This window comes from Tardiphaga robiniae (assembly GCF_013359755.1).
Lineage (GTDB): Bacteria > Pseudomonadota > Alphaproteobacteria > Rhizobiales > Xanthobacteraceae > Tardiphaga > Tardiphaga robiniae.
Window position 1 is genome coordinate 226,561 of record NZ_JABMCJ010000076.1, and the last position, 44,233, is coordinate 270,793.

The 44,233-nt window shown below is 62.8% G+C and carries 37 protein-coding genes and 2 riboswitches (1 of these 39 cut by a window edge); of the genes, 18 read left to right on the forward strand and 19 right to left on the reverse strand.

The window, feature by feature from the left end:
- The 4 genes in view from HP556_RS08525 to HP556_RS08540 are tightly spaced (at most 40 nt apart) and all read left to right on the forward strand, a layout consistent with a single transcriptional unit that may run on beyond the window.
- Window positions 1–379: the final stretch of an ABC transporter ATP-binding protein gene (locus tag HP556_RS08525; protein ID WP_175366614.1), read on the forward strand. Its footprint begins 1,190 nt before the window's first position; only the last 379 of its 1,569 coding nucleotides appear in the window; its start codon lies beyond the left edge, outside the window; the stop codon is at window positions 377–379.
- Window positions 363–1,454, forward strand: a complete 1,092-nt coding sequence (locus tag HP556_RS08530; protein ID WP_175366615.1) for an ABC transporter permease — start codon at window positions 363–365, stop codon at window positions 1,452–1,454. Before HP556_RS08525 ends, HP556_RS08530 begins: the two co-directional genes overlap by 17 nt.
- The gene (locus HP556_RS08535; protein WP_175366616.1) at window positions 1,441–2,358 is read left to right on the forward strand and encodes an ABC transporter permease; all 918 of its coding nucleotides are present in this window, start codon (window positions 1,441–1,443) and stop codon (window positions 2,356–2,358) included. The genes HP556_RS08530 and HP556_RS08535 overlap by 14 nt, the downstream gene beginning before the upstream one ends.
- 40 nt (window positions 2,359–2,398) lie before the next feature.
- Window positions 2,399–3,478, forward strand: a complete 1,080-nt coding sequence (locus HP556_RS08540) for a BMP family ABC transporter substrate-binding protein (protein WP_089265262.1) — start codon at window positions 2,399–2,401, stop codon at window positions 3,476–3,478.
- 82 nt (window positions 3,479–3,560) lie between these two features.
- On the opposite strand, the gene HP556_RS08545 is transcribed toward HP556_RS08540, so the two are convergent.
- Window positions 3,561–5,876: a tetratricopeptide repeat protein gene (locus tag HP556_RS08545; RefSeq protein ID WP_175366617.1), complete on the reverse strand. Its 2,316-nt coding sequence runs from the start codon at window positions 5,874–5,876 to the stop codon at window positions 3,561–3,563.
- A gap of 114 nt (window positions 5,877–5,990) precedes the next feature.
- The gene (locus HP556_RS08550; RefSeq protein WP_175366618.1) at window positions 5,991–7,340 is read right to left on the reverse strand and encodes an 8-oxoguanine deaminase; all 1,350 of its coding nucleotides are present in this window, start codon (window positions 7,338–7,340) and stop codon (window positions 5,991–5,993) included.
- A 157-nt stretch (window positions 7,341–7,497) separates the two neighbouring features.
- On the opposite strand from HP556_RS08550, the gene HP556_RS08555 reads away from it, so the two are divergent.
- Complete coding sequence (locus tag HP556_RS08555) at window positions 7,498–8,319, forward strand: FAD binding domain-containing protein (protein WP_175366621.1); 822 nt, start codon at window positions 7,498–7,500, stop codon at window positions 8,317–8,319.
- Window positions 8,316–10,925 (forward strand): molybdopterin-dependent oxidoreductase, encoded by a 2,610-nt coding sequence (locus HP556_RS08560; RefSeq protein ID WP_175366622.1) that lies wholly within the window; start codon window positions 8,316–8,318, stop codon window positions 10,923–10,925. The genes HP556_RS08555 and HP556_RS08560 overlap by 4 nt, the downstream gene beginning before the upstream one ends.
- A gap of 283 nt (window positions 10,926–11,208) precedes the next feature.
- Here the strand turns inward: HP556_RS08560 and pucL are convergent, their stop codons facing one another.
- Window positions 11,209–12,048, reverse strand: a complete 840-nt coding sequence (gene pucL / locus HP556_RS08565; protein ID WP_175366623.1) for a factor-independent urate hydroxylase — start codon at window positions 12,046–12,048, stop codon at window positions 11,209–11,211.
- A 200-nt stretch (window positions 12,049–12,248) separates the two neighbouring features.
- Here pucL and HP556_RS08570 point away from each other — a divergent pair, with 200 nt between their 5' ends.
- Window positions 12,249–13,643, forward strand: a complete 1,395-nt coding sequence (locus tag HP556_RS08570; RefSeq protein ID WP_175366624.1) for a nucleobase:cation symporter-2 family protein — start codon at window positions 12,249–12,251, stop codon at window positions 13,641–13,643.
- A gap of 179 nt (window positions 13,644–13,822) precedes the next feature.
- Here HP556_RS08570 and HP556_RS08575 read toward each other — a convergent pair whose 3' ends face one another.
- The 6 genes from HP556_RS08575 to HP556_RS08600 all read right to left on the reverse strand — a co-directional run bounded on the left by HP556_RS08575 (window position 13,823) and on the right by HP556_RS08600 (window position 18,603).
- Window positions 13,823–14,596 (reverse strand): substrate-binding domain-containing protein, encoded by a 774-nt coding sequence (locus HP556_RS08575; RefSeq protein WP_175366625.1) that lies wholly within the window; start codon window positions 14,594–14,596, stop codon window positions 13,823–13,825.
- Between the two features lie 185 nt (window positions 14,597–14,781).
- Window positions 14,782–15,669, reverse strand: coding sequence for a 2-oxo-4-hydroxy-4-carboxy-5-ureidoimidazoline decarboxylase (uraD, locus tag HP556_RS08580; protein ID WP_175366626.1), 888 nt, complete (start codon window positions 15,667–15,669; stop codon window positions 14,782–14,784).
- 24 nt (window positions 15,670–15,693) lie between these two features.
- The gene (gene puuE, locus HP556_RS08585; RefSeq protein ID WP_175366627.1) at window positions 15,694–16,629 is read right to left on the reverse strand and encodes an allantoinase PuuE; all 936 of its coding nucleotides are present in this window, start codon (window positions 16,627–16,629) and stop codon (window positions 15,694–15,696) included.
- Window positions 16,629–17,042 (reverse strand): DUF3830 family protein, encoded by a 414-nt coding sequence (locus tag HP556_RS08590; protein ID WP_068735441.1) that lies wholly within the window; start codon window positions 17,040–17,042, stop codon window positions 16,629–16,631. The genes puuE and HP556_RS08590 overlap by 1 nt, the downstream gene beginning before the upstream one ends.
- Window positions 17,043–17,970: 928 nt before the next feature.
- Window positions 17,971–18,225, reverse strand: coding sequence for a hypothetical protein (locus HP556_RS08595; protein ID WP_210269121.1), 255 nt, complete (start codon window positions 18,223–18,225; stop codon window positions 17,971–17,973).
- 135 nt (window positions 18,226–18,360) lie between these two features.
- Window positions 18,361–18,603 carry a hypothetical protein gene (locus HP556_RS08600; protein ID WP_068734329.1) on the reverse strand — a complete coding sequence of 81 codons (243 nt, stop codon included), beginning with the start codon at window positions 18,601–18,603 and terminating at the stop codon, window positions 18,361–18,363.
- A gap of 137 nt (window positions 18,604–18,740) precedes the next feature.
- Here HP556_RS08600 and HP556_RS08605 point away from each other — a divergent pair, with 137 nt between their 5' ends.
- From HP556_RS08605 to HP556_RS08625, 5 genes are all read left to right on the forward strand, one after another.
- The gene (locus tag HP556_RS08605; protein ID WP_175366629.1) at window positions 18,741–20,036 is read left to right on the forward strand and encodes an O-acetylhomoserine aminocarboxypropyltransferase; all 1,296 of its coding nucleotides are present in this window, start codon (window positions 18,741–18,743) and stop codon (window positions 20,034–20,036) included.
- Window positions 20,037–20,039: 3 nt separating this feature from the next.
- On the forward strand, window positions 20,040–20,828 hold the full coding sequence (locus HP556_RS08610) for an alpha/beta fold hydrolase (protein WP_175366630.1): 789 nt from the start codon (window positions 20,040–20,042) through the stop codon (window positions 20,826–20,828).
- Between the two features lie 46 nt (window positions 20,829–20,874).
- Window positions 20,875–21,078: riboswitch (cobalamin riboswitch) on the forward strand.
- Between the two features lie 32 nt (window positions 21,079–21,110).
- Complete coding sequence (locus HP556_RS08615; RefSeq protein WP_175366631.1) at window positions 21,111–23,087, forward strand: TonB-dependent receptor plug domain-containing protein; 1,977 nt, start codon at window positions 21,111–21,113, stop codon at window positions 23,085–23,087.
- Complete coding sequence (locus HP556_RS08620; RefSeq protein ID WP_175366632.1) at window positions 23,081–24,106, forward strand: FecCD family ABC transporter permease; 1,026 nt, start codon at window positions 23,081–23,083, stop codon at window positions 24,104–24,106. The genes HP556_RS08615 and HP556_RS08620 overlap by 7 nt, the downstream gene beginning before the upstream one ends.
- Window positions 24,103–24,885 (forward strand): ABC transporter ATP-binding protein, encoded by a 783-nt coding sequence (locus HP556_RS08625; protein WP_175366633.1) that lies wholly within the window; start codon window positions 24,103–24,105, stop codon window positions 24,883–24,885. The genes HP556_RS08620 and HP556_RS08625 overlap by 4 nt, the downstream gene beginning before the upstream one ends.
- 12 nt (window positions 24,886–24,897) lie before the next feature.
- Here the strand turns inward: HP556_RS08625 and cobD are convergent, their stop codons facing one another.
- Window positions 24,898–25,884: a threonine-phosphate decarboxylase CobD gene (gene cobD / locus HP556_RS08630; RefSeq protein ID WP_175366634.1), complete on the reverse strand. Its 987-nt coding sequence runs from the start codon at window positions 25,882–25,884 to the stop codon at window positions 24,898–24,900.
- A gap of 9 nt (window positions 25,885–25,893) precedes the next feature.
- Here cobD and HP556_RS08635 point away from each other — a divergent pair, with 9 nt between their 5' ends.
- Window positions 25,894–26,757 carry an ABC transporter substrate-binding protein gene (locus HP556_RS08635; protein ID WP_175366635.1) on the forward strand — a complete coding sequence of 288 codons (864 nt, stop codon included), beginning with the start codon at window positions 25,894–25,896 and terminating at the stop codon, window positions 26,755–26,757.
- Window positions 26,757–27,725, forward strand: a complete 969-nt coding sequence (cbiB, locus tag HP556_RS08640; protein WP_175366636.1) for an adenosylcobinamide-phosphate synthase CbiB — start codon at window positions 26,757–26,759, stop codon at window positions 27,723–27,725. Before HP556_RS08635 ends, cbiB begins: the two co-directional genes overlap by 1 nt.
- Here cbiB and HP556_RS08645 read toward each other — a convergent pair.
- The 6 genes from HP556_RS08645 to HP556_RS08670 are packed head-to-tail and all read right to left on the reverse strand — an operon-like array spanning window position 27,698 to window position 35,536.
- A complete protein-coding gene (locus tag HP556_RS08645) occupies window positions 27,698–29,185 on the reverse strand; it encodes a cobyric acid synthase (RefSeq protein ID WP_175366637.1) in 1,488 nt (495 codons plus the stop codon). The two genes, cbiB and HP556_RS08645, sit on opposite strands and share 28 nt — an antisense overlap.
- A complete protein-coding gene (gene cobO / locus HP556_RS08650) occupies window positions 29,185–29,811 on the reverse strand; it encodes a cob(I)yrinic acid a,c-diamide adenosyltransferase (RefSeq protein ID WP_175366638.1) in 627 nt (208 codons plus the stop codon). Before cobO ends, HP556_RS08645 begins: the two co-directional genes overlap by 1 nt.
- Window positions 29,808–33,530, reverse strand: coding sequence for a cobaltochelatase subunit CobN (gene cobN / locus HP556_RS08655; protein ID WP_175366639.1), 3,723 nt, complete (start codon window positions 33,528–33,530; stop codon window positions 29,808–29,810). The genes cobO and cobN overlap by 4 nt, the downstream gene beginning before the upstream one ends.
- Before the next feature lie 15 nt (window positions 33,531–33,545).
- The gene (gene cobW / locus HP556_RS08660; RefSeq protein WP_175366640.1) at window positions 33,546–34,559 is read right to left on the reverse strand and encodes a cobalamin biosynthesis protein CobW; all 1,014 of its coding nucleotides are present in this window, start codon (window positions 34,557–34,559) and stop codon (window positions 33,546–33,548) included.
- Window positions 34,560–35,090: a bifunctional adenosylcobinamide kinase/adenosylcobinamide-phosphate guanylyltransferase gene (gene cobU / locus HP556_RS08665; protein ID WP_089265283.1), complete on the reverse strand. Its 531-nt coding sequence runs from the start codon at window positions 35,088–35,090 to the stop codon at window positions 34,560–34,562. It lies immediately after the preceding gene.
- Window positions 35,087–35,536: a DUF1636 family protein gene (locus HP556_RS08670; RefSeq protein WP_089265284.1), complete on the reverse strand. Its 450-nt coding sequence runs from the start codon at window positions 35,534–35,536 to the stop codon at window positions 35,087–35,089. Before HP556_RS08670 ends, cobU begins: the two co-directional genes overlap by 4 nt.
- A 109-nt stretch (window positions 35,537–35,645) precedes the next feature.
- Window positions 35,646–35,836: riboswitch (cobalamin riboswitch) on the reverse strand.
- Between the two features lie 98 nt (window positions 35,837–35,934).
- Here HP556_RS08670 and cobT point away from each other — a divergent pair.
- Both cobT and cobS read left to right on the forward strand, forming a co-directional pair.
- On the forward strand, window positions 35,935–36,990 hold the full coding sequence (gene cobT, locus HP556_RS08675; protein WP_175366641.1) for a nicotinate-nucleotide--dimethylbenzimidazole phosphoribosyltransferase: 1,056 nt from the start codon (window positions 35,935–35,937) through the stop codon (window positions 36,988–36,990).
- On the forward strand, window positions 36,991–37,755 hold the full coding sequence (cobS, locus tag HP556_RS08680; protein WP_175366642.1) for an adenosylcobinamide-GDP ribazoletransferase: 765 nt from the start codon (window positions 36,991–36,993) through the stop codon (window positions 37,753–37,755).
- On the opposite strand, the gene HP556_RS08685 is transcribed toward cobS, so the two are convergent.
- Window positions 37,748–38,260, reverse strand: a complete 513-nt coding sequence (locus tag HP556_RS08685; protein ID WP_175366643.1) for a tyrosine phosphatase family protein — start codon at window positions 38,258–38,260, stop codon at window positions 37,748–37,750. The two genes, cobS and HP556_RS08685, sit on opposite strands and share 8 nt — an antisense overlap.
- Before the next feature lie 270 nt (window positions 38,261–38,530).
- On the opposite strand from HP556_RS08685, the gene HP556_RS08690 reads away from it, so the two are divergent.
- The gene (locus HP556_RS08690; protein WP_175366644.1) at window positions 38,531–40,519 is read left to right on the forward strand and encodes a putative bifunctional diguanylate cyclase/phosphodiesterase; all 1,989 of its coding nucleotides are present in this window, start codon (window positions 38,531–38,533) and stop codon (window positions 40,517–40,519) included.
- On the opposite strand, the gene HP556_RS08695 is transcribed toward HP556_RS08690, so the two are convergent.
- Window positions 40,516–41,787, reverse strand: coding sequence for a Zn-dependent hydrolase (locus tag HP556_RS08695; RefSeq protein WP_244628600.1), 1,272 nt, complete (start codon window positions 41,785–41,787; stop codon window positions 40,516–40,518). The two genes, HP556_RS08690 and HP556_RS08695, sit on opposite strands and share 4 nt — an antisense overlap.
- Window positions 41,788–41,902: 115 nt before the next feature.
- Here HP556_RS08695 and HP556_RS08700 point away from each other — a divergent pair, with 115 nt between their 5' ends.
- Window positions 41,903–42,646 (forward strand): SDR family oxidoreductase, encoded by a 744-nt coding sequence (locus HP556_RS08700; RefSeq protein WP_420878658.1) that lies wholly within the window; start codon window positions 41,903–41,905, stop codon window positions 42,644–42,646.
- A 46-nt stretch (window positions 42,647–42,692) separates the two neighbouring features.
- Here HP556_RS08700 and HP556_RS08705 read toward each other — a convergent pair whose 3' ends face one another.
- Complete coding sequence (locus HP556_RS08705; RefSeq protein WP_175366646.1) at window positions 42,693–43,766, reverse strand: NAD(P)-dependent alcohol dehydrogenase; 1,074 nt, start codon at window positions 43,764–43,766, stop codon at window positions 42,693–42,695.
- Window positions 43,767–44,233 lie beyond the last annotated feature (467 nt).

Below are 44,233 nucleotides of genomic sequence, written 5' to 3' on the forward strand. Positions count from 1 at the left end.
CGACGTGCGCAAGGCCAAGCGCGATCCGGAAGCCGCCAGCCTTTCCGGCGGCAACCTGCAGAAATTCATCGTCGGCCGCGAGATTTTGCGTAATCCCATCGTGCTCGTGGTCAGCCAGCCGACATGGGGCGTCGATGCCGGCGCCGCCGCCGTCATCCGTCAGGCGCTGCTCGATCTTGCCGCTGCGGGCGCGGCCATCCTTGTCACCAGCCAGGACCTTGACGAACTCGCTGATATCGCCGACCGCATCGCTGTGATGTTCCACGGTCACCTGTCCGAGCCGTTAATGACGGCGGATGCCGACAGGGAAACGCTGGGCCTGTTGATGGGCGGCAGCGCACTCACGCCAAAGGACGTGCCCGATGCAGTTGGTGCTTGAGAAGCGCGCGGAGCGATCGACCATCATCGCGCTGGTATCGCCTGTTATCGCCATCGGGCTGACCATCGTGACCATGAGCATCCTGTTCATGATCATCGGCAAGAATCCGATCGCGGCGCTCAACGTCTATTTCATCACGCCGCTGACCGACGCCTATTCGCTGCAGGAGCTTGCGGTGAAGGCGGCGCCGCTGGTGATGATCGCCATTGGCCTGTCGCTTTGTTACCTCGCCAATGTCTGGAATATCGGCGCGGAGGGACAGTTCCTCGTCGGTGCCGTGGCGGGCAGTTGGCTTGCGGTGAAGACCAACGGCACCGATGCCGGCGTCTGGGTCTTGCCGGCGATGCTGCTGCTCGGTGCCATCGCGGGCGCGCTCTATGCGTTGATCCCGGCCCTCTGCAAGGTGCGCTTCGGCGCCAGCGAAATTCTGGTCAGCCTGATGCTGGTCTATGTGGCCGACCTGCTGCTCGATTATCTCGTCCGCGGCCCGTGGCGCGATCCCAAAGGGTTCAACTTCCCGACCACGGCCGAATTCGATCCGGTCGCCACCGTGCCTCTGCTGTTCGAGGGTGGGCGGCTGCATCTCGGCGCGGTCATCGCGCTGGTGATCGTTGTTGCCGCTGCTGTCCTGCTCGGCCGCACCATCAAGGGTTTTGAAATTCGCGTGGTTGGCGCGGCGCCGCGGGCGGCGCGCTTCGGCGGCTTCTCCTCCAACCAGCTGGTGCTGCTGACTTTCGCGATATCCGGCGCGCTGGCCGGCCTCGCGGGGATCATCGAGGTTGCCGGCCCCGTCGGCCATCTGCAGCCCGGCATCTCGCCCGGCTATGGCTTCACCGCGATCATCGTTGCATTTCTCGGACGGCTCAACCCGGTTGGAATACTAATTGCAGGGCTTTTCCTGGCGCTGACATTTATCGGCGGGGAGCAAGCGCAGATCGCCATGAAGATCCCACTCGATATCACCAAGGTGTTTCAGGGTATCCTGCTGTTCTATGTGCTCGCCTGCGACAGCCTGATCCTGTACCGGATCAAGCTCATCATGCCGCAGCGGAAGGTCGCCGATGGAGCTGCTTGAAGCCATCATCCTTGCCGTACTCGCGGCGTCGACACCGCTGCTGCTCGCCGCCTCCGGCGAGCTGCTGGTGGAGCGCGCCGGCGTGCTCAATCTCGGCGTCGAAGGCATGATGATCGTCGGCGCAGCCTGCGGCTTTGCTGGCGCCTGGGCCACCGGCTCGACATTCATCGGCGCGCTGTGCGGAATTCTCGCGGGCGTCGCGCTCTCATTGGTATTTGCACTGATGACGCTCGGCCTCGCGGTCAATCAGGTCGCCACGGGTCTCGCGCTCACAATCCTGGGCATCGGCGTCTCCGGCCTGATCGGCGCCGGCTTCGTCGGTGAGCGTATCGCCACCGCGCCGCGGCTGTACATTCCCGGCCTGACCACGCTCCCCTTCGTCGGCAAGATCCTGTTCGGCGAAGATGCCTTCGTCTATGTCTCGCTCGCGCTGATCATCGGAATGTCCTGGTTCCTCTATCGCACCCGGGCGGGGCTGGTCCTCCGCGCCATCGGCGACAATCATGTCTCCGCCCATGCGCTCGGTTATCCCGTGCTGAAGATCCGCATGTTCGCCGTGATGTTCGGCGGCGGCTGCGCGGGTCTGGCCGGCGCCTATCTGCCGCTGGCCTATACGCCGTTCTTCGTCCCCGGCATGACCGCCGGCCGCGGCTGGATCGCGCTGGCGCTGGTGGTATTCGCCTCATGGCTGCCGGGGCGCCTCGTGATTGGCGCCTATCTGTTCGGCGCGGTCTCGATCTTGCAACTGCATGCGCAGGGCTGGGGCGTCGGCGTGCCCTCGCAACTGATGTCCGCACTGCCCTATCTCGCAACCGTCGTCGTGCTGGTGTTGATCTCGCGCACCCGCAGCGGCGGCTCCACGGCGCCGGCAGCATTGGGCACGGTATTCGTGCCCGACCGCTAAAGACATTCTCGCAAGACTATCTCGCAAACAGGAGACACGTATGAACAGGAAAGCACTTGCAGCCGCCGCCCTACTGCTGGCCACCGGCCTCGGATTGGGTGCAGCCGTCGCCGCCGACAAGCTGAAAGTTGGCTTTGTCTATATCGGCCCGGTCGGCGATTTCGGCTGGACCTATCAGCACGAAGTCGGCCGCCAGATGATCGTCAAGGAATTTGGCGACAAGATCGAGACCACCTATCTCGAAAACGTCAGCGAAGGCCCGGACTCCGAGCGCTCCATCGAACAGCTCGCGCGGGCCGGCAATCAGCTCATCTTCACCACGTCGTTCGGCTATATGGATCCGACGCTGAAAGTCGCCAAGCGCAATCCCAAGGTGATGTTCGAACACGCCACCGGCTTCAAGCGCGACAAGAACATGTCGAGCTATTCCGGCCGCTTCTTCGAAGGCCGCTACATCCAGGGCCTGATCGCCGCCAAGATGTCGAAGAAGGGCGTGCTGGGCTATATCGGCTCGTTCCCGATCCCGGAAGTGATCTCCGGCATCAATGCCACCATGCTGGCTGCGCAGAAGATCAATCCGGACATCAAGATCAAGATCATCTGGGTCAACACCTGGTTCGATCCCGGCAAGGAAGCCGATGCCGCCAAGGCGCTGCTCGATCAGGGCGCCGACGTGATCATGCAGCACACGGATTCGCCGGCCGCGATGCAGGTCGCCTCCGAGCGCGGCGCGCTCGCCTTCGGCCAAGACTCCGACATGATCAAGTTCGGTCCGAAGACGCAGCTTACCGCGGTCACCAACAACTGGGGCCCGTATTACGTCGAGCGCGTCAAGGCGGCACTCGACGGCACCTGGAAGTCGGAAGACACCTGGGCCGGCCTGAAAGAGAAGATGGTCGTGATGGCGCCCTATACCAACATGCCGGATGACGTGAAGAAGATGGCGATGGACACCGAAGCCGCCATCATCGCCGGCACGCTGAAGCCGTTCAAATGCCCGATCTTGGGACAGGACGGCAAGGAAGTGGAATGCAAGGGCGGCGACGCCCTCGATCCCGGCCAGGTGCTCGGGATGAACTTCTATGTGAAGGGGATCGACGACAAGATTCCGGGGAAGTAACCGGCGCCGGCCCCTCGCGAGATATCCGGACGACAGCGTCCGGATATCTCGTTGATGACCGTCGGAGATTCGCTCCGACGCATCACATCTTCTGAACCCAGAACTGATACATCGAAATGAACGTATAGGGGTTCTCGGTTTCGAACACATGCCACGACCCAAGATCGGTCATGGCAATGTCTGCAGGAAATCGCTGACGATATTTTCGCTTCGTCGCGACGTCGACATCGAAGCCGAGAAACCGCAGATCGTTATCCTTCAGGAACCGCTCGATCTGCGGCAGCGTCATGCGATGTTCCTGCCCGTGAAACAGCAGGTCGCGGCAGTCGCTCAGGCTGAAGAAATCCGATGTCAATGTCACGTTCTTGAGCGGCATGCCGTCCTCGCAGGCGAGCAATTCCTGCCGGCAGAGACGAATGTCCGCGGGTACGGGCCGATAGCCACGCTCCGCGATGAATGCGCGCGCGGCGACGATGTCCCGTCTGGCGATCTCGCTATAGAGCGCGATCTGCATCACGCCATCGGGCTTCAACAGCGACACCAATATGCGCCATGCAGCGAATGGATCGGCGAGATGGTGCAGCACACCGCTCGATTCGATCATCTCGAACGTGTGGCCGATCGACGACAACTTCATAATGTCGGCATGGGCATGGCGCAGATTGCGGATGCCGAGCGCGCGCGTCTGCCGCCGCGCATAACTCAGCGATTTCAAACTGAGATCGATGGCGAGGACCTGCGCGTCACGGAATCTCTGTGCCGCGTGGATAGCCGAGCGGCCCGTGCCGCAACCAGCCACCAGGATGTTGACCGATCCCTCCTTGCCACCGGGTATGAAGGACGAGTCAGGAAATTGTTCGGAGAGAAACGCATCGAGCGTCGTTGATGGACCAATCGGCTCCGCAGCGAGCCACTGCGGATAGGGATGCTCCTCATAGTGGCTGCGGACCTGCAACGACACGTCGTCATCGACCGGCGTCAAGGCCGGCATGAGGGAGCTGAGCCGCCGTTCCTCTTGCCAGGCGCGGATCTGCTGATCCAGCACGGCGCCGACGCTATCCGGCCAACGGCGATCGAGAAGACGCTCCGGATTGGCGAGAGCATGGAGCGGCATATAGCTGGCAATCGCCAGGAGCGACAAAGCTGACACGGACGCTCCCGACGCTAGTCTGGCAGCAACGTCGCTCCGCAACGACTCGACGTGCTCTGCCTCGATTGCGGATAGCGCAAAGACATAGCTGTTGATGAAGCACTGCCGTGCAACGGCAGAGAACAGCGTCAGCACGGGTGCTGGCACCGCGGCGCCGGATAGGCCTTGCGCAGTGCTCAGAAGAACGAAGCGAAGCTCGGTCGCGAATTTTTCCAGCAACGGGTTCGACACGGGTGTCGCCTGCAGCACGGCACGCAGCAGTGAATCCCCGGCAAACGCTGCTATTCCCGACGAAGCCAGTATCGCCTCTGCCGGCTGCGACCGAAAATCCGGATCGGCAAGCCGCGCCATGCCCGATCTCAATGCATCACTGAGCACGAGAAAGGTCGCACAGGCAGGCGCAAGGGTGGACGGCCTCACCCACGCCTCGGAGATCGCACGCTCCAGGATCGATCTGATATCGCCGGCATCGGGCCGAAGCAGCGGCGACTGCAGGCAAGCAGCCACAGTTGCTTTCGTCTCAAACGTCTCCTGTACGGCCAGTGCCCGGCACGACAGCCGCAGCGCCTGTGCGATATCCCCGTTCTGCAACAACAGCCTTGCCAGGGCGCACAAGGCCTCCGGCCAGTCCGGCTTCAGCGCCAGCGCATGACGATAAGCCTCCTCGGCGTCCCGTTCACGCGCCAGTTCGATGAACGCCCATCCACGACCAAGCCATGCTTCGGCAAGACGCGAATTGATTGCGAGTGCCTGATCGTAAGTCGCGCACGCATCACCGTATTGTCGGAGCCCGAGCAAGGCACTTGCCTTGTTGACGATGACCTCCGCATAGTTCGGACGCAGTGCGATGGCCCTGTCGAAAGCAATGATGGCTTCGGCGTATCGCTTGAGGTCGTTGAGAACAGTCCCTCGGCCATTCCAGGTATCGGCAACGGCAGGATTGATCGCCAGCGCTCCGTCAAAGCGCTGCAAGGCCTCCGCCGGACGCTTCAATGCCTTCAGAACGAGACCGTAATTGTAGAAAGTCGCATCCGACGACGCGTCGAGCTGAAGAGCCGTCTTGATAAATGGCTCCGCCTCGGCATGGCGTTTCAACTGGCTGAGAACGACGCTCAGGAGGTTGAGCGTGGCAATGTGTCTGGGCTGCTGCCGGAGGACTTTCCTTAGTCCTCGCTCAGCATCCTCAAGCCGGCCCGACTGCAAGAACGCAATAGCTTCCCGAAAACTGAACTCGACCGGTGCCGACATGAGTGTGCCGAAAGAACCTGAGAAAAATCTGCAATATTTCTCTCAATTACCAGCACAGCCTGCGACTTTAAAGCGCACTTTTCTCTCACGCCCTACCTTGACACCGCAGTTTTCTTAATGGGTTTGCATCTTCTTCGCCGCCGCGCTGTGCCGCCGGATCAGATCCGCGATATCCAGACCCGGAATGGCGCCGTCGATCACGCGCCACGCGCCGCCCACCATCACCCGGTCCGCACGATGCGCGCCGCACAGCACGAGTGCCGCCAGCGGATCGCCATGGCCGGAGAAGCGCAGCTCGTCGAGTTTGAACAACGCCAGATCCGCCATCTTCCCCACAGCGATCTCACCCAGCTCTGGCCGCCCCACACAGGCCGCCGAGCCTTTCGTCGCCCAGCGCAGCGCGTCCTTGTGGCTGACGCGCCCGACGCCGTAACGCGCCCGCTGCAGCAGAAATGCCGCGCGCACTTCCTGGATCAAATTCGATCCGTCATTCGATGCCGAACCATCGACACCGAGGCCGATGCCGACACCCGCGTCTTCCATTTCGCAGACCGGGCAGCAGCCTGACGCCAGCAACTGATTGCTGCACGAGCAGTGACTGATCGTGGTCCCGGCCTTGCCGAGCCGCAGCATTTCCGCCCTGTTGAAGTGGATGCCATGTGCAAGCCAGGTACGCTTGTTCAGCCAGCCGGTCTGCTCCAGATAATCCAGCGGACGGCAGCCATAGATCTCCTCGCAATAGCGGTTCTCGTCCTCGGTCTCGCCTAGATGGGTATGCAGGCGGACATCGAGCTTGTCCGCAAGCGCCGCGGTGCTTGCCATCAGCGAGGTCGTTACCGAGAAAGGCGAGCACGGCGCCAGCGCGATCTGCACCATCGCGTCTTCGCCGCGCTGGTGGAATGCCGCCACCACGCGCTCGCTATCAGCCAGGATCGTGTCCTCGTCCTGCACCACACTGTCCGGGGGCAAACCGCCGTCTTTCACTGAGCGGTTCATCGATCCCCGCGTCAGCAGCACGCGCATGCCGAGCCGCTGCGCCACCGCGACCTCGATATCGACCGACTGTTCGAGGCCGGCCGGAAACACATAGTGGTGATCGGTGGTCGTGGTGCAGCCCGACAGCAGCAATTCCGACATCGCCACGCTGACGCCGAGATGGAGATTCTCGGGCGTCAGCCGCGCCCAGACCGGATAGAGCGCCTGCAGCCAGGGAAACAGCTCGCGGTCCAGGGCGGCCGGCAAGGCGCGCGTCAGCGTCTGATAGAAATGGTGATGCGTATTGATCAGCCCCGGCAGCACCACATGGGCGCTGGCATCATAGACCGCCACATCCGCTGTTGCTGGCTGGCCGCTGGCCGGCACCAATTCGACAATCCGGCCATTCCTGACGACAATGCCGCGCTCGGCACCCTCGGCGAAAATGCCGAGGGGATCCTTGATCCATGTGGCCTGCGTTTCTGTCATGGCTCATCTCCTTAGGTCCTGGACCCGACCTTGCAATTCAGGGACCAGCCACGAATACTTCGATTTGTTCTGCAATTGTCGGCGACTTGGCGTCGGTCTTGCAAGGTTCACAATGATACTTCAAGGGGTCATTGCCGAGTGAAAGCATAACCGCCCTATGGATTTGAATACGGTCACGTCCGTTGCCCGCCCTACGACGCGGGAACAGCTACCGACATGGAGTGCCGGGGATGCATGGCTCGCCGGGGGCACTTGGCTTTTCTCCGAACCACAGACCCACCTGACGCGGCTGATCGACCTCACCGATCTCAAATGGCCGGCCCTTACCGTCACCGACAAGGAATTACAGATCGCTGCGACCTGCACAGTGGCGCAGCTCGACGCGCTGCCCTGCCCGCCCGACTGGATCGCATCGCCCCTGATCAATCAATGTTGCCGCGCCTTCCTCGCCTCCTTCAAGATCTGGAAGACGGCAACGGTCGGCGGCAATCTCTGCATGTCGCTACCGGCGGGCCCGATGATCGCGCTCACCGCCGCGCTCGATGGGGTCTGCACGATCTGGAAGGCGGATGGCAGCGTAGACACGATCGACGTGGTGGACTTCGTCACCGGCGATCAAAGCAATGTGCTGATGCCGGGTGATCTCCTGCGCAGCATTGCCATTCCGCTTGCAGCCTTCAAACGACGCTCGGCATTCCGCCAGATCTCGCTGACGCCGGTCGGGCGATCTGCTGCGCTGCTGATAGGAAGCCTTGATGAGGATGGCTTGCGGCTGACGATCACGGCTTCGACGAAGCGTCCTGTTCGTATCGCGCTCCCAACACTTCCCGATACCGACACGTTCGAAGAAGCGATCCTCGACCGAGTTCCGGACAACCTCTATCACGACGACGTTCACGGCAAGCCGGCCTGGCGCAAGCAGATGACATTGCGACTCGCGGAAGAAATCCGTGCCGAGCTGCAGGGCTTCAGGCCATGAGTTTCGAGATCAACGGCCACAGCTTTTCGCAGCAGCCGCAAACCGGCCAGTGCCTGCGCACCTTCCTGCGCGAGCTCGGCCATTTCGGCGTCAAAAAAGGCTGCGATGCCGGCGACTGCGGCGCCTGCACCGTGCTGCTCGATGGCGAGCCTGTGCATAGCTGCATCATTCCGGCATTTCGTGCCGACGGCCATGCCGTCACCACCATCGAAGGCCTCGCATCCGAAGTCGGCATCCATCCAATGCAGCAGGCGTTCCTGGACGCACAGGGATTCCAGTGCGGCTTCTGCACCTCCGGCATGATCGTGACCTGCGCGTCGCTCAATCAGGCACAGCGCGCCGATCTCGGAGCGTCGTTGAAGGGAAATCTGTGTCGCTGCACAGGCTATCGCACGATCGAGGACGCACTCGACGGCAAGTCCAATGTGGAAGACGCCGAGCCCGGCGCCGCCTTCGGCCGCAGCCTGCCCGCGCCCGCTGGTCCCCAGGTGGTGACGGGCAAGGCGCGCTACACATTTGACGTCGCCATGGACGGCTTGCTGCATATCAAGATGCTGCGCTCGCCGCATCCGCATGCCCGCATCATATCGATTGATTCATCAGCAGCACGGGCGATGCCGGGCGTGCATGCGGTGCTGACGCATGCGGATACTCCGACAACGTTGTTCTCGACGGCGCGCCACGAGATCGATGCAATGGATCCCGAGGATACACGGATCCTCGACGACACCGTGCGCTTCATCGGCCAGAAAGTCGCCGCCGTGGTCGCGGACAGCGAGGCGATCGCCGAAGAAGCTTGCCGCCGCATCGACGTCGTCTATGACATCCTGCCCGCGGTGTTCGATCCTGCAGCCGCCGTCGCGTCGGGTGCGCCGGTCATTCACCCCGACAAGACGCCGGGGCATCGCGTCAGCAATGCTATCAGAAACATCGTCGCCGAAACGCATGGCGAATTCGGCGACGTCGCCGCGGCATTGGCCTCGTCGGCCGTCACCTATGAAGGCACATTCACCACGCAACGCGTGCAGCACGGCCATCTCGAGACCCATGGCGGCATCGCCTGGCTCGATGCCGGCGGCATCCTCAATATTCGCTCGAGCACGCAGACGCCATTCCTGACACGCCGCGCGTTGGCTCAACTTTATGACCTTCCCTCCGACAAGGTCCGCGTGTTCTGCGAACGCGTCGGCGGCGGGTTCGGCGGCAAGCAGGAAATGTTCGTCGAGGATATTCTGGCGCTCGCCGCGCTCAAGACCGGTCGCCCGGTGAAATGGGAACTGACCCGCGAGGAGCAATTCATCGCCACATCGACGCGGCATCCGATGCGCGTCACGGTCAAGGCCGGCGCCGACAAGCACGGCAAGCTCACCGCGCTGCAGCTCGACGTGCTGTCCAACACCGGCGCCTATGGCAATCATGCAGGCCCGGTGTTGTTTCACGCCTGCGGTGAATCGCTCGGCGTCTATAACTGCGCCAACAAGAAGGTCGATGCCGTCGTTGCCTATACCAACACGGTGCCGGCCGGTGCGTTTCGCGGCTACGGCCTGCCGCAAACGCTGTTCGCGGTGGAGGCCGCCATCGACGACCTTGCGAAACAGCTCGGCATCAGCCCGTATGATTTCCGCCGGCACAACGTCATCAAGCCTGGCGACCCCATGCTGTCACCCGCCGGCACGCATTATGACGACGTGACCATCGGCAGCTACGGCCTTGACCAGTGCCTCGACCTCGTCGAGCGCGCGATGGAGATAGAGACCAAACACGATCTCGATGACGACTGGCTGATCGGCGACGGCATCGCGCTCACCATGATCGACACAGTGCCGCCGCAGGGCCACATCGCCGAAGTCGTCATCGCCAAACGCGATGACGGCGGTTACGATCTCACGGTCGGCACCGCCGAATTCGGCAACGGCACCGCGACGGTGCATCGGCAGATCGCCGCCACGACGCTCGGCTGCAGCGTCGAGCAGATTCATCTGCGCCAGTCCGATACGCGGAACGGCGGCCACGACACCGGCGCCTATGGCAGCGCCGGCACATTCGTCGCTGGCAAAGCCACCCATGACGCCGCGCAAAAGCTGGTGGCGGCGATGCAGGCGGACAGCAATGCACGCAGCGCTACCGGAACTTCAGGCGGCACCCCGCGTTCGGTCGCCTTCAACGTCCAGGGGTTTCGCGTGGCGGTGAACAAGGGTACCGGTGCGATCAAGGTTCTCAAGAGCGTGCAGGCCGCGGACGCTGGCGCCGTCGCCAATCCGATGCAGCTCCGCGGCCAGATCGAAGGCGGCGTCGCGCAGTCGCTGGGGGCCACGCTCTATGAGGAGATGGTGATCGACGACCGCGGCCGCGTCGTCAATCCGAAATTCCGCGACTATCATCTACCGTCATTCGCCGACCTCCCGCGCACCGACGTGTATTTCGCCGACACCTATGATGCGATCGGGCCATTAGGTGCGAAGTCGATGAGCGAAAGCCCCTACAATCCCGTCGCCGCGGCGATGGGCAACGCGCTGTTCGACGCCACCGGCATCCGGTTTACACAGGTGCCGTTCAAGCCGGATCGGATTTTTCCGGAATTGCAGAAGAAGTTTGGGAAGGCATGAGAGCAAAACGCCGATCTTAACCTCTCCCCGCTCTGCGCGGGGAGAGGTCGCCGCGTCTTCGCGGCGGGTGAGGGGCCGGGCATACGGCTAAACCTGCCGACAACCTCTGAGGTCGATCGGCTGCATCAACCTCCAATCGCCGAATTGAATGTTATCCGATCCGCTAGCGTGAGTTTGCCGCAGCATCGCGCCTTGCCCCTCACCCGGATCGCAAGGGCGATCCGACCTCTCCCCGCAAAGGGCGGGGAGAGGTTAAGAACGGCGCTCTTGTCTTCGCCGCGAACTACCCCCGCCCCACCGTGCATTCGATCTGCCCGTGTGGCTCGTCCGTCGGCAGGAACACGTCGTTGTTGTTGTCGAGACCAAAGGCCGAGAGATTCATCAGGATGTAGTGGATGTTGGGACAGGCCATGCTGATCTCGGAAATCTCCGGCACAGCGGCCAGCACCTTCTCGCCCATACGATACAGACTGTTCTGCACGCTCGGACTGTAGGTCGTCGCAAATTCCTTCAGCAGCGTGTCCAGAATTGTCTTGTTGGTCGCCGGATAGCTGGTGGGCTTGCCGGACCACTTCCACGACGCGACCATCGATGTCGCGCAGATACGGTCGCTGGTCGGCTGGATCGTCGAATATTTGTCGGTGTAGTAATTCTCCCAGCCGGATTGCGTCGACTTCATGAAGGTGAAGCCGTCGAGGCCCGAGCTCATGGTCATGCCATCGCGCGTCGCGACAATCTCGACAGTGGGCTTGCCGTTGCTGTCGAGCAGGAACGAATGCGGATGCAACTCGCCATCGACGGCAAGGCGCGCCCACTTGGTCTCATGCGCAGTGATGCTGACGGAACTCGCCTGCGGATACAGGTCGAGATAGCGTTTCGCCAATACCTGGCAGAACTCCTCGGTCGACAGTGCAGTATTCTCGCGCGCCACCACATTGACGATGTTCTTGATCGTGTCCGTGGAGGTCGAGGTGGAGTTGTCGGCCTCGGTATAGGCGCGGCCGAAATCGCCTTCCAGCATCGCCTTGATGCTGAGCTGGCTGACATCCTGCTTGTCGCCGTCGCGATGGATCCGCATGATGCGGACACGGCCTTTTCCATATCTGTTCTTGATGAGCGACACGCGCGACCTCCGGTCTGTGTTGGCGACCAGAGAACCTCGGTCGCCGGGCAATATATTCAGCAATGCTCACTTTCGAGCAACCTTCGTGCCACCGGCCACTCATCAACCTCGAAATGGCTTTCAGCGGCGTCTGGCACGAGGCTTGTATCTGACGATCATAATGCCACGATATTTCATCACCTAAGCAAGGGGCTAGATCAATGACAGAGAGCGTCCATCCCGTCGACGAGGTCCTCCCGACCCCGCGCCTGCTCGCGCTGGGCCTGCAGCATGTGCTGGTGATGTATGCCGGCGCGGTCGCGGTGCCGCTCATTATCGGCCGCGCCCTGAAGCTGCCGCCGCAGGACGTCGCCTTCCTGATCTCCGCCGACCTGTTCGCCTGCGGCCTGGCCACGCTGGTCCAGTGTATCGGCTTTCCCGGCGTCGGCATCCGCCTGCCTGTCATGATGGGCGTCACTTTCGCCTCGGTCGGCCCGATGCTGTCGATGGCCACCGCCCCGGAGATCGGCCTGCTCGGCATCTATGGCTCGGTCATCGCTGCCGGAATCTTCGGCATCATTGTCGCGCCTTTCATCAGCCGGCTGCTGCCGCTGTTTCCACCGGTGGTCACCGGCACCATCATCATGGTGATCGGCATCTCCCTGATGCGCGTTGGTATCAACTGGGCTGGTGGCGGACTACCCATGTTCACAAAGATGATCGATGGCGTTCCGCACACGTTCCCCAATCCGGCTTACGGCCAGTTGCAGGGGCTCGGCATCGCGCTGTTCGTGCTGGTCGTGATCCTTGCTTTGATCAAATGGGGCACCGGCTTTCTGTCCAACGTCTCGGTGCTGCTCGGCATCATCGCGGGCGCGATCCTTGCCAGCGTGCTCGGCGTGATGCATTTCGACAAGGTCGGCACTGCCGGCTGGGTCGACATCGTGCTGCCGTTCCATTTCGGCATGCCGCAATTCCATCTCGTGCCCATCGTCACCATGTGCATCGTGATGATCGTGGTGATGATCGAGTCCCTCGGCATGTTTCTGGCGCTCGGTGAAATGACCGACCGCAAGGTCGACCGCGATGCGCTCACCAAGGGCCTGCGCGCCGATGGCGTCGGCACCTTCCTCGGCGGCATCTTCAACACCTTCCCCTACACCTCGTTCTCGCAGAATGTCGGCCTTGTCGGCGTCACCGGCGTGCGCTCGCGCTGGGTCACCATCGCCGGCGGCGGCATCATGCTGGTGCTCGGCCTGCTGCCGAAGATGGCAGCCTTGGTGGAGTCGGTGCCGCAGGTGGTGCTTGGCGGCGCCGGCCTCGTGATGTTCGGCATGGTCGCCGCGACCGGCGCGCGCATCCTCACCGCGGTGGACTTCAAGACCAACCAGCGCAACCTGTTCGTGGTCGCCATCTCCGTCGGCTTCGGCATGATCCCGCTGGTGTCGCCGAATTTCTTCAAGGCGCTGCCGCACGACCTGCATCCGCTGCTGGAGTCGGGCATCCTGCTTTGCGCGCTGGTGGCCGTGATCCTCAACGCGTTCTTCAATGGCGTGAGCAGTGCCGAGACCGCAAAGGCGGAAGCGGCTGGTGTTGCCGCGGCGGCGACGCATTAGTTTGCCTCTTAACCTCTCCCCGCTTGCGGGGAGAGGTCGACGTCCGCATGCGAAGCATGTGGGCGTCGGGTGAGGGGGACTCTCCGCGAACGCCACGGCTCGTGGAGAGTCCCCCTCATCCGTCGTCGCTTCGCGACGCCACCTTCTCCCCGCAAGCGGGGAGAAGGCAAACAGCCGCCTCACTTCACCTTCGGCTCAAGCCCGCTGGCCACGATCACCGGCGCGGCCTGCTGCGAGGACAGAAACGCGATCAGCGCCTTGCCCGCATCAGGCTGCGGCGCATTGCTCGCAAGCCCCGCCGAGAACACGGTGATCTTCTGCAGCTCCGCCGGCAGCGGGCCGACGATCTCGATGCCCTTGACCGGCTTCAATTCGCTGATCTGCTGAAAGCCGATCTCGGCCTCGCCCCTCGCAACGATCTCGCCGACCGGCGTCGCCGGGATCTTGCGCGCCTTGTCTTTCATGGCGTCGGCAATGCCGAGCTTCTCGAACATCTCCTTGCTGACATAGACGCCGCTGGCGCTGTCCGAATAGGCCACGGTCCTGGTCTTCAGCAGCGCCACCTTCAGCGTATCCGCCGAGGACAGGTCCGGCTGCGGCGCGCCCTCCTTCACCGCCACTCCGATCGGCGAATCCGCGAGATCGACGCGGCTGTCGGCGATCACCTTGCCCTTGCTGACGAGATCACCCAACGCATAGCCCACCATGATCAGCACATCGGCCGGCTCGCCCCGCGCCAGCCGCATCGGGATCGCCTGCGGCGTCTCGCCCATCGACGGCCCATAGGCCGTGACGACCGTATTGCCTGTTGCCTTCTCGAATTGCGGCACCAGTTCCTTATAGGCCGCCGTGAAGCCGCCGGAGATCATCACATGGACTTCGGAGGCGAAGGCGCTGGGCGTCGAGGCGACGGCGCAGCCGAGCACGAGCAGCGAACGAATGATGTGGCGCATGGTGTCTCTCCCGCTTGACGTCTTTTTTTCTTATCCTCTCCCCGCTTGCGGGGAGAGGTCGACTGGAACGCGCGAAGCGCGTGGAAGTCGGGTGAGGGGGAGCCAGTGTTTTACTCGCTGGCTCCCCCTCATCCGTCGTCGCTTCGCGACGCCACCTTCTCCCCGCAAGCGGGGAGAAGGAAACCTCAGCTCCCGCGATACGTCCCATAGCTCCACGGCGTCACCAGCAGCGGCACGTGGAGATGGCCTTCGGGTTCATAGACCGAAAAGCGCAGCGGGATCTCGTCGAGGAACGGCGGATCGGACATCGGCACGCCCCGCTCCGCAAAATAGCTGCCGACCTTGAAGGTCAATTCATAGCGTCCGATCGGCACCGGGCGGCCGCCGATCAGCGGCACATCGGTGCGGCCGTCGTGATTGGTCAGCGTGCGCGCAATCACGCGGCTGACGCCAAGCTTCGACAATTCGACAAGCTCGACCGAAATCCCGGCCGCAGGTCTGCCGCTATGGGTATCCAGCACATGGGTCGAGAGCCGGCCATGCACCTGTAGGCGATCCGGCCCGTCGACCAGCAGATCGGTGCGCAATGCCGCGATCTTGCAGATTTCGGCGACCGATGCGGTGACCTCGGCGGCCGGGTCGTTGGGCAACCGCTTCTCGAAATCCGCGAGGATGGAATCCTTGGTGTGACGACGGACACAGACGATGTAGGGGAAGCCGAACTTCGCTCGATAGGCATTGTTGACGCGATCGAAAGCCGCATATTCCGCTTCCGACAGCCGATCGAGCCCGACGCTGTTCTGCTCGGCATTGGATTCCGCCGTCAGGAGATCGCCGCGTTGCGTTTTATCGGCGAGATCCGGATGCGCCTTGATCAGCGCCAGCCGCTGACCTGCAGCCGCCTCCTCCACCACCTTGCGCATCGCGGCGAACAACTGCTTCACGCCCGCGAAGGGCCTGCTCTCCGCCGCCTTCTCCGCGATCCACGGGGAATATTCGAAGATATTCGCCAGCGCTGCGACGAAATCCGCTTTGCTGCAGGCGTTGAGTTCGTCGAGCGTCTTCTCTGTCATGACAGGGCTTATCCCAATCCTGGTCTATCCGATGGCACGGGCGTCGGCGGCGAGATGTTTCAGATTGGCGTGCCAGTGCTCGGCGATATCAAGGCGCGTCGGCACCCAGACGCGCTCGAAGCTGCCGATGTAATCGAGAAACCGCATCAGCGAGGCCGCACGTCCGGGCCGCCCGACGACGCGGCAATGTAGGCCCACGGTCATCATCTTCGGCGACGTCGCGCCTTCGGCATACAGCACATCGAACGAATCCTTCAGGTAGGTGAGGAACTCGTCACCGCCACCAAAGCCCTGCGGGTTGACGAAGCGCATGTCATTGGCATCGAGCGTATAGGGAATGATGAGCTGCGGTTCGCTGGGCCCCTTGATCCAGTACGGCAGATCGTCGGCATAGGAATCGCACAGATACTTGAAGCCGCCGGCTTCCATCAGCAGGCGAATGGTGTTGATCGAACTGCGGCCGGTGTACCAGCCGGTCGGGCGCGCGCCGGTCGCCTCGGTATGCACGCGGATCGCCTCGGCGATCTCGAAGCGCTCCTCGGGCTCCGACATATCCTTGTGCTCGATCCACTTCAGACTGTGGCTGGCGATATCCCATTTCGCCTCCTGCATCGCGGCGACGATTTCGGGATTGCGTTGCAGCGCTGTCGCGACGCCGAAAACCGTTGTCGGCATATTGCGCTCGGTGAACATCCGCCACAGCCGCCAGAAGCCGGCGCGCGAGCCATATTCGAACATGGATTCGATATTGGCGTGGCGCTGGCCCGGCCAGGGCTGTGCGCCCAGCACATCCGAGAGAAACGCTTCCGAGGCGCGGTCGCCATGCAGGATGTTGTTCTCGCCGCCTTCTTCGAAATTGACGACGAACTGTACCGCCACGCGCGCGCCATCCGGCCATTTCGGATCGGGCGGATTGCGGCCGTAGCCGCGCAGATCGCGGGGATAGTCGCTCCCGGCCATCAGACCATCTCGAAACGGACGGGTTGCGCACCCTTCCAGAGCACGGTCTTGCCCATCTCTTTCAGATTTTCGAGGTTCGAGGTCAGCGTAATGAAATGGTTGCCGGCGAGCTGGCCCATCTTGCTGGCGAAATGCACGCCGCTATAGGCCAGCAGGATCTCGGTCTCGCTGATGCCGCCCGGATACAGGATGATGTGGCCCGGCGCCGGAAAGCTGGTGTGGTTTTCATAGGGCACGCCGAAATCGAGATCGCCAAGCGGCATCCAGACGCCCTCGCCGCTCCAGCGCACATGGATCGCCTGGCTGACAAACGGCATCGCCTTCTTGAAGGCGGCGACGGTCTTGGGGGCGTCCTTCTCCTCGAATTTCGCGTCGAAGGTGAAGTCGCCGACATGGACTTTGAGCTGGCTCATCCGTGGAATCTCGTAATTGGAGTGACTGACAGTGATCCATCCAGATTGCAGCAGAGGGCGAAAGAAGCAAGCCGCAGTTTTCGGCGGCGTTGCCTGTAGACTGCGTTCCCTCTCCAACACTGTCATTCCGGGGCCTCCTTGCTCGTCATTCCGGGGCGCACGAAGCGGCACAGCCGCGTAGTGCGAACCCGGAATCTTGAGGTGTTTTGCTGAACATGCTGGGATTCCGGGGTCGCGTCCGGCTTACGCCGGCCACGCCCTCAGGCAAACCAATTGGTTTGCCGGGGAATAACGAGTGTGGGGGCAGGAAGACGTCAAACATATTTTCCTATCTTCCATTGACAACATCCCTTCTTGGATTATATTCCTTCGCGTCCGGCCCCGATGAGAGGGGCGAGCGCGATCGTCACGTTCGCGGGGCTGGATGCGGTGGACGCCGGAGATGCGGCGTTACGCGGTTTGGGGGTGACGTCTGTCTTCGGGCAGGACGGATCTGCGCCAGCACTGCCACCGGCATGGAGACGGCCGGGTTTGAGATGGAAAGACTCCCTGGACAGTGTAATGGACGACCAAATCGAAACGCGTCCGGCCAACTGTCTGAGGCCCCCTGTCCCTTCGTGGACACTAATAGTGGCAACGGATCGATCGCCACGGCGAAGCGCAGACAAGCCGAAAAAACACCGTATGCGGAACGCCGGGCACTATCTTTGCCCCGCGCCTTCCGAAAGTCCTGATGCACTAACTTGCGGAAGACCGCATTCGCATCAGGCCCAAGGGTGCAACGGGCACCCGGCGTTCCGCACGCCCTCTCATAGGGGGCGAGGTGGGAATGCTCATAGCTCGGACGCGCAAGCGCCGCGAGAATGCGAACGCATGTTTTCAGGACAGTGGCTGTTTGAAATTTGAATCCTGCAATGATGCGCTGCCGCTATCGTTCATCACTCAGCGGTGGCTTGAACGTCAGCGGTGATTCCATCGCACGCTGCCTGGCGCGCTCGACGGCCTGTGCAAAATCCTGCGCATCGAACCACGGCTCATCGCGCATCAACGCATCCAGATCCTCGTTCCAGATCTGCGACACCTCGATATCGAACTTCATATTGTGCTTCTGGCTGACAGCCTGAATTCCATAGCCGGTAACGGCCCATTGTTTGCCGAGCCAAAACACATCCCGATGCAGCACCACGTCTACGCCCAATCTCGTCCGGTATCGTACAGAGACGAAAAGAACCCCAACCTGATGAGGGTGAGGCTCTACTGAACCGGTCTAGTCCATCAAATTTTAGCAACATCGTCCAGCGTTGAGACCAACGCCGATCTAGATGCGACCATTCTCGTTCGGTGGCTGTGGATGCTGCGCCTTCTGCGCCCGTTCCGCATCGGCCTTGTTGGCCTCGTGGCGTCCGATCACGCACCCCGCAACGACGCCGACCTTGCCATGTCCTGCATAGTGGCCGGCGATTCCGCCAATGATCGCGCCCTTGATACAGCCTTTCGCCTCGGCCGCAACCGATGAAAACGCGAGACCCGCAACCGCAGTGCAAAGCAGCAATTTCTTCATGATAACTCTCCCGCGTGATCGACCTCCTATAAGTCGCCGCTCCGCATTTCGTTCCATCAGTTGAAATATCGCCGACTCACACTCGCATCCGATTCGTGCCATAGATGTCGCAAATTGCGTCCAGGGATAAAACGACCATGCCAGCACCCAAACCGCCTGCTTTCGAAACGCTGAGTCTGCATGCCGGCCAGCATCCGGACGCAATCACCGGCGCGCGCGCCGTGCCGATCTACCAGACCACGTCCTACGTGTTTCAGGATTCGGATCACGCCGCTGCGCTGTTCAATCTCGAACGTGCCGGCCACATCTATACGCGCATTTCAAATCCGACGACGGCGGTGCTGGAAGAGCGACTCGCCGCACTTGAGAACGGCGTCGGCGCGGTGTGCACCGCATCGGGCATGGCAGCGCTGCATCTGGCCATCGCCACACTGCTCAATGCCGGCGATCACATCGTGGCGTCGTCCTCCCTCTATGGCGGCACCATCAACTTGCTGGCCCACACGCTGCCGCGCTTCGGCATCACCACGAGTTTCGTCAAGCCGCGCGATCTCGACGCCTTCAAGGCGGCGATCAAGCCGAACACCAGACTGATCATCGGCGAAACCATCGGCAATCCCGGCCTCGAAGTGCTCGACATTCCCGCCGTTGCCGACATTGCCCATGCCGCGAAGATCCCGCTGCTGATCGACAACACCTTCGCGACGCCGTTCCTGTCGCGGCCGATCGAGCTCGGCGCGGACATCGTGATGAACTCGGCCACCAAATGGATCGGCGGCCACGGCATCGCTATCGGCGGCGTCATCGTCGACGGCGGCCGTTTCGACTGGCACGCCTCCGGCAAGTTCCCGCAACTGACCGAACCCTATGCCGGCTATCACGGCATTGTCTTCGACGAGCAATTCGGCACTGCCGCCTTCATCATGCGTGCCCGCACGGAAGGATTGCGTGATTTCGGCGCGTGTCTCTCGCCGACCAATGCCTTCCAGCTGCTGCAAGGCGTCGAGACGCTGGGCATTCGCATGGAGCGCCATATGGCCAATACCCATGCGGTGCTGGCGGCGCTCACGGCAAACAAGGCGGTCGATTGGGTGCTGCATCCGTCGCTGGAGAATCATCCGGACTATGCGCTGGCAAAACGCCTGCTGCCGCGCGGCGCCGGCTCCATCGTCTCCTTCGGCATCAAGGGCGGCCGCAATGCCGGGCGCAAATTCATCGAGGCGCTCAAGCTGACTAGTCACCTCGCCAATGTCGGCGACGCCAAGACGCTGGTCATTCATCCCGGAAGCACCACGCATCAGCAGATGGACGCCGAGCAGCTCAAGGCCGCCGGCATCGGCGAGGAGCTGATCCGGCTGTCGGTCGGCATCGAAGCCGCCGATGACATCATCGATGACCTCGCGCAGGCGCTGCGCATCTCGCAGAAGGGCTGAGCGATGCAACTCACCGTCAACGGTCACGAGACCTATATCGCGAATGGCGGCCGCGCATTCGATCCTTCCCTGCCCGTGGTCGTGATGATCCACGGCGCCGGCTTCGATCACTCGACATGGGCGCTGCATACGCGCTGGTTTGCGCATCATGGCTTCGCCGTACTAGCGCCGGATCTGCCCGGCCATGGTCGCTCACAAGGTGAAGCGCTCACGACCATCGCCGATCTCGCAGACTGGACCGCAGCATTGATCGAGGCAGCGGGCACAAAGACTGCGCGGCTGATCGGCCATTCCATGGGCTCGCTGATTGCGCTGGAGACCGCAGCGCGGCATCCCCGTAAAGTCACGCGCCTCGACCTGATGGGCACGGCAGGGACGATGACCGTCGGCCCGGATCTGTTGAAGGATGCCGAAGCCAATCAGCACTCCGCCATCGACATGGTGTCAATCTGGGGGCTCGGCTTTCGCGCCGAACTCGGCGGCAGTCTCGCGCCGGGGTTGTGGATGCATAGCGGCGCGCAGCGCGTGCTGGAAGCCACGAAGCCGGGCGTGCTGTTCGCCGATCTCAACGCCTGCAATACATACCAGAATGCGCTGACTGCTGCGGCCCAGCTCGAAATCCCGGTCACGCTCATCCTCGGCGAACGGGACATGATGACTCCCGCCAAGGCCGGCAAGATCCTGGCCGCCGCATTGAAAAACGCCCGCACGGTGATTCTGCCCGGCACTGGCCACATGATGATGGTCGAACGTCCCGACGACGTGCTCGCCGCGCTACAGCACGAGCAATAGAGTCTAGAAGTCTTCGATGACTGTTGCACCGCGCGGCGCGCTGTGCTTCCTGTCTGTCGTTATCGGTGCCTCCGCGAGGAGGTGAAACGGGAATGCGGTGCGGGGAAATATCCCCTATGCCGCGGCTGCCCCCGCAACTGTAAGCGGCCATTCCGGGTCCACAAAGCCACTGAATTTGCATCGCAGATTCGGGAAGGCGGACCGGGAGACCACCGCGAGCCAGGAGACCGGCCGGTAACGAGTTTCACACTCGTTCGACGGTGGGTCGACGGAAGGGGTTATATGACTATCCGGAATTTGGCCGCAGGCACTGCGGCCGTTGTTGTTCTGTCCTGCTCTCATAGTGCTGCGCATGCGCAGTCCAGTGCCGAGCAGCTCTCCGAAATCGTGGTGACGGCGGACAGAGCACCCGAACAGCTCAATCGCACTGGCAGTTCGATTAGCGTGGTGTCGGGCGAGACCATTGCGACCAGCAATCCCGGCTCGCTGGTCGATGCGCTGCGCACTGTGCCAGGTCTCGACATCAGTGAAAACGGCGGCCCTGGCGGCACCGCGAATGTGCGCTTGCGCGGCGGCAACACCGGCCAGACGCTGGTGATGATCGACGGCATCCGCGTCAACGATCCCACCGCCGCATCGGGCGACTTCGAATTCGCCATGTTCACGCCTTCGGCGATGGAGCGCATCGAAGTCCTGAAGGGCCCGCAGAGCGCGCTCTATGGCTCAGACGCCATGGGCGGCGTGATCAATATCATTACCAAGAAGGGCTCGGGCCCTGCGCAAGTTAACGTGCGCACCGAAGCCGGCAGCTATGGCACTGTCATGACGCAGGGATCGCTGACCGGCACCAACGGTCCGTGGTCCTACGCTTTCACAGGTGGCGGTCAGCATTCGAACGGTTTCTCGCGTTACGGTTATCGTATCCCTGCCCTCGAAGCACGTTTTCCGAATCTCGAAAACGACAGCTTCGATCGCGTCGGCGGCTCGGCGCGCATCGGCTACGATGCAGGCGAAGGCATCCGGCTGGAATCCGGCATTGTTCATTCGTTCACGCGCGCAGCCTACGATGCGGCCAGCGGTACATATCCAGATACAGGATCGTCCACTGACCGCCTGCTGCAAACCGTCTACGGCCGCGTTGGGATCGACTCGTTCGGTGGGGTGTTGACGCACAACATAACTGTCTCGAATACCCATACCGAGCGCTCGTTCAACGAACTCAGCTATCCACTCAGTATGCGGCCGCCGCCGGGCGCGACCGCGAGGATCTTGGATTACTGGGGCAACAGTCTCGGCGCAGAATACCAAGCGACGCTGAAACTTGGCGCTTTCGGCTCGCTGATCTACGGTGCCAAGACCCAGAGCGAAACGGCACAGACTTTCACCACGGGCATCCTTCCGACACCGACTGCAATGACCTCCACATTGGCGAAACGGCAGGACACAAATTCGGTGTTCGCGTTGTGGTCAGTCCCGATAGGAGAGCGGCTTAACATCACCCTCGGCGGCCGTGTAGATGACGTCGTCGATGTCGCTCGCTTCGAGACGTGGCGCGCGACTGCCGCCTATAACATCACGGAGACCGGGACCAAATTTCACGCCAGCGCCGGAACAGGCGCCAAGGCACCAACGCTGTTCCAGCTCTATTCACAGGCCAACGGCACCCCGTCGCTTTCCCCCGAAACGAACTTTGGCTACGATGCTGGTATCGATCAGAGCCTGTTCAACGGTCGCGTGGTAGTATCGGTCACAGGCTTCGCAACCGACTACAGCAATCTGATCAACTTTGTATCGTTTACACCTAGTGCATGCGCCGCTGACCAGAAGACGGGTTGCTATAACAACGTCGCACGCGCCGAAACCAGCGGTCTCGAAGTTGGCGCCAATGTGGACGTAATTCCCGGCCTGATGAAGTTCAACGCGGCCTACACCTATCTGCACGCGCAAGATCTCGGCAATGATACAGTGCTGGCACGTCGTCCCAAGAACTTCGCCCGCTTCGCGCTCACCATCACGCCCACCGACAAGTGGATGATCGAGCCGCGCGTTACGACCGTGTCGAAGCGCTTCAGCAGTGCCAATCAGGTCGGTCAGGTGGATGCCTATACCCGCATCGATCTCTATACCGAGTACAAGATCGATGCGAACTGGAAGGTCTTCGCCCGCGGCGAGAACATCCTGAATGAGCATTATCAGGAAGTGCTGAACTTCGGCACCACGGGACCTGCGGCTTACGCAGGCTTCAACGCCACATGGTGAGCATAGCGCCAGCAGCACGACGCCGGACGATCGCGACAATCGCGCTCGTCGGTCTCGTCACGCTGCTGGCACTCGGCTCGCTCGGCACGGGACCTGTCAAACTCTCGCCGCTGACGGTGCTCGATGCATTGTTCAGCGGCAGCAGCGATGTGCATCAGATCATCGTGCGTGAAATCCGCCTGCCGCGCGCGATTCTCGCACTTGCCATCGGCGCGATCCTCGGCCTATCCGGTGCCGCGCTGCAGGGCTTGCTGCGCAATCCCCTCGCCTCGCCGTCGCTGTTCGGCGCGCCACAATCGGCGGCCTTCGGCGCGGTGCTGATGATTTCGCTCGGCTGGGCCGATGTTCGCTCATGGGCGCTGCCTGTTGCCGGCATCACGATGGCGTTCCTGTCGGTCTTCGTGCTGCTCGGCATCGCCGGTCGCAATGCGGGTCTGCTGTTGCTGATCCTCGCCGGTCTCGCGATCTCCAGCCTTGCCGGTGCCGCAACGGCGCTGGTGATGAACCTGTCGCCCAATCCCTTTGCCGCACTTGAGATCGCGTTCTGGCTGCTCGGCTCGCTGGAAGACCGCAGCTTCCGTCACGTCACGCTGGCGCTGCCGTTCATTGTCGCCGGCGCGATCATTTTGATGAGTCAGCGCTCGGCCTTTCGTGCATTGAGCCTTGGCGAAGAGACCGCACAGAGCCTCGGTGTCCATGTGAGCCGCCTGCGCCTGCTGGTGATTCTTGGCGTCGCGCTCGGCGTTGGCGGCGCTGTCGCTGTCACCGGCACGATCGGCTTCATCGGCCTTATCGCGCCGCATCTGATGCGCCCGATCATCGGCCATGATCCCGCGCGCCTGCTGATCCCGAGCGCACTGACCGGCTCGGCGCTGTTGCTGGCCGCGGATATCGCCGTGCGCCTGATCCCATCGACCACCGATATCAAGGTCGGCGTCCTGACCTCGATCATCGGCGTGCCGTTCTTCCTCTATCTCATCATGCGCGAGCGTCGCGCCCTGGGTGGAGGCGTCGCATGAGCGATCAGGCGCTGCTGACCGCGAGCCATCTGAGCGTCACGCTCTCCGGGCGCGAGGTGCTGCACGATGTCTCGCTCTCGCTACACCGACGGCATCTCGTCGCTCTGGTCGGTCCGAACGGCGCCGGCAAGACGACGCTGCTGCGCGCATTGGCAGGATTGCAATCATCCACCGGCGCGATCCATGTCGCAGGCCATACACTGGCGTCCTTGTCGCTCCGCGAGCGCGCAAAGCGCTTCGGCTATCTGCCGCAAGGCCATGTCGTACACTGGCCCCTCGACGTGAAGGACGTCGTCGCCCTCGGCCGCTATCCGCATGGCGCGACCGATCCAGCGCGGCTGACATCATCGGACAAGGCTGCGGTCGAGCGCGCAATGCTGGCAACGGACGTCGTCGCCTTTGCCGATCGCCGCGTGACTGAGCTTTCGGGTGGCGAGCGCAGCCGCGTCGCATTGGCCCGCGTTCTCGCCGTCGAGGCACCGATCGTGCTGGCCGATGAGCCGACCGCGTCGCTCGATCCACGCTACCAGATCGACGTCATGAAGAATTTGCGCGATGTCGCTGACAGCGGCGTGCTGGTGATCGTGGTGACGCACGATCTCGGCCTCGCGGCACGTTTCGCCGATACGGTGCTGGTGATGTCCGACGGACGCCTCGCAGCCCAAGGCGCACCGCAGCAAGCGCTATCTGACGACATCGTCGCCGATGTCTTTCGTATCAGCACCTATCGCGCCGAACACCGGAACGAAACGATTATCCTGCCCTGGGCGGGAGTCTGAGCGATGTGGCGGCTATTTCGCCAGCGCAGCAGCAAGCCGGCTCAGAGCAGCCGTATCGGGCGGCAGGCCGAAGCGCAGCAGCTCATGGCTCCAGTCGAAGTGGCGGCACCAGATCTGCTGCCGGGCCAAGGCGGCATGCCATTTCAAGGCGTCGGCATGTCGCGCCAGCCGATACAGCGGCGTGCCGCCGACAATCTCGAAACCGGCATCGGCCAATACGTTGTCGAGCTTGATGCCCTGTGCGACCAGCGCGACGCGGGTCTGCGTGGCCCAGCGCTCGTCACGCAAAGCGGCCGCGCCGATGACCTGCGCCGGTCCGGAACAGGCCCATGGGCCGATGGCAGTCGCGATACGCTGCGCGATCAGCGGCGCCGCAAGCGCGAAGCCGAGACGTACGCCTGCGAGACCATAGAATTTTCCGAACGAGCGCAGGATCGCTACCGGCAGTGTCGCACACAGGCCGGCCGCGCTGATCGCGGGATCGACATCGGCGAAAGCCTCGTCAATCACAAGCCAGCCACCGCGTCGCTGCAGGGTTTCCGCAACATCGGCGAGTTCATCGCGCGTGGCGACGCGCCCGTCAGGATTGTTGGGATTGACGATCACCACATGCCTGGCATGATCCGGCAGCGCGCCGAGGCTGCCGATCACACCGACCTCGTGTCCGCCCGCGCGCCAAGCCGCGACATGTTCGTTATAGGTCGGCCCGACAATGGCAACGGCGCCAAGCGCAGCGAGATGCGGCAGCCACTGGATCAGAGCCTGCGTACCGGCAGCGGCAACGACATCGACGCTATCGGGCACATGATAAGCGCTGCGCGCGGCGGACAGCAGCGACTGTTCGTCGGCGCGCGTCGGCAGGCGTTCCCAAAGATGGCTCGGCAGGTTGGCAGGAATGGGCCACGGCCATGGATTGATCCCCGTCGAGAGATCGAGCCATTGGTCCGGCGCACCGCCGAATTCAGCCATCGCCTGCGTGAGATCGCCACCATGTTTCATGCCTGTGTCATGCCATCATATCGGGCGAAGCGCGAGAGGCTTTGGCCGCTCGCGGCTGCGACACTCGCGCTGCTCGCATGGGCGCCGCTACAGGCCAGTGCTACGGAGCAGCCACGCATCGCCTCGATCAATCTCTGCACCGATCAACTGCTCGTCACCCTCGCCGATCCCGAGCAGATTTTGGGCCTCAGCCCCTATGCACGCGATCCGTTCCGTTCGTGGGACAAGGACAAGGCGAAGGCGTTCCGCCTACTGTCCGGCGAGGCCGAGGACGTGCTAGCGCTAAAGCCGGATGTCGTTGTTGCCGGCCGCTTCACCAAGCGCGCGACCCGTGAACTCCTGAAGGACAAGGGACTGAAGGTCACCGAATTCGATCCCGCCCGCTCGCTCGACGACGTCAAGAAACAGCTCCGCCAGATGGGCGCGCTGGTCAAGCATCCGGAGCGTGCTGAAGCCGAAATAGCGAAACTGGATACTGCAATCGCGCAGGCCCATGCCGCCGTACAGCGCAAACCGTTGCGCGTGCTGGCGGTGTCGCGGCGCGGCTGGGTGTCCGGCGGCGAGAATCTCACGACGTCGCTGCTCTCGGCCGTCGGCCTGCGCAATGCCGGCGGCGAACTCGGCCTCAAGGCCGGCGGTTTCGCCTCGCTGGAGGCGATCGTCACGCTGAGGCCCGATCTGCTGCTGGTCACCGATAATACTGATTTCGCCGAAGACGAAGGCCGCGCCTTCCTGCTGCATCCCGCACTGGAGACATTCTATCCGGCATCGAAGCGACTGGTTCTGCCCGAGCGCCTCACCGCCTGCGGTGGCCCGACCATGGTCGAAGCACTCGACCGATTGACCACCGAAATCAACCGCGTGGCCCCCTGATGCTGGTGGATGGCGACGCGCTCCTCCTGGTGGTCGCGGCGCTGCTGCTCGATGCCATGATCGGCGATCCCGACTGGCTGTGGCGCCGCGCACCGCATCCCGTGGTCTGGATCGGCAACGGCATCGGCTGGCTGGAACACCGACTCAACCTCGAGAGCTGGTCGGGACGGCAGCGCAAACTGGCCGGTGTCGTCACCATCATCGCGCTGGTCAGTGTCGTAATGCTTGTCGGCGGACTGCTCGCCGATCTCCTCAACGACAACTGGATCGGCTTTGCAATCGAAGCCCTGGTTGCCTCGACACTGATCGCCCAACGCAGCCTGTATCAGCATGTGGCCCGCGCGCGTCGCGCTTTCACCGAGGGTGGATTGCCGGCGGCGCGACAGGCCGTCGCCATGATCGTCGGCCGCGATCCCGAGCGGCTCGACGCCGCCGGCGTCGCGCGTGCAGCGATCGAATCCACCGCCGAGAATTTCTCCGACGGCATCATCGCGCCGGTATTCTGGCTAGCGCTGTTGGGGCTGCCCGGCCTGATCGCCTACAAGGCCATCAACACGGCGGACTCCATGATAGGTCATCGCAGCACGCGCTATCAGGATTTCGGCTGGGCCGCCGCGCGGCTCGACGATCTCGTCAACCTGATCCCGGCACGGCTGTCGGGATTGCTCATTGCTATCGTCGCGCCGATCGTGCGCGGATCGATCATCGCATCATTGAAGATCATGATGCGCGATGCCGGAAAGCATCGCTCGCCCAATGCCGGCTGGCCGGAAAGTGCCATGGCTGGCGCGCTCGGGATCGTAATCGCTGGACCGCGCGTCTATGCCGAGGGCGCGGTCAACGATCCCTATCTCAATGCGGAAGGGCGTGTCGCCGCGCCTGATGACATCGATCGGGCACTTCGTATGTTCGTCGCAGCCTGCGTGTTGCAGGCGGTGATCTATGCCGCGCTGGCGCTGCTGCTCTGACGGCTGCGGGCAATCTCGATCAGCCGATCGATATCGAGATGTTTTTCGCAATGATCGGCCAGCGCATCCAGCGCGGCTTCGATCTCTGCGTCATAGGCCAGCGACGATGCGATGCCGAGATTGGCCAGCCATGCCTTGCGAAACGCGTCGCCGGTGAACAGGCCGTGGATATAAGTGCCCTGCACCCGTCCATCGACTGACGCAGCACCATCGGGGCGTCCATCGATCATGATCAGCGGCCGCGCGCAGTCGTCCCCTTCGCTGCGGCCGAGATGGATCTCGTAGCCTTCGATCGCGGCGCCCGTCGCGCAATGCGTACCGGATATCAGCGTGGTGGATTTATCCGCGCTCATCAGCGTCGCGATATCAAGCAACCCGAGGCCATCGACCGACCCGGGCGAACCATCGACACCATCGGGATCGGCAATCGTCTTACCCAGCATCTGGTAGCCTCCGCACAGGCCAAGCACGTGACCACCGCGGCGCACATGCGCCTTGATATCGATGTCCCAGCCCTGCGCACGCAGGAAGGCGAGATCGCCGATTGTGGATTTGCTGCCCGGCAGGATGACCACATCCGCATCACCCGGAATCGCTTCACCAGGGCGCACGAAGACAAGCTTCACGCCGGGCTCCATGCCGAGCGGATCAAGATCGTCGAAATTAGCGATCCGCGCCAGCACGGGCACCGCGATGATGCGGGTCGATGACGAGGCATGGGTGCGATCAAGATCGACCGCATCTTCGGCCGGCAGAAACGCCGCCTGCGGCAGCCATGGCAACACGCCGATAGAGGGCCAGCCCGTCAGCCTCGTGATCGCCGTGAGGCCGTTATCGAACAGACTGGGATCGCCGCGAAACTTGTTGACGATGAAGCCATGGATACGCGCGCGCTCCTCGGGTTCAAGCACCAGATGCGTGCCGGCCAGGCTGGCAATGACGCCGCCGCGATCGATATCGCCGGCGAGCACGACGGGAATATCGGCCGCGGCAGCAAAACCCATATTGGCGATGTCGCCGGCGCGTAGATTGATCTCCGCAGGGCTGCCGGCCCCTTCGACGAGAACGATGTCCGCCTGATCGGCGAGCAGCGAGAAGCTCTCGAGAACAGCGGGCAACAGCGCCGCCTTCTTCTCCAGATAATTCTTCGCCCGCAACGTGCCCCAGCGCTGGCCCTGCACGATCACCTGGGCGCCGGTGTCGGTCTCCGGCTTCAGCAGAACGGGGTTCATATGAACGCTCGGCTGCAGCCTGGCGGCGCGCGCCTGCACCGCCTGCGCGCGGCCGATCTCGCCGCCATCGACGGCAACGGCCGCATTGTTCGACATGTTCTGCGGCTTGAACGGTGCCACCTTCAAGCCACGCCGCACCAGTGCCCGCGCGAGGCCAGCGACGATCGTCGACTTCCCGGCATTAGAGCCGGTCGCCTGGATCATCAGCGCAGGCGTATTCAGGTTCATCAGAATTCGATGCCCTTCTGGCCTTTAATACCAGCCCGGAACGGATGCTTGATCAGCGTCATCTCGGTGACCAGATCGGCCATCTCGATCAGCTCGGGCTTGGCGTTCCGGCCGGTGATGACCACGTGCTTGTCGGCCGGCTTCTCGTCGCGCAGGAAGGTCAGCACCTCATTGAGGTCGAGATAGTCGTAACGCAGCACGATGTTGAGTTCATCGAGCAGCACCAGACGATGGCGGTCATCGCGGATCATTTCCTTGGCGCGCTCCCAGCCCGCGGTCGCGGCAACAATGTCGCGTTCGCGGTCCTGCGTGATCCAGGTGAAGCCCTCGCCCATGATGTGCAGCGTGACGAGATCCGGGAAGGTCTTCAGCAGCCGCGCTTCGCCAGTGTCCCATTCCGGCGACTTGGTGAATTGAACGATACCGACCGGATAGCCGTGACCGATATGGCGGAACACCATGCCGAGCGCTGCAGAAGTCTTGCCCTTGCCGGTGCCGGTGTGAACGATCAAGAGGCCCTTCTCGCCGACCTTGGTCGCCATGATCTTGTCTTTCGCCGCCTTGTGCTTGGCCGCCTTGATCTTGTGGCGGGCATTTTCTTCGTCGTCGTGAGCGGGTTCGGTCATGCGATTTCCTTTGCGATCTCTGTATGTGCCTGCGGCAGAAGTTCGGCAATCAGATCGGCAGCGCGATTGGAACGCGGTGTCCACAGATCCCGGCGAATGGCTTCGGCAAAGCGCGCCGCCGTCTCACGCAGTGCCGCGGGATTGGCAGATGCCATAAAGCCGCGAACTTCGTCATTTTCCAAATAGGAGGTGAACAGCTGATCGAAATGGTGATTGGCGACCGCATTGGTGGAGGCCGCGAAACCGAACAGATAATCAACCGTAGCCGCGATCTCGAACGCACCTTTGTAGCCATGGCGCATCACGCCGGCGATCCATTTCGGATTGGCGCCGCGGCCGCGCACCACGCGCGAGATCTCATGCGCCAGCGGCCGGGCAATCGGCGCTTCGGGGCGCGACGTATCGATATGGGCGATGCGCGGCGCCGAGCCACGCAGCGTCTGCACCGTCGCCGCGAGGCCGCCGATGAACTGGTAATAGTCGTCGGAATCCAGAATGTCGTGCTCGCGATTGTCTTGCGCCTGCGCGACGAGATCGACGCCCCTCAGCCGTTCTGCGAATTCGCCTCGCGCGTCCTCGCCATCGGTTCCACCGCCATAGGCATAGCCGCCCCAATCGAGATAGACCTCGGAAATGTCGGCACGATTACTCCAGCCACCCTCATCCATCAGCGCCTGCAGGCCCGCACCATAAGCGCCAGGCTTGGAGCCGAACACACGGCGCGTCGCCTGTCGCCGTGCGATCTCGCAGGTCATGCCACCAGCTTCTAGCGTACGGGCACGCGCGCGGACATTGGCCGCAATGGGATTGGCGTCATCGGGTTCGTCGAGTTCGGCCACAGCGCTCACGGCGGAGCCGATGATGTCCATCTGGGTCGGGAATGCATCGCGGAACAGGCCGGAGACACGGAAGGTCACATCCACGCGTGGGCGCTTCAGTTCCGACAGTGGCGTGATCGCAAAGCCGGTGACACGGCCCGAGGTTTCCTCCCACAGCGGGCGCGCGCCAATCAGCGCCAATGCCTGCGCGACATCGTCACCGCCGGTGCGCATATTGGCCGTGCCCCAGGCCGACAGCGCAATCGCGCGCGGCCATTCGCCGGCCTCCTGCCAATAGCTCTCGACCAGCCGTTCGGCCGCCAGTTGCCCGATGCGCCAGGCGGATGGCGTTGGCACGGCGCGAACGTCGACGGCGAAAAAATTGCGCCCGGTCGGCAGCACATCGGGGCGTCCACGCGTCGGCGCGCCAGATGGACCGGGCCGCACGAACTGACCGTCGAGTCCTCCGAGGAATGCGGCCGTCTCCGCGTCCCCGCAGGCATCGATGGCGGGTCGCAATGTCGTAGTGATCCAGCCGAGCACTTCGGCAGTGCGCGTCCAGGTGGGATCGCAGGGCAGCTCGCCGGAGACAAGTTGCAGCGCCAGCCCTTCGATTCGTTCGACGGTGTCACCTGTGGTGCGCCACACTGCATCGCTGACATCGGCAAGAACGCCGGGGCGCGGGCCGAGATAGTCATCGGCCATATCACGGGTGAGCGGGTCGAACGTGCCAAGACCGAGATCGGCAGCCAATGCGCGATGCAGTGACGCATCCTGCGGCTTGATGTCCGAGCGCGGCAGGCGCGCGATGGATACAAGGAGATCATTGCGCTGCGCGTCCTCAGGCACGCGGCCAAATATGTGCAGTCCGTCGCGGATCTGCATCTCCTTGAGATCGCACAGATGGGCGTCGAGCGCGCGCAGCGCCTCGCCCGTCGGCGTGTCGCGAGTGACATTGACGTCGGCATCGATCTGCTGCGCGCGGGCGAGCGACAGGATGTCTTCGGCGATCACGGCAGCGCGCTTGGGATCGAGATCGGTCGCCATGGCATATTCGTCGACCAGATTCTCCAGCCGCGCCAGATCGTCGTGCAATTCGGCCCGCGTCATCGGTGGTGTCAGGTGATCGATGATCACGGCGGAGGTGCGGCGCTTGGCCTGAATGCCCTCGCCGGGATCGTTGACGATGAACGGATAGAGATGCGGCAGCGGACCGAGTACGGCATCGGGCAGACAATCGGCTGACAGACCGGCGCTTTTCCCCGGCAGCCATTCGAGATTGCCGTGCTTGCCGAGATGCACCACCGCATGGCTATCAAAGCCGCGGCGCAGCCAGAGATAAAAGGCGAGATAGTGATGCGGCGGTACCAGATCGGGATCGTGATAGGTGCTCTTGGGATCGATATTGTAACCGCGTGCCGGCTGCACACCGACAGCGATATTGCCGAAACGATGCAGGCCGAGACGGAATGCACCGTCGACCACATGCGGATCGTTCTCAGCTTTGCCCCAGCGGGACTCAATAGCCAGCCGCACATTGGTCGGCAGCGTCGCAAAGGCCGCGTGATACTCAGCCAGCGGCCACGTCACGCCACCGCTTCGCTCCGCGCGACCGGCAAGCGCATTCGTTGGACCCTGTTGCAATAGCTGCATCATGGCGGCCGTCGTGTCAGGCGCGTCACCAGTGCCGTAGCCGGCTTCGCGCATCGCGGCGATCACATCGATCAGGCTCTGCGGCGTATCGAGGCCGACGCCATTGGCAAGGCGTCCATCGCGATTGGGATAATTGGCCAGAATCAGCGCGACGCGTCGTTCGCACGCCGCAGCGCGGCGCAAGCGCACCCAGGCGCGCGCCAGATCAGCGGTCGCATCAATCCGATCCTGCACCGGCTGCAATGTTGTCGGCGCAAAACCGCCGTCGCTGGCGCCACGTTCCTTGAAGGCGATGGCATTGGCGAAGATGCGGCCATCGACTTCCGGCAACACCACATGCATCGCCAGATCGCGCGGCGTCAGGCCGCGAGTAGAGGCTTCCCAGCTGGCGCGCGAGATGCCGGCCTGCGCGACCTGCAGAATCGGACAGCCTGACGCCGACAACACGCCGGCATCGTCATGCGCGGTCGCAGTGGCGAAGGCCGTGGCGTTGATGATGATATCGGGCGGATAGGCCGCAAGCGCGGCGCGCAGGAAAGCCGCGGAGCGCTCATCCTTCAGGCTCGTGACGTAGAGGCAGGCCGCGTTGAGGCCGCGCGCGTCGAGCGACCGACGCAATGCATCGATTGCCGCTGTATCGCCGCCAGCCACCAGCGCGCGGTAGAAGATCACAATCGCATTCGGCCGGTTATCCCCCGCGGGTTCACCCGGCCAGAAGCCGGCCGAAGGCATCGGCCGCGCAACAGGCGGCTCCTCTCCGTGACCGATCAGATGCGCGGCATAACGCAGTGCCAGCTGCGCGTTGTCGACGCCGCCCTCGCTGCAATAGCGCCACAACGCATGGGTTTCGTCGCTGCTGACCGTGCCGCGGGCGGCCAGTTCGGCATTCCAGTCCATCTCGCCGGGCAGACAGGCGAACTTGCTACCGCGGCTCAGCGCGTCGCTGCGCAGGCTTTCGACACCATGGGGCCAATAGCTGATGCCGCCGAGCATGCGCAGCACCACGATCTTCGCCTTGGCCAGCGTCCGTTCGACATAGAGATCGACCGACGCGGGATGGCCGAGCGCCAGCATATTCGTGAGCCGTACGCTCGGGAAATCGTCCGATAGCGTCGCATGCGCCGCATTGAACGCCGCCAGATCACTGTCTGCCGCAGACAGCACGACGATATCGGCGGTGTCCTGCCCGAGATCGCGGGCGACGTCGCCGTCATCAATGCTGCCGGAGGTATCGAGCTTCAGATGCATGCGGGTGAACCTGCGTTACCCGGCGAGTGCCTTTCGCACGGCGTCGCCGTCGAATCCCTTGAGGCCGATGACCACCAGATGCTCGGCCTGCATCACGTCCGGCCGGGCGAAGGCGAGTTCAACGCGAGCGCCGACGGCCTGCACCACGATCGGCGCGGGCTTGTCCGTAATGCGTGCATGACCCTTCACGCGCAGCACGCCATCGAGACCAAGCGCGTCGCTGATGCGCGCACGCATCGCGTCGATGCTCGCAGCAGCGGTGGGTTTGACGACGATGCTGTCGAAATCGTCATGGTCGTGTTCTTCCTCCTCGCCGTGATGACCGACACGGGCGGCCATATCGTCCTCAGCGGCAGCGTTGAGCCCGATCAGCACCGATGGCGCGAGATCGCCCTTGGAGCGCACGATGCTCACGCCGGGACGCAGCACGGCTTTGAGCTTGATCTCGATCTCGGCGAGTTTTTCCGGAGCGACGAGATCGCTCTTCGACAAAACCACCAGATCAGCGCAAGCGAGCTGGTCCTCGAACACTTCCTCGATGGGGTCGTCGTGTTCGATGCCTTCGTCCTTGGCGCGCTGTTCGGCAACAGCGTCTTCGTCCAGCGTGACACGGCCTTCAGAGAGCGCCAGTGCGTCGACGACAGTGACGACGCCATCGACAGTGGCGCGAGTCTTCACCGCCGGCCAGGCAAAGGCCTTCAACAGCGGCTGCGGCAGCGCGAGGCCGGAGGTTTCGATGACGATGGCATCGAGTGGACGCTCGCGCGACAGCAGCTTATCCATGGTCGGCACGAAGTCGTCGGCGACGGTGCAGCAGATGCAGCCATTGGTAAGCTCGACGATATCGCCGGGCGCACAGGCCTTTGCCGCGCATTCCTCGACCAGACCGCCATCGAAACCGGCATCGCCGAACTCATTGACGATCACGGCGATGCGGCGGCCATCGGCCTGGGTCAGCAGCGAGCGCAGCAGCGTGGTCTTGCCGGCGCCGAGAAATCCGGTGAGGACGGTGACGGGAACGCGGGACATTCAATTCTCCTGGGAACGCTTGAGCCAGAGCGGAAGCCCGGCGGCAATGAAAGCAACATTCGGCACGGCGGCCGCGATGATCTGGTTGAGGCGGCCCTGCGCATCGCGAAAGGCACGGCCGAGCGGCGTTTCCGGCACGAGGCCGAGGCCAACTTCGTTGGACACGAAAACGATCGGATAGCGCGAGACATCGAGGAAGCGCACCAGACGCTTCGCCTCGATCTCCGGATCGCGCTCGGCAAACATCAGATTCGACAGCCATAGCGTCAGGCAATCCACCAGCACGACGCGGCCGACCGTCGCCTCGCGCGTCAGCGCATCGACCAGCGCCAGCGGCTCTTCCACGGTGATCCAGCCTTCGCCGCGCTGCTTGCGATGCTGCGCGATGCGGGCATGCATCTCGTCGTCACCGGCCGTTGCAGTCGCAAGATAGACTTTGGTCAGGCCGATGCCATCGACCAGCCTCTCGGCGAAAGTTGACTTGCCGGACCGCGCACCGCCCAGCACCAACGTGGTCGAGACCGCGGTCATTTCGGCGCACGCCCATCTTCAGGCGACCAACGCATCGGCGGCACGCGCGCGACCATGCCCTTGCGCAGCACCTCGGCGCGCTCGCGCCATGGCACCAGGCCGTAGTCGGCCTTCTGATAGGACTCCACGAAAGACACCAGCGCCGCGCTGCCGCTATCGGTCTGCAGATCGCCGAACAGGAACGTGTAGCCATCAGGGCTCGTCACCGCGACGGTTGCTGGCCGCTTGCAGACGCTGAGACACTGCACCGGACGCACCATCACGGCGGCATCGCCATCGCCGAGCGCGGCCTTCACCGCATCGAACATGTCCGGCCCGACGATCGTGCCGGTTTCGGCGGCCTTGCAGCTGATGCACACACTCACGACAACGGGACCAGCCGGCACGGGGCGCGGCGGTTCGACCGAAATTTGTTCGCCAGAGATATCGGCGCTGTCGTGATCCATTACATGCTCAGTTCATGCCCTCGCGGGCCTACGAGCTTTGTTGGATCGCGCCGACAGCATGGCCGTCAGTTCGCTCCCGTCCGGTGCACCCCGCCCCGACGACGCCTCCAAAGCACAGTTCGTGATGGCAGGTCTCCTGGCTTGCGAGTCACAGCCTGTTGCCGCCTTCCCAAGAATTCTGAAGAATTCCCAGTGGCACCGGCGCGGGCTCGTCGCTTACAGTTGCGGGGGCAGCGCCGGCCTCAAACCGGCTTCCCTATTCACCTTCCACGCGGAAGGACCATCGCAAAAGACGCTATCTGCCGGGTGCGCCGGGGTCAACCGCGCCGACGGACTGCCGCCCGGACCTGTTGACCTTGCAGGTCGTCTTGCGTCAGTTAGGCCGCGAAAGGAACCCTATGTCCGCCCATTCTCAGTCCTTGTGGCAGCCGCCCGCCATTGCGCCCGTTGACCCGCAGATCGCGGCAGGAATCCGCGCTGCCATCGACGGCAAGGCCAAGCCGCCGGGGTCGCTGGGGAGAATCGAGGACCTGGCGCTGCAGCTCGGCATGATCCGGCATCCGGGCGAGCCCCGCGGCGACAATGCCGTGCTGCTGGTCTTCGCCGGAGATCACGGACTCGTAGCCGAAGGCGTGTCGCAATATCCGTCGGCGGTCACGGTCGCGATGGTGATGACCTATCTGGCCGGCCGCGCCACGGCCAATGCTTTCGCCGCGGCCAATGACATCGGTGTGCGCGTGATCGACATCGGCGTCGCTGCGGAACTGCCTGTCCATCCGAAGCTGATCGACGCTAAGGTCCGCATGGGTACGGCGAATGCCGCGCGCGAGCCAGCGATGACGGCAGAGCACGCGGCCGATGCGCTGACGCGCGGCTTCAGAATCGCCGTCGGTGAGATCAAGGCCGGCGCAGACATCATCGCGCTCGGCGAGATGGGAATTGGCAACACGGCCTCCTCGGCATTACTGGTACATCGGCTCGGCCCGGCACCCCTGAATGATTGTATCGGCGTTGGCGCCGGGCAGGATGATGCCGGCATGGCGCGCAAGCGCGCGGCGATCACGAAGGCGGCAGCGCGCAGCGACGCAACTGCGCCACTGGATGTGCTGGCCCAATTAGGCGGACTGGAAATCGCGGGCATGGCCGGAGCGATCCTCGGCGCAGCTTCGCAACGGCGGCCGGTGATCATCGACGGCTTCATCTCCAGCGCCGCGGCACTGCTCGCCGTTCGCCTATCCCCGGCTGCACGCGACTACTGCGTCTTCGCACACCGCTCGGCCGAACGCGGCCATGACATCGTGCTGAACGCGCTCGATGCCAAGCCGCTACTCGATCTCGGCTTGCGGCTCGGTGAAGGCACCGGCGCGCTGCTTGCGGTGCCGTTGGTCCGCGCCGCCGCGCGCATGCTGACCGACGTTGCGAGCCTCGACGACGTGCTGGCCGGAAAGATCTAGATGAGGCTGGATCCGCATCTTTTGAATGCGATCCGTTTCCTGACGGTGCTGCCGGTACCGGCAACTGTCGACGCGCAAGGGCCTGACTGGCTTGCGCGTGCAATGAAGTATTTTCCGGTGGTCGGCGCCGGCATCGGCGCTGCATCCGCAATCGTGTTTCTCGTTGCCGGCGAATTCTGGTCACCGCTGATTTCTGCCCTGCTGACGATCACGACAAGCATCGCCCTGACCAGCGCGCTGCATGAAGACGGCCTCGCCGACACAGCCGACAGTTTCGGCGGGGGCTGGACTGTCGAGAAGCGCCTTGCGATCATGAAGGACAGCCGCATCGGCACTTACGGGGCGCTGGCACTCGGCCTCGGCGTGGCACTGCGTATCGCGGCGCTGGCAACATTACCTGTCTGGGCAGGCGCGGCAGCGCTCTTTGCTCTTCATGCCGCAGCACGCGCCATGCCGGCCTTCGTGATGAACCGCCTGCCCTATAGCGGCGATACCAGTGCGATGAAGGTCACTTACGCCGAGGCGCCCGTGCGATTTGAGGAATCGTTGTTTGCACTTGGTGTGGTTGTGCTTGCAGCAATCCCGCTTGCGCTCGTCTCGGTCGCATCGCTTTTTACGGGTCTTCTGCTCGGCGCAGCGCTCGCCGCACTGCTCGCACTCTGGTCGCGTCGTCTGATCGGTGGTTACACCGGCGACGTGCTCGGTGCCGTCGAGCAACTCTTCGAGATCGGATTTCTTCTCGGCGTTGCGGCCCTGATCAGATAGGCCAGTTCAGCGGCAATCGATAAGGCTCACCTTCAAAAGCGTCCGCACCGCGGCCGATGCGTGCGATGGCTTCGACCATGCGGCCGTCGCGGCCAAGCTGTTCGTCGGCCAATTGCACCATCAATTTGTTCGGCGTCACATAAGGCGAACGCTTGCGTAGTTCATCTGCAATCGCCGTCTCATAGCCAGGATTGCGATCGCAGGCGATGGCGTAAGCCGCAGCGCTGGAACGGCTGATCCCTGCCCAGCAATGAATGAGCATCGGGCGATCAGCGATGCTGCCGCGGCCGAATTGAAGAATGGCATCCACGACGTCGGCATCGGGCGCGATCAGGTCCGGCGTTGCTTCGACGATATCGTGAAAGGTTAGCTCCACATGCCGCTCACGCGCCAACCCGCTCCAGTCGCGCTCACTCGTTGTGGGCGACAGAAGGGTCAGCAGATCGAAGGCCGGCAGCGTGTCTGCCACAGCAGCAAGGCCTCCGAGCGAGCTCACATAGATCATTCGAACACCCTGCTCGCTGTCGTCATGTCCTTCCTCTCACCCACGGCGAATGGACCTTCTTCAACCTCATGCCGCTGCGATGTCGCTGATGCAAGGTCGGTTTCTTAATACCACCCCCGACCTTTTCGCACTTGCACAATCGTAAATCGAGAAAATACACCAATCAGAACAATCGGTTACTCGCTCGAACTTTAGACAACCGAGGCAGGCCAATCTTAAAGAAGTTGCGATAGGTATCTAACTCACGAGTGCAGAGTCCAGGACGGTACGATGCTGAACTACTTCGAAATGGCGGCATCGCAAATCGGAACGATCTTCCGCGTGCCGCGCGAAAACCCCGAACTGGTGGAGGCGAAACTCGCTGCCTTCACCCGTCAGGTGCCGATGATGTATGCGCTGGTGGTCGTTAACACGACGGCACTTGCGATTACCTTTTATGGTACTGCGCCACATCTGCTTACCGTCTATCTCCCTGCTGCATTCGATGCAATCTGTGTGATCCGGATACTGAGCTGGTTGAGAGCGCGGAACACCACCCTGTCACTCAACCAGGCCGTCGAGAAGCTCACCGGCTCGATCATCTTTGCAGGCATTCTCGGCGTCGCGTTCACTGCCTGGAGCCTCAGCCTGTTTCCCTATGGCGACGCCTATAGCAAAAGCCACGTTGCGTTCTTTATGGCCGTTACATCGATCGGCTGCGGTTTCTGCCTCATGCATCTGCGCGCGGCAGCGCTGATCGTGATGGCGCTGGTTGTCGTGCCTTTCGCGTTCTTTTTCGGCTCCAGCGACAATGTCGTCTTCGTCTCCATCGCCTTCAACTTCGTCGTGGTTATCGGGGCCGTTCTCTTCATGCTGCTCGGCAATTACTCCGATTTCGAGAAGCGGGTGAATTCGGAGAAGGCGCTGCGTATCAAGCAGGCTGAGCTGCAGGTGCTGAGCGACAAGAATTTCCGGAATTCGAATATCGACAGCCTCACCGGTCTCCGCAATCGCCGGAACTTCTTTGCCGAGCTTGAGCGCGGCATTGTCAACACTGAGCACAGTAGCGGCGGCCTGCTGCTCGGTATCCTGGATCTGGATGGCTTCAAGCCGATCAACGACATCCACGGACACCACACGGGTGATCGCTTGCTGGTCGAAGTCGCAGACAGACTGCGCGCACATCTCGCCCCTCACGTGTTTCTGGGCAGACTGGGCGGCGACGAATTCGTCATGTTCAGCGACCAATTGCTCGACCCGGATGCAATTGTTGAGGCGGAAGAGAGCATCGAGAACCTGTTCGACATCCCGTTCGAGATTGATGACATTACAGTCAGCATCAGCTGCTCGATCGGATATGCGGAATTTCCGGACACGGCCAGGACCGCGCAGGATTTGTTCGAGCGCGCCGATTATGCGCTGTTCTTTGCCAAGCAGCACAAGCGTGGCAAGGCGGTCCGGTTTTCTGCAGAACACGAAGCCGATATCCGCGAGGCCTCCTCTGTGAGCCGGGCCCTGGCCAGTGCCGACCTCGAACGGGAATTGTGGATCGCCTATCAGCCGATCATCGACGCGGAAACACAACAGCCCGCGAGCTTCGAAGCCCTGGCGCGCTGGAAGAGCCCGGAACTCGGCAATGTTCCGCCGATGAGCTTCATTGTCGCCGCCGAGCGCTCAGGCATGATCGGCCAGTTGACACCGTTGCTGCTGCGCAAGGCCCTCGAAGGTGCAGCGACATGGCCGGAGCATGTCCGGATTTCGTTCAACCTCTCCGCGGTCGACGTCGCCTCTCCCCTGTCGATCCTCAAGATCATTGCTGTTGTCCAGCAAAGCAAAGTGAAGGCCAGCCGCATCGACTTCGAGATTACCGAGACGGCCGTGATGGGCAATCTCGCACAAGCGACCGAAGCGCTGAATGCTCTGAAGGCTCTGGGCGCACGCATCTCGCTGGACGATTTCGGCACCGGCTATTCGAGCCTCAGCTGCATCCGCGAATTGCCGCTGGACAAGGTCAAGATCGATCGCAGCTTCATCAGCAAGATCGAGACGGATTCTGCGGCGCGCCTGATCCTGCGCACCATGCTCGGACTGTGCAACGGCCTCGGTCACGACTGCATCGTCGAGGGCGTCGAGAGCGGCGAACAGGTCGACTTCCTGAGCAAGGAGCACTGCCGTTTCATGCAGGGTTACTTCTTCGCCAAGCCCATGGGCATCGAGCAGGTCGGCGATTATCTGGCTTCTGTTCAACACGGCGTGCTGGCCGAACGCACTGCCGGCTAGTCGTTCTGTCCGTCGAGCAACCGCACCGCCTCGAACAGCGTCGCCGCCCCGACGGCCAGTTGCTCGGGCTCCGACCATTCCTCTGGGCAATGGCTCTTGCCGTCCTTTGATGGAATGAACAGCATCGCGCTGCGGCCGATATGCGACATGAAAGCCGCGTCGTGACCGGCCCCCGATGCCAGCCGCGTCGTGGAATAGCCGAGCTTGGCAGCGCTACGCCCGAGAACATCGAGCAGGTGATCGTCGCAAGGCGCGGGAGGATTTTGCGAAATCAACGCGAAACGTTCGCGTTCGACCTTGGCGCGTTTGGCGATGGCGAGGCTCTCGCGGTCGAGCAGTGCCACGAATTCATCGACCAGCGCGGCCTTCTCTGCGCGAATATCGAGGATCATGCGCGCACCGCCGGGGACGACATTCGCAGCGTTCGGGCTGATCTCGAGGATCCCCGTGGTGGCGACGAAGTGGCCCTGCTTGCGCGCCGCAAACGCATTGGCCTGCTGAGCGACGAGCAGCACGAGTTCGGCGGCGGGCAAGCTTGCATCCCTACGATATTCCATCAGCGTCGAGCCGGCGTGATCGGCGGCGCCCTTCAGCACGATCTCGACGCGGGTGATGCCGGCGATCCCGGTGACGAAACCGAGATCGAGCTTCTTGCTTTCCAACACGACGCCCTGCTCGATATGCAATTCGAGATAGCCGACGAATTCCGGCTTCGGCATGGTGGCGATGGCCGCCGGATCGCCGCCGACGCGCTTGATGGCATCGGCCAGCGTTTCACCGGCCGCGTTGGTGTAGGTCAGCATTTTCGCATCAAGTTCGCCGACCATGGCGCGGCTGCCGACGCATGACAGGCCGTATTCGCTGGGCTCCTCGGCGAGGAAATCCACGATCTCGATTGGGTGCCGCGATTTGTAGCCGGACGCCTGCAGCGCACGCACGGCCTCCAGCGCCGTGAGGATACCGGAAATGCCGTCGAAGCGGCCGCCGGATGGCACCGTGTCGGAATGCGAGCCGAGCATGATCGGCGGCAGGCCCGGAACGCTGCCTTCCAGCCGGGCGATCATGTTGGCGCCGGCATCCATGCGCACAGTCATGCCCGCAGCAATGAATTGCTCGCGCAGCCAGGCGCGCCCCTCGAGAAAGCGCTGCGAGAACGATCGCCGCGTCCATGGCTTGTCGGGATCGGTGATGGCGGCGAGCGCCATATGGTCGTCCCAGAGACGGTCCTGATCGATGGGCGGTTTGGTGTCGGTTGGCATGATCGGCATGAGGCTCATGAGTTGGCGGCACTGGCGCCGGCGCGATTATTGTTGAACACTTTGGCCATCGTGAAGCAAGAAAACGATGGACATCGTGAAGCAAGAAACGATCAGGGAGAAAATCGTGAGCAGCAAGACCAGGATCGCATGGGTGACCGGCGGCGGCACCGGAATCGGCAGAGCGGGCGCAGAGGCGCTGCTGGCGGATGGCTGGACGGTGGTCATTTCCGGCCGCCGCGCCGATGTGCTGCAGGGCGTCGCCGATGAACTCGGCGCCGGCGGCAAGCCCGTTGAAGCAATGGCGCTGGATGTCAGTAATGCCGACGACGTCAACAAGGTTGCGCAGGCCATCCTCGCCAGACATGGCCGTATCGACCTGCTGGTGAACAGCGCCGGCGTCAACCTGCCGAAGCGGAGCTGGGAAGACGTCACCCAGGACGGCTGGGACCAGATCGTCGACATCAATCTCAATGGCGTGATGTATTGCATGCGCGCCGTGCTGCCCGCGATGCGCACGCAGAAGGACGGCTGCATCATCAATGTCGCCTCATGGGCCGGGCGCATCGTCTCCAAAATGACGGGGCCGGCCTACACCGCCACCAAACATGCGGTACTGGCTCTGACCCATTCCTTCAACATGGACGAATGCGTCAACGGCTTGCGCGCCTGCTGCCTGTCGCCCGGCGAGGTCGCCACTGACATCATGAAGAACCGTCCCGTGCCGCCGAGTGACGAGGTCATGGCGCGGATGCTGCAGCCGGACGATCTCGGCAAGACCATCGCCTTCATCGCCAGCATGCCGCCGCATGTCTGTATCAACGAGGTGCTGATCAGCCCGACCTGGAATCGCAGCTTCCTGGCGATGTGAGCGCGTCAAAGGCAGCCAGCGCCCTTCGCGCTGGCCGCCGCCCGCCTCACGGCGTGATTGCGACCTTCAGCACGCCATCGCGCTGATGCGAGAACAGATCGTAGGCTTTTTCGATATCGTCCAGCCGGTAATGATGCGTGACCAGCGACGTCAGGTCGACGCGGCCGGAGGCAACGACGTTCATCAGCCGTCGCATCCGCTCCTTCCCACCGGGGCACAGGCTGGTGACAATCGTGTTATCGCCGAGGCCCGCCGAAAAGGCGCTCAGGGGAATCTGCAGATCCGTCGAATAGACGCCAAGGCTGCTCAGGGTGCCGCCCGGCCGCAGCGCGCGCAACGCCGATTCGAAAGTGCCTTGCGTGCCGAGCGCTTCGATGGCCACATCGACGCCGCGGCCGTCGGTCAGGTCCATGATCTGCTTGACCGGATCACCCTTCTTGAAATCGACGACCATATCGGCCCCGAGCCGTTTGGCGACCTCGATGCGCGCGGGTACCGTATCGACACCGATGATCGTGGTCGCGCCCATCAGCTTCGCGCCCGCGAGGGCGCAGAGTCCGATCGGCCCCAGAGCGAACACCACCACCGTGTCGCCGATCCTGATGCCGCCGCGCTCGGCGCCGGCAAATCCCGTCGACATGATGTCGGGACACATCAGCACCTGCTCATCCGTCAACGCGTCGGGCACCGGACTGAGATTGACCATGGCATCGGGTACCAACACATACTCGGCCTGCGCACCATCGATCGTATTGCCGAACCGCCAGCCACCGGCCGCCTTGAAGCCGTGCTTGGTTCCAGCGCCATCCTGCGATGAGCAGCCGCAGAGACATGCATAACTGTGACCGCTCGGCGTGATGGCGCCGGCAATGACGCGCTGGCCCTCGCGATAGCCGGTGACGGCGCTGCCGAGCTTCTCAATGATACCAACCGGCTCGTGTCCGATGGTCAGCCCTTTCGCGACCGGATATTCACCCTTGAGGATATGCACATCGGTGCCGCAGATCGTGGTGGTCGTGATGCGCATCAGCGCATCGAGCGGGCCGACGTCGGGGATCGGCTTGTCATCCAGAACGATACGCCCCGGTTCGACAAATATCGCAGCCTTCATTTTCGGCATGATCCTGCTCCTGCTTGCGACGGTGCGTCGATCGACGCGATGAGCCAATCATCTGCGCATTTTGCCGTGACCGGATTGAGGTGGATCAAGTGGAGATGCCTTTTGAATGTCTCTGAAGTGGCGGACACACAGCCGCGCTTCTGCGTTGCTCTTGATTCAATTTGTCAAACAGCCACGCCCCTTCAGACATGCGTCATCACCCCCATTGTTTGCGGCGCGGGGGCGCCGTCGTCCTTTGCATTCCCACCCTCCTGCGAGAGGGCGTGCGGAACGCCAGGTGCCCGTTGCACCCTTGGGCCTGATGCGATGCGGTCTTCCGCAATTTAGAGTGCATCAGGACTTTCGGAGGCGCCGAGCAAGTGCCCGACGTTCCGCCTGCGGTGTTTTTTCGGTTGCTTGCACTTTGCCTCGACGAACGCTCCGATCGCGAATTAAAGTCCCAAGGCGATGGGAAGGGAGCCTCAAGC

Coding starts and splice junctions, on each gene's coding strand:
- HP556_RS08600 (WP_068734329.1), bottom strand. CDS start 18,603: ATGAAGAAATTGCTGCTTTGCACTGCGGTTGCGGGTCTCGCGTTTTCA.
- HP556_RS08685 (WP_175366643.1), bottom strand. CDS start 38,260: ATGATCTATGTGAGCTCGCTCGGAGGCCTTGCTGCTGTGGCAGACACG.
- HP556_RS08695 (WP_244628600.1), bottom strand. CDS start 41,787: ATGCCGATCATGCCAACCGACACCAAACCGCCCATCGATCAGGACCGT.
- HP556_RS08615 (WP_175366631.1), top strand. CDS start 21,111: ATGACTATCCGGAATTTGGCCGCAGGCACTGCGGCCGTTGTTGTTCTG.
- cobU (WP_089265283.1), bottom strand. CDS start 35,090: ATGACCGCGGTCTCGACCACGTTGGTGCTGGGCGGTGCGCGGTCCGGC.
- HP556_RS08570 (WP_175366624.1), top strand. CDS start 12,249: ATGACAGAGAGCGTCCATCCCGTCGACGAGGTCCTCCCGACCCCGCGC.
- HP556_RS08620 (WP_175366632.1), top strand. CDS start 23,081: ATGGTGAGCATAGCGCCAGCAGCACGACGCCGGACGATCGCGACAATC.
- puuE (WP_175366627.1), bottom strand. CDS start 16,629: ATGGCCGGGAGCGACTATCCCCGCGATCTGCGCGGCTACGGCCGCAAT.
- cobS (WP_175366642.1), top strand. CDS start 36,991: ATGAGGCTGGATCCGCATCTTTTGAATGCGATCCGTTTCCTGACGGTG.
- HP556_RS08560 (WP_175366622.1), top strand. CDS start 8,316: ATGAGTTTCGAGATCAACGGCCACAGCTTTTCGCAGCAGCCGCAAACC.
- HP556_RS08690 (WP_175366644.1), top strand. CDS start 38,531: ATGCTGAACTACTTCGAAATGGCGGCATCGCAAATCGGAACGATCTTC.
- HP556_RS08540 (WP_089265262.1), top strand. CDS start 2,399: ATGAACAGGAAAGCACTTGCAGCCGCCGCCCTACTGCTGGCCACCGGC.
- HP556_RS08670 (WP_089265284.1), bottom strand. CDS start 35,536: ATGGATCACGACAGCGCCGATATCTCTGGCGAACAAATTTCGGTCGAA.
- cbiB (WP_175366636.1), top strand. CDS start 26,757: ATGCTGGTGGATGGCGACGCGCTCCTCCTGGTGGTCGCGGCGCTGCTG.
- HP556_RS08605 (WP_175366629.1), top strand. CDS start 18,741: ATGCCAGCACCCAAACCGCCTGCTTTCGAAACGCTGAGTCTGCATGCC.
- HP556_RS08545 (WP_175366617.1), bottom strand. CDS start 5,876: ATGTCGGCACCGGTCGAGTTCAGTTTTCGGGAAGCTATTGCGTTCTTG.
- HP556_RS08530 (WP_175366615.1), top strand. CDS start 363: ATGCAGTTGGTGCTTGAGAAGCGCGCGGAGCGATCGACCATCATCGCG.
- HP556_RS08625 (WP_175366633.1), top strand. CDS start 24,103: ATGAGCGATCAGGCGCTGCTGACCGCGAGCCATCTGAGCGTCACGCTC.
- HP556_RS08550 (WP_175366618.1), bottom strand. CDS start 7,340: ATGACAGAAACGCAGGCCACATGGATCAAGGATCCCCTCGGCATTTTC.
- HP556_RS08555 (WP_175366621.1), top strand. CDS start 7,498: ATGGATTTGAATACGGTCACGTCCGTTGCCCGCCCTACGACGCGGGAA.
- HP556_RS08610 (WP_175366630.1), top strand. CDS start 20,040: ATGCAACTCACCGTCAACGGTCACGAGACCTATATCGCGAATGGCGGC.
- uraD (WP_175366626.1), bottom strand. CDS start 15,669: ATGACAGAGAAGACGCTCGACGAACTCAACGCCTGCAGCAAAGCGGAT.
- HP556_RS08590 (WP_068735441.1), bottom strand. CDS start 17,042: ATGAGCCAGCTCAAAGTCCATGTCGGCGACTTCACCTTCGACGCGAAA.
- HP556_RS08645 (WP_175366637.1), bottom strand. CDS start 29,185: ATGAACCTGAATACGCCTGCGCTGATGATCCAGGCGACCGGCTCTAAT.
- cobT (WP_175366641.1), top strand. CDS start 35,935: ATGTCCGCCCATTCTCAGTCCTTGTGGCAGCCGCCCGCCATTGCGCCC.
- cobN (WP_175366639.1), bottom strand. CDS start 33,530: ATGCATCTGAAGCTCGATACCTCCGGCAGCATTGATGACGGCGACGTC.
- HP556_RS08575 (WP_175366625.1), bottom strand. CDS start 14,596: ATGCGCCACATCATTCGTTCGCTGCTCGTGCTCGGCTGCGCCGTCGCC.
- HP556_RS08535 (WP_175366616.1), top strand. CDS start 1,441: ATGGAGCTGCTTGAAGCCATCATCCTTGCCGTACTCGCGGCGTCGACA.
- cobO (WP_175366638.1), bottom strand. CDS start 29,811: ATGACCGAACCCGCTCACGACGACGAAGAAAATGCCCGCCACAAGATC.
- HP556_RS08635 (WP_175366635.1), top strand. CDS start 25,894: ATGCCATCATATCGGGCGAAGCGCGAGAGGCTTTGGCCGCTCGCGGCT.
- cobW (WP_175366640.1), bottom strand. CDS start 34,559: ATGTCCCGCGTTCCCGTCACCGTCCTCACCGGATTTCTCGGCGCCGGC.
- HP556_RS08705 (WP_175366646.1), bottom strand. CDS start 43,766: ATGCCGAAAATGAAGGCTGCGATATTTGTCGAACCGGGGCGTATCGTT.
- cobD (WP_175366634.1), bottom strand. CDS start 25,884: ATGAAACATGGTGGCGATCTCACGCAGGCGATGGCTGAATTCGGCGGT.